The 48,233-nt window shown below is 61.1% G+C and carries 43 protein-coding genes; 14 read left to right on the top strand and 29 right to left on the bottom strand.

Annotated features, from left to right (window positions below; genetic code table 11):
* Nucleotides 1-312: 312 nt before the first annotated feature.
* The 8 genes from HU727_RS13015 to cpaB are packed head-to-tail and all read right to left on the bottom strand — an operon-like array spanning nucleotide 313 to nucleotide 7,761.
* Complete coding sequence (locus tag HU727_RS13015; protein WP_186531561.1) at nucleotides 313-585, bottom strand: DUF3613 domain-containing protein; 273 nt, start codon at nucleotides 583-585, stop codon at nucleotides 313-315.
* A 10-nt stretch (nucleotides 586-595) separates the two neighbouring features.
* A complete protein-coding gene (locus HU727_RS13020; RefSeq protein ID WP_186531559.1) occupies nucleotides 596-1,318 on the bottom strand; it encodes a tetratricopeptide repeat protein in 723 nt (240 codons plus the stop codon).
* Between the two features lie 23 nt (nucleotides 1,319-1,341).
* A complete protein-coding gene (locus HU727_RS13025) occupies nucleotides 1,342-2,226 on the bottom strand; it encodes a type II secretion system F family protein (RefSeq protein ID WP_186531557.1) in 885 nt (294 codons plus the stop codon).
* Nucleotide 2,227: 1 nt separating this feature from the next.
* Entirely contained in the window at nucleotides 2,228-3,112 is an 885-nt protein-coding gene (locus HU727_RS13030) for a type II secretion system F family protein (protein ID WP_186531555.1), read from the bottom strand.
* A gap of 17 nt (nucleotides 3,113-3,129) precedes the next feature.
* Entirely contained in the window at nucleotides 3,130-4,398 is a 1,269-nt protein-coding gene (locus HU727_RS13035) for a TadA family conjugal transfer-associated ATPase (protein WP_186531553.1), read from the bottom strand.
* Entirely contained in the window at nucleotides 4,395-5,585 is a 1,191-nt protein-coding gene (locus tag HU727_RS13040) for a CpaE/TadZ family protein (protein ID WP_186531552.1), read from the bottom strand. The genes HU727_RS13035 and HU727_RS13040 overlap by 4 nt, the downstream gene beginning before the upstream one ends.
* A complete protein-coding gene (locus HU727_RS13045; RefSeq protein ID WP_186531551.1) occupies nucleotides 5,582-6,799 on the bottom strand; it encodes a type II and III secretion system protein family protein in 1,218 nt (405 codons plus the stop codon). Before HU727_RS13045 ends, HU727_RS13040 begins: the two co-directional genes overlap by 4 nt.
* Before the next feature lie 20 nt (nucleotides 6,800-6,819).
* A complete protein-coding gene (cpaB, locus tag HU727_RS13050) occupies nucleotides 6,820-7,761 on the bottom strand; it encodes a Flp pilus assembly protein CpaB (RefSeq protein WP_186531550.1) in 942 nt (313 codons plus the stop codon).
* A 339-nt stretch (nucleotides 7,762-8,100) separates the two neighbouring features.
* Between cpaB and HU727_RS13055 the strand changes: the two genes are divergently transcribed.
* The 3 genes from HU727_RS13055 (at nucleotide 8,101) to HU727_RS13065 (ending at nucleotide 9,110) form a co-directional block, all read left to right on the top strand.
* Nucleotides 8,101-8,307, top strand: coding sequence for a Flp family type IVb pilin (locus HU727_RS13055; RefSeq protein ID WP_186531952.1), 207 nt, complete (start codon nucleotides 8,101-8,103; stop codon nucleotides 8,305-8,307).
* Nucleotides 8,308-8,418: 111 nt separating this feature from the next.
* A complete protein-coding gene (locus tag HU727_RS13060) occupies nucleotides 8,419-8,631 on the top strand; it encodes a Flp family type IVb pilin (protein ID WP_110603764.1) in 213 nt (70 codons plus the stop codon).
* A gap of 71 nt (nucleotides 8,632-8,702) precedes the next feature.
* Entirely contained in the window at nucleotides 8,703-9,110 is a 408-nt protein-coding gene (locus tag HU727_RS13065; protein ID WP_110603763.1) for a response regulator, read from the top strand.
* Nucleotides 9,111-9,608: 498 nt separating this feature from the next.
* Here HU727_RS13065 and HU727_RS13070 read toward each other — a convergent pair whose 3' ends face one another.
* The 4 genes from HU727_RS13070 to HU727_RS13085 all read right to left on the bottom strand — a co-directional run bounded on the left by HU727_RS13070 (nucleotide 9,609) and on the right by HU727_RS13085 (nucleotide 15,497).
* On the bottom strand, nucleotides 9,609-11,279 hold the full coding sequence (locus HU727_RS13070; RefSeq protein WP_186531549.1) for a ShlB/FhaC/HecB family hemolysin secretion/activation protein: 1,671 nt from the start codon (nucleotides 11,277-11,279) through the stop codon (nucleotides 9,609-9,611).
* Nucleotides 11,280-11,412: 133 nt separating this feature from the next.
* Nucleotides 11,413-12,984, bottom strand: a complete 1,572-nt coding sequence (locus HU727_RS13075) for a collagen-like triple helix repeat-containing protein (RefSeq protein WP_186531548.1) — start codon at nucleotides 12,982-12,984, stop codon at nucleotides 11,413-11,415.
* 303 nt (nucleotides 12,985-13,287) lie between these two features.
* Nucleotides 13,288-14,142: a MaoC family dehydratase gene (locus tag HU727_RS13080; protein ID WP_186531547.1), complete on the bottom strand. Its 855-nt coding sequence runs from the start codon at nucleotides 14,140-14,142 to the stop codon at nucleotides 13,288-13,290.
* 2 nt (nucleotides 14,143-14,144) lie between these two features.
* On the bottom strand, nucleotides 14,145-15,497 hold the full coding sequence (locus tag HU727_RS13085; protein ID WP_186531546.1) for a 3-oxoacyl-ACP reductase: 1,353 nt from the start codon (nucleotides 15,495-15,497) through the stop codon (nucleotides 14,145-14,147).
* Nucleotides 15,498-15,754: 257 nt separating this feature from the next.
* On the opposite strand from HU727_RS13085, the gene HU727_RS13090 reads away from it, so the two are divergent.
* The 3 genes from HU727_RS13090 (at nucleotide 15,755) to HU727_RS13100 (ending at nucleotide 19,669) form a co-directional block, all read left to right on the top strand.
* The gene (locus HU727_RS13090; protein ID WP_186531544.1) at nucleotides 15,755-17,032 is read left to right on the top strand and encodes an acetyl-CoA C-acetyltransferase; all 1,278 of its coding nucleotides are present in this window, start codon (nucleotides 15,755-15,757) and stop codon (nucleotides 17,030-17,032) included.
* A gap of 263 nt (nucleotides 17,033-17,295) precedes the next feature.
* On the top strand, nucleotides 17,296-18,192 hold the full coding sequence (locus HU727_RS13095) for a PA4780 family RIO1-like protein kinase (RefSeq protein WP_186531542.1): 897 nt from the start codon (nucleotides 17,296-17,298) through the stop codon (nucleotides 18,190-18,192).
* A 268-nt stretch (nucleotides 18,193-18,460) separates the two neighbouring features.
* The gene (locus HU727_RS13100; protein WP_186531540.1) at nucleotides 18,461-19,669 is read left to right on the top strand and encodes an MFS transporter; all 1,209 of its coding nucleotides are present in this window, start codon (nucleotides 18,461-18,463) and stop codon (nucleotides 19,667-19,669) included.
* On the opposite strand, the gene cueR is transcribed toward HU727_RS13100, so the two are convergent.
* From cueR to HU727_RS13115, 3 genes are all read right to left on the bottom strand, one after another.
* Entirely contained in the window at nucleotides 19,623-20,036 is a 414-nt protein-coding gene (gene cueR / locus HU727_RS13105; protein WP_186531538.1) for a Cu(I)-responsive transcriptional regulator, read from the bottom strand. The genes HU727_RS13100 and cueR overlap by 47 nt on opposite strands.
* The gene (cueA, locus tag HU727_RS13110; protein WP_186531537.1) at nucleotides 20,033-22,426 is read right to left on the bottom strand and encodes a copper resistance metal-translocating P1-type ATPase CueA; all 2,394 of its coding nucleotides are present in this window, start codon (nucleotides 22,424-22,426) and stop codon (nucleotides 20,033-20,035) included. The genes cueR and cueA overlap by 4 nt, the downstream gene beginning before the upstream one ends.
* 190 nt (nucleotides 22,427-22,616) lie before the next feature.
* A complete protein-coding gene (locus tag HU727_RS13115) occupies nucleotides 22,617-23,000 on the bottom strand; it encodes a hypothetical protein (RefSeq protein ID WP_186531535.1) in 384 nt (127 codons plus the stop codon).
* 148 nt (nucleotides 23,001-23,148) lie between these two features.
* On the opposite strand from HU727_RS13115, the gene HU727_RS13120 reads away from it, so the two are divergent.
* Together HU727_RS13120 and HU727_RS13125 are read left to right on the top strand one after the other, a co-directional pair.
* A complete protein-coding gene (locus HU727_RS13120) occupies nucleotides 23,149-23,346 on the top strand; it encodes a heavy-metal-associated domain-containing protein (protein WP_186531534.1) in 198 nt (65 codons plus the stop codon).
* 87 nt (nucleotides 23,347-23,433) lie between these two features.
* Nucleotides 23,434-24,630 carry a multidrug effflux MFS transporter gene (locus tag HU727_RS13125; protein WP_186531533.1) on the top strand — a complete coding sequence of 399 codons (1,197 nt, stop codon included), beginning with the start codon at nucleotides 23,434-23,436 and terminating at the stop codon, nucleotides 24,628-24,630.
* Nucleotides 24,631-24,636: 6 nt separating this feature from the next.
* On the opposite strand, the gene HU727_RS13130 is transcribed toward HU727_RS13125, so the two are convergent.
* Nucleotides 24,637-24,810: a hypothetical protein gene (locus HU727_RS13130; RefSeq protein WP_186531532.1), complete on the bottom strand. Its 174-nt coding sequence runs from the start codon at nucleotides 24,808-24,810 to the stop codon at nucleotides 24,637-24,639.
* Between the two features lie 149 nt (nucleotides 24,811-24,959).
* Nucleotides 24,960-25,973 (bottom strand): zinc-binding alcohol dehydrogenase family protein, encoded by a 1,014-nt coding sequence (locus tag HU727_RS13135; protein WP_186531531.1) that lies wholly within the window; start codon nucleotides 25,971-25,973, stop codon nucleotides 24,960-24,962.
* 238 nt (nucleotides 25,974-26,211) lie between these two features.
* Here HU727_RS13135 and vimR point away from each other — a divergent pair, with 238 nt between their 5' ends.
* From vimR to HU727_RS13150, 3 genes are all read left to right on the top strand, one after another.
* Nucleotides 26,212-27,141 carry a transcription regulator VimR gene (gene vimR, locus HU727_RS13140; RefSeq protein ID WP_186531530.1) on the top strand — a complete coding sequence of 310 codons (930 nt, stop codon included), beginning with the start codon at nucleotides 26,212-26,214 and terminating at the stop codon, nucleotides 27,139-27,141.
* Between the two features lie 315 nt (nucleotides 27,142-27,456).
* A complete protein-coding gene (locus tag HU727_RS13145; RefSeq protein WP_186531529.1) occupies nucleotides 27,457-28,191 on the top strand; it encodes an ArsR/SmtB family transcription factor in 735 nt (244 codons plus the stop codon).
* A 127-nt stretch (nucleotides 28,192-28,318) separates the two neighbouring features.
* Nucleotides 28,319-29,698 carry an MFS transporter gene (locus HU727_RS13150; protein WP_186531527.1) on the top strand — a complete coding sequence of 460 codons (1,380 nt, stop codon included), beginning with the start codon at nucleotides 28,319-28,321 and terminating at the stop codon, nucleotides 29,696-29,698.
* 108 nt (nucleotides 29,699-29,806) lie between these two features.
* On the opposite strand, the gene HU727_RS13155 is transcribed toward HU727_RS13150, so the two are convergent.
* The 3 genes from HU727_RS13155 to HU727_RS13165 form a co-directional block, all read right to left on the bottom strand.
* The gene (locus HU727_RS13155; protein WP_065615564.1) at nucleotides 29,807-30,760 is read right to left on the bottom strand and encodes an adenosine deaminase; all 954 of its coding nucleotides are present in this window, start codon (nucleotides 30,758-30,760) and stop codon (nucleotides 29,807-29,809) included.
* Between the two features lie 80 nt (nucleotides 30,761-30,840).
* A complete protein-coding gene (locus tag HU727_RS13160) occupies nucleotides 30,841-31,806 on the bottom strand; it encodes a 2-oxoglutarate and iron-dependent oxygenase domain-containing protein (protein WP_186531525.1) in 966 nt (321 codons plus the stop codon).
* Between the two features lie 143 nt (nucleotides 31,807-31,949).
* Nucleotides 31,950-33,023 (bottom strand): BMP family ABC transporter substrate-binding protein, encoded by a 1,074-nt coding sequence (locus HU727_RS13165; RefSeq protein ID WP_186531523.1) that lies wholly within the window; start codon nucleotides 33,021-33,023, stop codon nucleotides 31,950-31,952.
* 283 nt (nucleotides 33,024-33,306) lie between these two features.
* Here HU727_RS13165 and HU727_RS13170 point away from each other — a divergent pair, with 283 nt between their 5' ends.
* Nucleotides 33,307-34,398 (top strand): calcium:cation antiporter, encoded by a 1,092-nt coding sequence (locus HU727_RS13170; RefSeq protein ID WP_186531521.1) that lies wholly within the window; start codon nucleotides 33,307-33,309, stop codon nucleotides 34,396-34,398.
* Between the two features lie 120 nt (nucleotides 34,399-34,518).
* On the opposite strand, the gene HU727_RS13175 is transcribed toward HU727_RS13170, so the two are convergent.
* The 9 genes from HU727_RS13175 to HU727_RS13215 all read right to left on the bottom strand — a co-directional run bounded on the left by HU727_RS13175 (nucleotide 34,519) and on the right by HU727_RS13215 (nucleotide 45,005).
* A complete protein-coding gene (locus HU727_RS13175; protein ID WP_186531519.1) occupies nucleotides 34,519-35,877 on the bottom strand; it encodes an 8-oxoguanine deaminase in 1,359 nt (452 codons plus the stop codon).
* 254 nt (nucleotides 35,878-36,131) lie between these two features.
* A complete protein-coding gene (locus HU727_RS13180; RefSeq protein ID WP_186531517.1) occupies nucleotides 36,132-36,818 on the bottom strand; it encodes an SDR family oxidoreductase in 687 nt (228 codons plus the stop codon).
* A gap of 266 nt (nucleotides 36,819-37,084) precedes the next feature.
* Nucleotides 37,085-38,011, bottom strand: coding sequence for an ABC transporter permease (locus tag HU727_RS13185; protein ID WP_186531515.1), 927 nt, complete (start codon nucleotides 38,009-38,011; stop codon nucleotides 37,085-37,087).
* Entirely contained in the window at nucleotides 38,011-39,117 is a 1,107-nt protein-coding gene (locus tag HU727_RS13190; protein WP_186531513.1) for an ABC transporter permease, read from the bottom strand. Before HU727_RS13190 ends, HU727_RS13185 begins: the two co-directional genes overlap by 1 nt.
* Before the next feature lie 13 nt (nucleotides 39,118-39,130).
* Entirely contained in the window at nucleotides 39,131-40,678 is a 1,548-nt protein-coding gene (locus HU727_RS13195; protein WP_186531512.1) for an ABC transporter ATP-binding protein, read from the bottom strand.
* 560 nt (nucleotides 40,679-41,238) lie between these two features.
* The gene (locus HU727_RS13200; RefSeq protein WP_186531511.1) at nucleotides 41,239-41,820 is read right to left on the bottom strand and encodes an IMPACT family protein; all 582 of its coding nucleotides are present in this window, start codon (nucleotides 41,818-41,820) and stop codon (nucleotides 41,239-41,241) included.
* Nucleotides 41,821-41,828: 8 nt separating this feature from the next.
* Nucleotides 41,829-42,479 (bottom strand): TetR/AcrR family transcriptional regulator, encoded by a 651-nt coding sequence (locus tag HU727_RS13205; protein ID WP_186531510.1) that lies wholly within the window; start codon nucleotides 42,477-42,479, stop codon nucleotides 41,829-41,831.
* Nucleotides 42,480-42,567: 88 nt separating this feature from the next.
* On the bottom strand, nucleotides 42,568-43,956 hold the full coding sequence (locus HU727_RS13210; RefSeq protein WP_186531509.1) for a uracil-xanthine permease family protein: 1,389 nt from the start codon (nucleotides 43,954-43,956) through the stop codon (nucleotides 42,568-42,570).
* Between the two features lie 128 nt (nucleotides 43,957-44,084).
* Nucleotides 44,085-45,005: a LysR family transcriptional regulator gene (locus HU727_RS13215; protein WP_186531508.1), complete on the bottom strand. Its 921-nt coding sequence runs from the start codon at nucleotides 45,003-45,005 to the stop codon at nucleotides 44,085-44,087.
* A 136-nt stretch (nucleotides 45,006-45,141) separates the two neighbouring features.
* On the opposite strand from HU727_RS13215, the gene aptA reads away from it, so the two are divergent.
* Both aptA and HU727_RS13225 read left to right on the top strand, forming a co-directional pair.
* Nucleotides 45,142-46,491: an omega-aminotransferase AptA gene (gene aptA, locus HU727_RS13220; RefSeq protein ID WP_186531507.1), complete on the top strand. Its 1,350-nt coding sequence runs from the start codon at nucleotides 45,142-45,144 to the stop codon at nucleotides 46,489-46,491.
* A 144-nt stretch (nucleotides 46,492-46,635) separates the two neighbouring features.
* Nucleotides 46,636-48,129 carry a CoA-acylating methylmalonate-semialdehyde dehydrogenase gene (locus tag HU727_RS13225; RefSeq protein WP_186531505.1) on the top strand — a complete coding sequence of 498 codons (1,494 nt, stop codon included), beginning with the start codon at nucleotides 46,636-46,638 and terminating at the stop codon, nucleotides 48,127-48,129.
* Nucleotides 48,130-48,233 lie beyond the last annotated feature (104 nt).

Consider the following 48,233-nt stretch of genomic DNA (forward strand, 5'->3'; position numbering starts at 1 on the left):
ACTCGAGCTTGCGCTCATTGTTGAGTGGGGCGGCTTCGCCGCGGGCAGCTGCGCTGCTTTGCTTTTCTGTGGGAGCGAGCCTGCTCGCGAAGGCGGCCTGACAGCCGATCTGTTCTTGAGTGTTACGCAATCCAACTGTAGGAGCTGCCGAAGGCTGCGATCTTTTGATTTTGCTTTTGCTTTTGCTTTTGCTTTTCTGCGAGCCTGCCCGCAAAGGCGGCCTGATAGCCGACCTGTTCCTCGCCGAATGCACACGATCCAAACTGTAGGAGCGAGCCTGCTCGCGAAGGGGCCAAAAAGAACGCCGCTCAGCTAATTCTTGCTCTCAACCTTCCCCCCCGCATCCGGATCATAGAAATCCGGAATCTCGTACTGGTACTTCTTCAACCAGCGCTGCATCGCCAGTTCTCGTTCGGTGGCGGTGGCGCTCTGGGGTTTGGGTGAGGCGGCTTTGTTGCGGCTTTGCAGGACCAGCCAGCCTTCGGTTTCCTGTTGTTGCGCCGAGGCGGGGCCGGTGTCGATGGCGTGGGCGCAGACGGGCAGGGTGAGCAGGGTCAGGTAGCACAGGCCTTTGCGGATGTTCATGGCTGTCTCCTTATTTGAGCGACGGCGGTAGCGGGTCGGTGAAGACCGCAACTTGATCGCCGGGCGGTGCTTTGGTGTTGGCCGGGGCTTTGAGTTTTTCCGCGCGTTGCTGCGCTTCGGTGAATTGCTGCGGGGTCAGTTTCGAACGGCTGACGATTTCGGCGGCTTGTTGCCAGTCGTTCTGGTAGAGCAACAAGGTGACCATGTTCAGTGTCGCCAATTGGTTGTTCTGGCTCAGTTCGATGGCGGTGAGGAATTCGAATTTCGCCTCGTTGAGGCGCTGCTGGTTGAGGTAGACCACGCCCAAGTCGTTGCGGATTTTTTCGTCGGTGGGCGCCAGGCGGACGGCGCGTTGCAGGTGGGCCTGGGCCTGGCCGTTGTCGCCACGGGCGGCGTAGAGCTGGCCGAGGCCGTGTTCGGCCTGGGCGGTGAGGCAGCCGCCGAGGAGGCTGCGGTATAACGGCTCGGCTTCGCTGCGGCCGAGCAGGCGATAGACCTTGGCTTTGCGCAGGCGCACTTCGCTGAGGTTGTCCGGCAGGCTTTGCAGGTTGGCCAGGCTGGCGTGGAGTTTGCCGTCGTTGGCCAGGTCGTCGGCCAGGTTCAGCGACAGTTCCTGCTCCGAGGTCAGTTTGCTGCAACTGGACGGCGACAGCAGCGAGGTCCACGGCGCCTGGCCGTCCGTGGCGCAACCGCCGAGCAGCAGCAGACTTGCCATGACTATCAATACTTTCATCAAACGCTCTCCACGAGTCAGGGTCAGTTTGCAAACGCTCGGGCAATCGCGGTGAAGCCCGGGCCGGCCAGTACGATCAGCAGCGCAGGAAACAGAAACAGCATCATCACCACCGACATCTTCGCGGACATTTTCGAGATGTACTCCTGCAGGCGGGTCAGGCGACGGTCATCCAGTAATTGTTTGAGCGCCAGCAGCGACTTCATCGCGCCGCCGCCCTGGTGGATCAGTTGCTGCAGGATCACGCAGGTGTCGGTGAATTCGTCCACTGCCAGCATGACCGCAGTCTTGTTCAGTTCCTGACCCAGCTCCAGGCCCGAGTCGACGCGGCTGAGGGTCAAACGCAATTCGCTGGTCAGTTCCGGCAGCAGTTTTTGCGCTTCGATGCTCAGCACGCGCAGGGCTTGTTCCACCGCCATGCCGGATTCGAAGAGGATGCGCAGCAGCGGAATGAAGGTGGATATTTCCACGGCGATGGTTTTCTGCCGGCGCCCGGCGGCGTAAGCGAGTATGCGTTTGGGCAAGAGATAGCCGCCGCCTGCGGCGAACATCGGCGCCATCCAGCGGTGGGTGGTCTGTGGAAAAAACACTTCTTGCAGAAAGATCGCCAGCCCCAGCGCCAGCAGCGGCGTGCCGATCTGGCAGGCGGCGAACAGGGCGCGTTCGTTGGCGCGGCGCCAGCCGAGGCGGCCAAGCAACATTTGGGTTTCGCTGTCGATGCTCACCGAACGTCGGCCGAAGCGGCTGTTGCCCAGTGCGCGCAGCCAGGTGCCGAAACGGTTTTCGCGCACCAGACGGCCCTGCAAGCGCAGGTTCACCTGGCGTACGCGGCGGCGCTCGGTGAGCAGGTGATTGCCTACCAATAGCAATGAGCCGAGCAGCAACAACAGAGCGGCGAGCCAGACCATGTCAAACACTCCGCAACATGCGCCACAGCGCCAGACTGCCCAGCACCTGCAACGCGGCGGCGCTGAGCAGCATGGTCTGGCCGCTTTCGTCATTCCACATGCCCAGCATGTAGCCGGGGTTGGTCAGCATGAAGTAGCTCACCAGAATCAACGGCAATGTGCCGAGCACCCAGGCGGTCATGCGCGTTTCGCCGGTCAGCGCGCGTAACTGGCGAGCGCCCTGATCGCGTTCGCGAATCAGTTTGATCAGATTTTCCAGCAGTTCGCTGGCGTTGCCGCCGTAGCGATGGTTGACCTTCAGGCCCAGGGCGAACATGCGCAGTTCGTCCTGCTCGTAGAGTTCGGCAAAATCGCTGACTGCGTCCGGCAGGTTCACGCCCAGTTGCACATTGCGTTGCACCCGGCCCATGGCGGTTTTCAGCGGATCCTCACTGGCTTCGATGCCGCCCATGACCGCATCGCTGAGCGTGCGCCCGGACTTGAGACTGCGCACGGTGTGATCAAGCAATTGCGGCAATTGCTCGATCATGCGTCTGATCCGGCGCCGGTAGCGAATGGCGATGTACAGCCGCAACGCCACGGGTGGCGCGATCAGCATGACCACCAACCCGACCCAGCTTGCGGTCAAAAATCCCAGGCCCATGGCCGCTGCCCACAGGCTCAGCCATAGCCCGAAACGCTCGCTCGGCCGGCCCAGTCCGGCACGCAAAAACATGCGCTCCAGCCCCACCCATCTTGTCTGCTCGACAACTCGTTGCGGTTGTCCGGCGGCGAGTCGGTCGAGGACTTTTTCCGTCGCTGTTTTGCGCAGGCCTTGCAGAAAAAGATGAATCGACAGCCCGAGCAACATCAGGCACAGGGCGATTAAAATGAACGGTCCCAGCATCTGCCTGCTCCTCGCCGTCAGCCCAGGTGAATCTCGTGGCGTAACTTGTCGCCGGCCGGGTTGACCGCTTCGCGCACGAAGCCGAAACCCGTGCGGCGGTCGAGGCGAAACAGGGTATTGGTGACGTAAACGTCCTCGCGAATACCGACCACTTCCACCACCTCGCTGACACAGCGCCGGCCATCAGGCATGCGCGCCAACTGGATGATCACGTCGAGGGCGGCGCAGATCATCTGGCGCAGGGTGCGTTCGGCGATCGAACGCCCGGTCAGGCCCACCAGTGTTTCCAGACGCAGCAAGGCATCCTGCGCATTGTTGGCGTGCACGGTGCTCATCGAGCCGTCGTGGCCGGTGTTCATCGCGGTGAGCACGTCGACCACTTCGACGCCACGAATCTCGCCGAGAATGATCCGGTCCGGGCGCATGCGCAGCGCGTTGCGAATCAGGTCGCTGGCCTTGACCTCGCCGTGGCCCTCGGCATTTGGCGGCCGGGTTTCCAGACGCACAACGTGAGGGTGGCCGAGTTGCAGTTCCGCGACGTCTTCGATGGTGACGAGGCGTTCGTGGGGATCGATCAACTGGCTGAGGATGTTCAGCAACGTGGTTTTACCGGTGCCGGTGCCGCCGCTGATGAGGATGTTGCAGCGCTTGCCGACAGCGTTCTGCAGAAATTCAAAAATCGCCAGATCGATGGTTTGCATGGCCATCAGGTCGGTGCTTTTGAGCATGTCCTTGCGAAACTTTCGAATCGACAGGCACGGACCGTCGAGGGCAATCGGCGGAATGATTGCGTTGACCCGGCTGCCATCCGGAAGGCGCGCGTCAACCATCGGCGAGGACTCATCGAGACGCCGCCCGAGGGGCGCCAGAATACGCTGCATGACCCGCTCGACGTGATGCGCATCGATAAAGCGCAAATCGCTTTGATGCAACACGCCATCGCGCTCGATAAATACCCGGTGCGGGCCGTTGACCAGAATTTCCGTCACTGACGGATCGCGCAGCAGCACTTCCAGTGGCCCGAAACCGGTGAGTTCGTCGACGATTTCTTCGGCCAGTCGCTCCATCTCGTAGCGGGAAATCGCCAGGTGCAGACGGGCGATGTATTCGCAGACTTTGTCGGTGACAAATTGCGCCAATTGCTGGCGTGATCCTTCCAGCAGGTTTTTCCCCGACTCTTCGATGGCGTCGATGATGTAGCGGTGCAGGACCAGCTTCAGGCCCTCGTGGTCGGTGTTGCCGATGGCGCCGCGTGGCGTTGCGCCAAACAGTTTTTCTGCGCTCATGAGCTGCCTCGCAGGCGGTCAAACCAGGTGGTTTTCGGTTTGCTCAAGGCTTCGGAGCGTTTGGCCAGTCGCTCGCCGAGTGCCCGCAGGCTCTGCGTGAGTTTTTCTCGCGGTGCCAGTTCGAACAGGCTGACGCCCTGATTTTTCGCGTTCAGGCGCACGTCGGGACTGAAGGCCAGCACCGCAATTACCTCCAGATCGAAGGTCCTGCCCAATGTCTCCGAGTCGGGCGCGACGTTGCTCAGGTAGCGATCGACCAGCAGCCTGCCGTGATCAAGCTTCATGCCTTTTTCGCGCCATAAATTGAGCACGGCGAGGTTGCGTCGGCAGTTGAGCACGTTCTGGTCGGTGTACCACAGCAGCTTGTCGCAGTGACTGACGAAGGTGCGCAACGCTTCGCTGTCGGCCTGGCCAACGAGGTTCACCACAATGTGCTGAAAGTGTTGGCGCAGGGCGCTGAGCAACATGTACAGCTCGGCGGCGCTGGTGGTGTCCAGTGGCTCGTCCGTGTTGGCGTAGGCCAGAATCCGCAGGCCGTTCTGCGCGCTGGTGAAGGCGCTGTCGATCAGCGTGGTGTCGAGGCGACGCAGATGACGCAGGGCGTCGCCGAAGTGGAACGAACTCTCCAGGCCCAGCAACGCCAGACTGTCGCCACGGGGCAGACCGAGATCGAGCAGCAGGGTTTGCTGACCGCTTTTCTGTATGACCGTGGCCATGTGATTGGCGAGCAAGGCGCCATCGGAGCTGCTCTGCACGCCGTACATCACCGTGAGGCCGCCGAGTTGCGTGCTGGGGGTGACGGCCGGCAAGCGTTTACTCAGGCGCCGCACCAGCCCGGCGACTTCGCTGGAGCGCGAACCGTAGGCGACAAAATCCCGCGCCCCGGCGCGCATCGCATTCAGCACCAGCTGATTGTCCATGCCGTCGCCCAGGGCAACGATCGCCAGCATCGGCTTGGCTTCCAGCGCCCCTTCGATCAGCGCGCTCTGGGCGACCACATGCTCGCGGTCGAGCCCGACGAACACCAGATTGGCGAAAGTGACATCGACCAGGGCGAGCAGTTCGTCGAGGCTGCCGGCACCCGCGCTGACAACTTGACCCAGCGGCGCGAGGGCGCTTTGCAGCCATTCCAGATCGGTGCTGTTGCGGGTGATGGCGAGGAAGGTCTGGCTCAGGTTCTGGCTCATTGGGACAACCCGCTGCGCTTGTCGAAGTTGCCGTTCTCGAGGAAGAACATGCGATAGAAGTTCGGGTCATAGTTGCGCAGTTTTTCCCCCGGCAACGACGGCAGCCTGGCATCGGCCGCGAGTGGCTGCACCAGGTGCGGGGTGACGATCATCAGCAGCTCGCGCTCTTCGCGCTTGATCTGCGAGCCCTTGAAAAACGCGCCCAGCACCGGGATGTCACCCAGGCCCGGAAACTTGTTTACCTGCGAGCTGTTGCTGGTGCTGATCAGGCCGCTGATGACGAAACTCTCGCCATCGCCCAGCGACACACTGGTGTCGGTGCGGCGAATGGTCAGGGCCGGAACGGTGGTTCCGGCAATGTTCACCGCGTTGGCAAAATCCAGTTCGCTGACTTCCGGGGCGACCTTCAGGGCGATGCGGTCTCGGCCGATGATGGTCGGCGTCAGCGTCAGGCGGATGCCGAATTCCTTGTATTCGATCGACACGCTGTCGCTGCCGGAGCTGGGCACCGGAATCGGGATTTCGCCACCGGCAAGAAAACTCGCACTCTGGCCGCTCAGCGCCACCAGACTCGGCCGCGCCAGGGTGTAGGCGAAACCGCTGGTTTCCAGGGCGTTGATGATCGCCATGGTTTTGCCGCCGACCCAGGAAAAGTTGAACAGCGAGTTGTCCACCGGCAGGCGTGGCTGTGGAACGCCGTCGATCGGCGGCAACGTGCCGGGCGAGCCAAACAGGAAATTGCCTCGGGTGCCGATCAGAGACGCCGTGGCTTCCTTGAGTTTGGTACGGCTGACTTCGACGAAGCGGATGTCGGTCTGCACTTGCGACGGCAAGGTCGGATCGTCCGACGGCGAGCTGCTGGTCAGGGCTGTGGTGGCCGCTCCCTGGACAAAGACCATGGCTTGTTGCGGCTGCGCCGAACACGCGGTCCAGACCATCAGGCTGGTGGCGCCCGGGCCGACACCGGTCAGCAGAAACGACGAACCGCCGTTGGCGTGCACGTCGGCGATTTTCGGATCACCGATCGCCAGACGAGTGATCGCGACCGGTGACTGCATGTCCTGCTGGAACCCTTCGCCGATCTCGATCACCGAGGGCAGTCGCGGCAGAGCCGAGCAATTGCCGACAGCCGCCAGGGCCGCGTCCATCGACAGTCCCATCAGCAGCAAGGTCCGGAGCACAGGTTTGAATGTCGGTCTGAGTCGACTCTGCATGCACGTGAATCCTTGCGCAGTCATGGGGTTTGTTGGCTGATCTGATTGCCGCGAATGATCTCCACCGCTGGCCGTGGCGCAGCGCCGGCATTGGCGGTGGACGGTGCTCTTTGTGCGCTCCCCATAGCCAGTTGGGTGAACTGGAAAAGCTGGCTGTTGGCGCGGTCCAGGTGCGCGGGCGATTGCGCTTCGCCGGCCCAATATTTAGCCAGTCGTTGCTCTTCGCTGCTGCGCACGGCCAGGCGCAAGGTGCCGACCTGAGTGGCGAGCATCAGGCGACTGAGCAGTTGCTCCGGCACCGCCAGCACCACGGTGCGGGCGGCGATCCGGCGTTGATCCTGTTTGAGTTTTTCGTCTGCGTTGAGGTTGGGCGATGCCGGTTGACCGTCGTTGGTCAGGCCGTATTGATCGCCGACGCCGAGCACGCGCAAGGCCGGGACGGCGATTTGTGCCGATTGCTGCAGGTTGCTCGCATCCTCGCGCAGGTAAATCAGCACATCGACGTAATCGCCTGGCAGCAGTTGCCCGGCGGCACCGATCACTTCATCCACGGCCACGGTCAGCGCGCGTTCGTCGCTGCGAATCATGCGCGCCAGCGCGCCGCCGGCCTGGAAGCTCTCGTCGCTGAGCCAGGTGCCGGCGCTGAGGTGGCGCCAGGGCGTGCGGCCAACGGCTTGCTCGACCGTACTCAAACTGCCGGCCGGCGCGCTGCGCAGTTTTTCCACGGCCACATCGGCAGCGGTCAATGCTGTGAACGGCGGCACGTCGCGGACCAGCACCACCACAGGCTGGCGAGTCTGGTCTTCGGCAATCGCGACAGTTTTTTCAACAGACACTGCCGGAGCAGCGGGTGCCTCGGCGACTGGGGCCGGTTGACGGCTTAAGACCAGGCCCCAGTAACCGAGAAAAACGGCGCCGAGCAACAGCAATGCTGCAAGGCCCATGGTGATGCGACTGTTCATGACGGCTCTCCCTTTCCTGCTGCACAACCGATTGCATTGCATTGCTCGTGAGAGGCGTACTGATTCGGCAGCTGAACATGCAACTATTTCGCTATTTCCAAGCTAGCTGATCCAAGCAAAAACGCCATTAATGACAGGCAAATAACCCACCAAAGTATGGGTGTTGGCCAATTAACAGTCGGAAATGGCCGAGACATGGCGGGATTAATGCTTTGTGATTAATGCGTTCTTACAGTTGTTGGGCGGGGGTTTGTTGACAATGCTCAGGTGGCACGGTGGAACCATGCCGCGGTAGTGATGTCGGCGCCAGAGGCGCGAAGGAGTTGACCTATGTTTCGTATGACTTTCGATTATCTGATAGCCAAGGCTCGCGCGTTTGCCGGCAGCGAAGAAGGCGCTTCGGCGATTGAGTATGCAATTGTGGTGGCGATGGTTGCGGTTGTCGCCGTAGTTTTCGTGACACCGATCGGGGCAAAGGTGCTGGCGATTTTCAACTCGGTACTGACCTCGCTGGGCGGTACAGCGCAAGTGCGTCCGACCACTTGATGGCTATCTCTCTTCATGTTCGGTGTCTGTGCGTAAGTGACAGGTGCGCCCAGGCATTGACAGGACCTCCGTTTGCCAGCGTCCGACCATATCGGCGCGAGGAGAATATCCATGCTGCTTGATTATTTGCTGACGCGGGTTCGAGCATTTCTAGCCAGCAGTGACGGTGCCTCCGCCATTGAATATGCAATTGTCGTGGCGATGGTTGCTGTGGTGGTCGTGGTGTTTGTGACACCGGTTGGCGCGAAGGTACTGGCGATTTTCAACAGTATCCTGGTGTCGCTCGGTGGCACCGCGCAGACGGCTCCGGTGCAGACGCCCTGATTGAAGTGCCGGTCGCGTCTGGCCAACGGCGCGCTACACTGAGATTTACTTTCAGTATTTCGGGGCTGCCCATGAATTCTCCCTCGCTGCCGCGCCAACAGTTGCTCCTGGTTGACGATGAAGAGGACGCGTTGCTGGAGTTGGCGGAGTTGCTGGAGGGGGAGGGGTTTGTCTGTCATACCGCGACGTCGGTGAAACTGGCGTTGCATCTGCTGACCCGGCATCCGGATATTGCGTTGGTCATTACTGATCTGCGCATGCCGGAGGAGTCGGGCATGTCGTTGATCAGACGGCTGCGTGAGCATACGTCGCGCGAGCATTTGCCGGTGATTGTGATGTCGGGGCATGCCGATATGGAGGATGTCAGCGACATGTTGCGGTTGCAGGTGCTGGATCTGTTTCGCAAGCCGATTTATCACGTGAGGTTGTTGGAGACTCTGGATAATTTGTTTCCCAAGCCTCGGGTTCAGGCCGGGTGAACTCGGCGGCCTTTGGGCCGACCGTGTTGGTGGGGGTTTGGGTGAATATCCGTTTTTTTCGGTGCTGCGGCTGGCGGTTTCGCCCTTACGGCGAGTCACTTTGGCAAACGCCCCAAAGTAACCAAAGGTCTGTGCCCTGACGTTCGGCCCGCTCGCTGGGGCTCGGGGTTCCTTCGCTCCGGGATCGATCCGGGCGCAGCGGCTCCGGTTTGCTTCGCTGCACCTACACTCGCTGTGTACGACTGCGTCGTACGGTCGCTGCGCTTCCACGCCTGGATCAATCCCTCCACTCAGCCTGCCGACGGGCTCCGAGATCAAGATCAAAAGCTACTCGAGCTTGCGCTCATTGTGTTGAGTGGTGAAGAGCGGGCGCTTTGTGCTTTCGTTTTTTTGTGGGAGGGAGTCTGCTCGCGATGATGGACTGCCAACCAACCCTGTGGGAGCTGGCTTTTGCGGTGTTTTGCAAATTTGAGAACGCCGCCTCCACTGGCATGCCCCCTACAACTGATAACTGAAACTGATGCTGTACCGAGGCTTGCGGTTAAACGTGTCCAGGGCTTCATCGGACATGGCCTTCGCCACTTCCAGCGCGATGTTGTAGTACTTGGCGTCGCCGAAGCGCAGGCCGACGGCGGTTGATGACAGGTTGTTGGCCTGCACCGGCAGTTGGTTGAACCAGCTGCGCGAGCGGTCGAGTACCACGTAGGGTTGCAGGATGCGCACCCAGTTGCCGTCGCGGTTGAAACTGTAGTTGACCTCGTAAGCCACGCCCCAGCCCTTGTCGCCCGAGGCCTGGTCGTCCGGGTAGCCCCGTCCGAAATTCTGCCCGCCGAAGACCGCGCGCTCGCTGTCGGGCAAGGTGTCGTCGCTCCAGTACAGCGCCGCCGAGAGCACGCCTTGCCAGTTGTCGAAGAATTTGTCGCTCTGCACGCCCGACAGTCTTACGCGAAAGAAATCGAGGTCGATGTCGTCGTAGTTGGTGTCTGCGCCGAGGCTGTCAAAGCCCTGGTAAACCCCCGCGCTGAGGATGCGCAGTTGGCGGGCATCGGCCTTGCGCCAGTCACCTTCGAAAGCGAGGGCGCGGACGTCGGTGCGCAGTTCGGTGCTGAACGGGAAGTTGACGCCGTCGTAGCGCGTCCTGTCATCAACCGCGTATAGGCGCGAGCCAGCGGTCAGCAGTTCATTGGCAGAGGCGATCAAGGGCATGCTGAAGCCGATCGAGTAGCGGTCGTTTTCACGATGGGTGCTCAGGCGTCCGCCACCGCCGATCAACACTTCGGTGTCGGGATCGGCGCGGTAACGCGAGGCCGAGACGTTAAGTTGCGTGCCCTCTGCATCGAGGAACTGGCTGTAGTCGAGACGGTAGTAATGCTCTTTGTCATCCCCCGGTGGAAACAGTCCGCTGAGGCTCAATTGTTCGCCCATTGAGGTCTGCGAGTTGCTGCTGATACCGAGCAGGGCCTGTGGGCCGTTGCGGTTGTCTTCGGTGGTGCTCAGGGTGCTGGTGAACGGTTTGCGGCTGGCTTGGGCGATCAGGGTGGTCGCGCCATCGGTGGTGCCCGGCGGCGGCACCTGCGCCTCAATCGTTACGCCGGGAATGCGGCTCATCAGCGTGGTGTAGCGCTCGAACGTCTTGCGGGTCAGCGGGCGTTCGGCCTGGATTTTTGCCGCGAGTTTGTCGAGCAGGCCTTTGACCCGACCGATGTCGCCCTGCATCTGGATATCTCGCACATACCCTTCAACCAGCACTACCCGCGCCACGCCGTCATCGAAGTTCTGTTGCGGCAAAAATGCGTAGGACAACAGGTACCCGTCCTGCTGATAGCGCCGGGTGATAGTGCGTGTGGCTTCGATCAGCTCGGCAAGGCTGGCCTGACGGCCTATCAGGGGTTTGTAGACTTCGGCCAGTTCGTTGAGCGGATAGATCGTGCCGCCTTCGATTTGTACCGTCTTCAAATTGACCCTGGTTTCCATCAGCAAAGGCTGCGCGGCAGTCGCGCCGGGATCCGGTACTTGCAGCGGCGCCGCGCTCGGGCGATAGGCGTCGGCCGGCAGGTTCGGTACGGGCAGGTTGCGGAGGGTTTCGTTGCTGTTGAGAAAACTGGGCAAGGTGTCGGCGAGGGCTGCGGAACTGAGGCTGAGGCACAACAAGGACGCGATCGCGCGCATGGGACACTCCGTGGTCAGGTCGCAGCTATGGGGCTGTTGTTCCTAAGAAAAAAGCGGAAGACTCGTGGGAATCTTCCGCCCTCAACCAAGCGTAGGCGCTGTAGGTAAGGCCGTCGAATCGGCCAGGTGCAATTTAACGTTTGTTGCCGCCCAGAGTGCCGGTCAGGCCACCGAGGACACCGCCCAGGCCACCGGTTGCCGTGCCACCGCCGGCGGTGCCGCCGTTGACCAGGCCGCCGACCGCCGCCACGGTGCCGCCGACATTGGTGACCAGACCGCCGACGGCGGTGGTGACCGGATTGTTGGTTGCAGCAATCGCCCCGCCGAGGCTGCCCACTGCAGCGCCCACCTGACCGGTGAGGCCGGCAACCGGCGTGCCGAGACCGGTAGCAGCGCCGACTTGCTGGGTCACGGTGGTCACCGCGCTGGTGACTGGATTCAAGCCGGCTCCCACTGCGGCGCCAACGCTCGCCAATGGCGAGGTGGTTGCGGTGATCGGTGTACCCGAGCCACCGAGCACGGTATTGAGCGAAGCGATTGTGTTGCCCAGCCCGCCAGCGGTGACGCCACCTGCACTGACCACGCCGCTGGTGCTGCCGGCATTCAGGCCGGTGCCGACGTTGACCACCGCACCACCGACGGTTTGCAGCAGACCGGTGCCACCCAGGCCGCCGCCGATTCCGCCAATCCCGCCAGTGCCCGAGCCGGTGCCATTAGACACCAGGCCGCCCGCTTTGCCAGCCGCAGTGCCGGTGTTGCTCAGGGCGCCGCCGAGGGTGTTGGTCAAGGCATTGCCGTTGCCAGCGTCAGTCACCTTGCCGCCCAGGCTGTTGACGGTGCCGCCGACTTTCGAAATCACGCCTTTGAGCGGATCACCCAGACCGGTGGCATCGCCAATTTTGTCGGTGGTGCTTTCAACCATCGCAATCACCGGCACCAGGCTGCTGCCGACCTTGTTGGTCAACTGACTGGTCGGGCCGTTGCTGAGTGTGGTGTTGAGTGTGTCGCCGAGCATGGTGACTTTTTCGCCGACGCCATCGAGCAGCGGCGCGACTTTGGTGACCACGCCGCCCACTACGGGCACGCTGCCGGTCGCTGTACTCAGTTTGCCGCTGAGGTCAGACACGCCATCGCCAACATCCGAAACCACGCCGCCGACCGAGGCCACGGTGGTGGTCAGGCCTCTGGGGTCAGTGGCCAGTTTGCCGATACCGTTGGTGACGCCATCGCCCAGGGTGCTGACGACGTTGCCGGTGGTGTTGGCCACGCTCTGCACGATACCGCCAGCCAGGGGAACGGTGCTCAGCGAATCACCGATCTGACCCACGCCATCGCCGACACCGCTGACGGTCTTGCCAACATCCTGCACCAGGGTGGTGGTGACCAGCGAAGGTACGGCCGGATTGGTCGGATCTGTCGGATTGGTCGGGTCCGTTGGGTTCGTTGGATCGGTAGGGTTGGTGCCACCGCCGGTACCGCCACCGGTGCCGCCAGTCCCCCCGGTTCCGCCTGTGCCTGCGGTGTCACCGCCGCCAGTTCCTCCACCCGCGCCACCGCTGCCATCGGTACCCGCCGTGCCGTCCGCCGTCGAGCTGCCCGAGCTGCTGCGATGACCGCCGCCGCCACTGCTGCAGCCGGCGAGGCCAACAGAAAGAATCAGTGCCAGCGCAATTGCCGATTTGGACCACATCACTTGAGTTTTCATGATTGAGATTCCTGCACCTGTCACAACGTTACGTTGCCTTCGATGGCTCGCCGATCTGTCGTCGGCGATGCCTCGTCCGTGGCTGTAATCTCAGTCGATGGCGGGTTTTACACCATTCTCAAGTTGGTATTAACGCCTTTATATACAAGGCGAAGCGCAGTGCCTAAGGACTAATACCCAAGTGATAAACGCGCAAAAAAAAGCCTTGGAATTCAAGGCTGGAAATAGTGCGGAAGTCAGGGCAGGGCGAGGAAAAACTTAAGTGATATACACACAATTAAAGTGTTTTTCCCCCCGCAAGGGTCAGGCGATTGGCTGCCACTGGCCGACCATATGCTCCAGATCGCTGGCACCCGTCAGGCGCAACTCACCGCTGGAGCCCGCCGCACTGGCGAGCAATGTGACTTCGCTGGGCAGGCGCACCGGCTTGCGAAAGTGCACGGCGATTTCCAGATTGGCTTTGGGCAAGTGATCGGCGAGCGCTGCCAGCGTGCGTGCCTTGTTCCACAAACCATGAGCGATTGCGGTAGGGAAGCCGAACAGTTTTGCGCTTGCGGCACTCAGGTGAATCGGGTTGTAGTCGCCGGAGACTTTCGCGTATTGGCGACCGATGTCTGCCGGCGCTGTCCAGCGCGCCACTTCCAGCAAATCCAGTGACGGCTCCCAGTCCCGAGCAAGCGCCTCGCCCTCAAGTTTCACGCCGCGACAGAGCATCTGGCTTTCCGCTTCCCACAACGGCCCGAGTTGATCGTCCAGGGTGGTCAACAGATCGAACGTTGCGCCTTTGGGGTGCGGCTGCAGATTGCGTACGCGCACGCTGACCTGCGCGCGGCTGATCGCGCCCATCGGCCGCAGCACGCGGATTCGGTTGCTCAAGTGAATCAGCCCGAGCAGCGGAAACGGAAAATCCCTGGCGGTGAGCAACTGCATCTGCAAGGCGAAGGCGAGGATGTGCGGATAGGTCGGCGGCAGCAAACCGTCATCGACGAAACCGCAGACCTTGCGGTAAGCCGCCAGCCGTTTGCCGTCGATATCGACCCAGCAGCGCAGACCGCTGCCGGGCAACTGCGTGCCGGTGATCTTGCGTCGTAGCGCCGCCCGCGAGTAGAGCCCCGGCAGACTCGGTTCGCGATCCAGCGTGTGCCATTCGATGCTCATGCTCAAGCCCCCAACACGCTTTGGCCGCAGACGCGCAGCGCCTGGCCGGTAAACGCGCCGCTGCCCGGTTGCGCCAGCCAGGCGACCGCTTCGGCGACGTCCTGCGGCTGGCCGCCCTGGCCGAGCGAACTCATGCGTCGGCCGGCTTCGCGCAGCCCGAAAGGGATATGTGCGGTCATTTGGGTTTCGATAAAACCGGGCGCGACGGCATTGATGCTGATGCCGCGTTCCAGCAGTGTCGGTGCCCACGCCTGGGCCAGACCGATCAGCCCGGCCTTGCTCGCTGCGTAGTTGGTCTGCCCGCGATTGCCGGCGATGCCGCTGATCGAAGCGAGCAGGATGACCCGCGCGTTGTCGCGCAAGGTGCCGCTGTCGAGCAGGGCCTTGGTCAGCACCTGCGGGGCGTTGAGGTTGACGGCCAGCACCGCATCCCAGAATTCCGGGGTCATGTTGGCCAGGGTTTTGTCGCGGGTGATGCCGGCGTTGTGCACCAGAATGTCAAGGCCCTCGGGCAGGTGTTCGATCAATTGCGTGGCGGCGTTATCGGCGCAAATGTCCAGGGTGATGGCGCGACCGCCGAGGCGGGCGGCGAGGGCTTCAAGGTCGGTCTTGGCCGGCGGCACGTCGAGCAAGATAACGTCGGCGCCATCGCGCGCCAGGGTTTCGGCAATCGACGCGCCAATGCCGCGCGCGGCGCCGGTAACCAGTGCCTTGCGCCCGGCCAGTGGACGAGTCCAGTCGGTCACTGGCGTGTCGCATGCTGTCAGGCGAATCACCTGCCCGGACACGAACGCGCTTTTCGGTGAGAGGAAAAACCGCAGCGGGCCTTCCAGCTGGTCTTCGGCACCTTCACCGACATGGATCAGCTGCAACGTGCCACCGCTGCGCAGTTCCTTGGCCAGCGAACGCGAGAACCCTTCGAGCGCCCGTTGCGCACTGGCAGCAAACGGATCGCGCAGGGTTTCCGGCGCGCGGCCAAGAATCGCCAGGTGCGCGCTGTGATCAAGATTCTTCATCAAGGGCTGGAAGAACTCGCGCAGTTGTTTGAGCTGATCGGTGTGCTGCAGGTCGCTGGCATCGAACACCACGGCTTTTAGTTTCGGGCCGTGTCCGGGAATCCACGCGGTGGCCAGCGACGGCTCGGTGCCGTAGCTGTAAATCCCATCGGTGAGGCGATTGGCGAACGCGCCGATCCGTTCGGCCAGCGGCCCGCCGCCGATCAACAAGGCGCCTTCGATCGGGCGCAGGCGCCCTGCCTGCCAGCGTTCCAGCCGAACCGGCGACGGCAGGCCCAAGGCCCCGACCAGGCGATGGCCGAGGGATGAGTTGGCGAAGTCGATATAGCGGTCAGACATGGAACGCTCTCCAGAAGTTGGGGTTCAAAGGGTGGACTGTCCACGGCAATCAATCGTTCGATCGGCGCAATAAGGCCTACGCTTGAACACTCAGGTTTAGCAGGTCTTGCAGATAAATGCGGTTCATGTGGGAGCGAGCCTGCTCGCGAAGGCGCTGTATCAGGCGCTGAAGAGGCTGAATGTGCCGCCCTCTTCGCGAGCAGGCTCGCTCCCACAGGGATTGGGCAAATTTCGACCATTTGGAACAGGAGTTATTCATGACCCAGCTGCGCCGCGTCGCGATCATTGGCGGTAACCGCATCCCTTTCGCCCGGTCCAACGGGCCGTACGCCACGGCCAGCAATCAGGCGATGCTCACCGCCGCGCTTGAGGGCCTGATTGAGCGCTACAACCTGCATGGCCAGCGCATCGGCGAAGTGGTCACCGGCGCGGTGCTTAAATTGTCACGGGATATGAATCTGACCCGCGAATGCGTGCTTGGCTCACGCCTGTCTCCGGCAACCCCGGCCTATGACATCCAGCAAGCCTGCGGTACCGGTCTGGAAGCCGCGTTGCTGGTGGCCAACAAGATCGCCCTCGGCCAGATCGACTGCGGCATCGCCGGCGGTGTCGACACCACGTCGGACGCGCCGATCAGCGTCAGCGAAGGCTTGCGCAAGATCCTTCTGCAAGCCAACCGCGCCAAGAGCACGGGCGACAAGTTGAAAACACTTTTGCAGTTGCGCCCCAAGCACCTGGTTCCTGAATTTCCGCGCAATGGCGAGCCGCGCACGGGTCTTTCCATGGGGCAGCATTGTGAGTTGATGGCGCAGACCTGGAACATCCCCCGCGAAGAGCAGGATCAACTGGCCCTGGAAAGTCATCACAAACTCGCCGCCTCCTACAGCGAAGGCTGGCACAACGATTTGATGACGCCTTTTCTCGGCCTGACCCGTGACAACAATCTGCGCCCGGACCTTACCCTGGAAAAACTCGCCACGCTGAAACCGGCGTTCGAAAAAAGTGCCAGCGGCACGCTGACGGCGGGCAACTCCACGCCGCTCACCGATGGCGCTTCGGTGGTGTTGCTCGGCAGTGAGGAATGGGCCAGAGAGCGCGGCCTGCCGATCCTTGCGTACCTGCGCGACGGCGAAGCGGCGGCGGTGGATTTCGTCAACGGCGCCGAAGGTCTGTTGATGGCACCGGTCTACGCCGTGCCACGCTTGCTGGCGCGCACCGGCCTGAGCTTGCAGGATTTCGATTACTACGAGATTCATGAAGCGTTCGCCGCGCAGGTGTTGTGCACGCTCAAGGCCTGGGAAGACCCGCAATACTGCAAGACCCGCTTGGGGCTGGAGGCGCCGTTGGGCTCGATTGACCGTAGCCGACTTAACGTGAAAGGCAGTTCGCTGGCGGCGGGGCATCCGTTTGCCGCGACGGGCGGGCGAATTGTGGCGAATCTGGCGAAGCTGCTGGATGCGGCCGGCAAGGGCCGGGGCCTGATTTCGATTTGTGCGGCGGGCGGGCAGGGCGTTACCGCGATCATCGAACGCTGAACACGATCCCCTTAGGCCTTCGCCTGCAGGGGCGCCGTGGCATGTCAGATTCTGTCGCAAATGCCCTTGCCGGCCGATACCAATCAATGCCACGGTCTCGGCTATGATTCACCTCGGTCGCTGCGGGTTGATCGTGATTGATCCGGCACAGTGTGTGCATCCTCAAGGTTCACAGGTCGGCACCCCCTCCCCGTCGGGCGAGGATTGCCGTATAACGAGTGACATTCGCGTGTTTGGTAATAAAGGACCCACAATAAAAGCTGATGAAGACTCCAAAACGCATTGAACCCCTGATCGAGGACGGTCTGGTCGACGAAGTGCTGCGCCCACTGATGAGTGGCAAAGAGGCAGCTGTTTATGTAGTGCGCTGCGGCAATCAGTTACGTTGCGCCAAGGTCTACAAGGAGGCGAATAAACGCAGTTTCCGCCAGGCGGCCGAGTATCAGGAAGGCCGCAAGGTTCGTAACAGTCGTCAGGCCCGGGCCATGGCCAAGGGCTCCAAGTTCGGTCGCAAAGAGACCGAGGACGCCTGGCAGAACGCCGAGGTCGCCGCGCTGTTTCGGTTGGCCGGTGCCGGTGTCCGGGTTCCCAAACCGTATGACTTCCTCGACGGCGTGCTGTTGATGGAACTGGTGGCCGACGAATTCGGTGAAGCCGCGCCGCGTCTGAACGATGTGGTGCTGGAACCGGATCAGGCGCGTGAATATCACGCGTTCCTGATTTCCCAGATCGTGCTGATGTTGTGTACCGGTCTGGTGCACGGTGACCTCTCGGAGTTCAACGTGCTGCTGACACCAACCGGCCCGGTCATCATCGATCTGCCGCAAGCGGTCGATGCGGCGGGCAACAATCACGCGTTCAGCATGCTTGAGCGCGATGTTGGCAACATGGCCTCGTACTTCGGCCGTTTCGCGCCGGAGTTGAAGAAGACCAAGTACGCCAAGGAAATGTGGGCGCTGTACGAAGCCGGTATCTTGCACCCCAACAGTGTGCTGACCGGCGAGTTCGATGATCCGGAGGACCTGGCCGATGTCGGCGGGGTACTGCGCGAAATCGAAGCGGCGCGCCTGGACGAAGAGCGCAAGCAGGCGATCCGCGCGGCGGACGACGAGCCCAAGGGCAAGTCGCAAGAACCACCGCCGCCGCCATGGATGCAGTGATTGTCTGATCAGAAACCCGGCTTCGGCCGGGTTTTTTGTGTCGTTGCGTGCGCTGCCCCTCACCCCAGCCCTCTCCCGAGGGAGAGGGAGCCGATCTCCATCCTTTTCAGAATCTGCATTCAGCTCGGTCTTCCAGGTCGGCGTAATTCTGCCAAGCGACTCGGTCAGTCCCCTCTCCCTCTGGGAGAGGGTTAGGGTGAGGGGCTTCTACATTCTGGCGAATTCGCGTCTACTGTTGTCCGCCCCGACCCACACTCAAGGACTGAATGTGACCACTGCGCGCAATACTCACCTGATCGTAACCGCCCGCTTGATCTCCGATTTCGGCGCCTTCCTCAATATGGTCGCGCTGGCCACGTATGTTTATCTTTTAAGCAACAGCGCCATGAGCGTCGGCATCTTTCTCGCCAGTCGTGTCGGTGGCGGGATTTTCGCCAGCCTGATCGGCACACGGTTCTACCGGCGCTGGCAGGGGCGCACGCCGCTGATCGCTTTTGACCTGTTGCGCGCCACCCTGCTGGGGCTATTGCTCATCACGCCCGCCAGTCAGCAGGCATGGCTGTTGCCGGTGATTGCCTTCGGGCTCGGTCTGGGTAATTCGATGTTTGCCATCGGCCTCAACAGCCAGTTGCCGCGCTTGATCGAGCCGGCGCAGTTGCTCAAGGCTAACGCCTGGATCACTTCGGCCTCTTCAGCGGCAATGGTCGGCGGCAGTCTGGTGTCGGGATTACTGGTGGCCGCTTTTGGTTTCGAAACGGTCTTCGCCCTGAATGCCTTCACCTATCTGCTGGCGGCGCTGCTTATCGTGCCGTTGCGCTTTGAAAAGACTGACATCAACCAGCAACCGGAACGCGGCGAATGGGTCGCGCTCAGGCAGGGCTTGCGTTCGGCGCCAGTGGTGGCGGCGATGCTTGCGGTGACGATGGCCGACACCTTGGGCAGTGCCGCACACAACGTCGGGTTTCCGATCATCTCGAAACTGCTCACGCCGCAAGCGGCAAGCACAACGCTGGGCCTGGCCCTTGCGGTATGGGCCTGCGGCAAACTGCTCGGCGCGCGCATCGCCAGCGGCCTCAAGGGTTCGGAAAATAGCCATCTGGAGCGCCGGTTTTTCTTTGGCGTGGCGCTGATGTCGTGCGGTTTCATCCTGATGTTCCAGCAACACAGCCTCTACGGTCTGCTGCTGTTTGCACTGCCGGCCGGGCTCGGCGACGGGGTGTCCGAAGTCAGCCTGATGTCACGTCTGCAACGCGAACCCGAGGCGCTGCGTCTGCCGATCTTCAGCGTTTTGACGCTGCTGCAGATGACCGGTTTCGGCATCGGCATGCTCATCGCCGCGCCGTTCTATACCTGGTGGGCGCCGGGTGCCGTGGTCATGCTGTTTCACGGCATTCCCCTCGGCACCTTGTGCGTGGTGAGGCTGTTGGCGTTCAAGCGCGGGCGGGTTGCGCGCAACAGCCCGACGCCAGTTCCTTGAGGATCGGGCAGTCCGGGCGATGGTCGCCGCTGCAGTGCTCGACCAGGTCCTGAAGGGTGTCGCGTAACTCGCCCAGCTCGCGAATCTTCTGGTTCAGCTCGTCGATGTGCTGCCGTGCCAGTGCTTTCACATCGGCGCTCGCGCGTTGGCGATCCTGCCAGAGGGTCAGCAGCTTGCCGACTTCTTCCAGAGAAAAGCCCAGATCCCGCGAGCGCTTGATAAACGCCAGGGTGTGCAGGTCGTCGCTACCGTACACCCGGTAACCGCTGTCGGTGCGATGGGCTGCCTTGAGCAAACCGATCGACTCGTAATAACGGATCATTTTTGCGCTCAGGCCACTCTGCCGGGCCGCTTCGCCGATGTTCATCGGTGTTCCTCCAGGTCCTTGGGTTTCCAGGTTTTCAACAGTAGCGCATTGCTCACCACGCTGACGCTCGAGAGCGCCATTGCCGCACCGGCCAGCACCGGGTTGAGGAAGCCAAACACCGCCAGCGGAATGCCGATCAGGTTGTAGACGAACGCCCAGAACAGGTTCTGGCGGATCTTCGCGTAGGTCTTGCGGCTGATCTCCAGCGCCGCCGGCACCAGTCGTGGATCGCCGCGCATCAGCGTGATGCCGGCGGCGTGCATGGCCACGTCGGTGCCACCGCCCATGGCGATGCCAATGTCTGCGGCGGCGAGGGCCGGGGCGTCGTTGATGCCATCGCCGACCATGGCGACCACGCCGGTTTTCTTGAGCTCGGCCACGGTCGCGGCTTTGTCGGCCGGCAGCACTTCTGCGTGGACATTGTCGATGCCCAGCGCCTCGGCCACTACACGTGCGCTGCCACGGTTGTCCCCAGTCAGCAGGTGGCTGTGGATACCCCGGGCGGCCAGTTGTTGCACCGCTTGCAGTGCACCGGGTTTCAGCGTGTCTCCAAAGGCAAACAAACCCAGCACTTTTGGCTCGGGGCTTTGTTCGATTAACCATGACAGCGTGCGGCCTTCGCTTTCCCAGGCTGCGGCGGACTCAGCCAGGTCACCGGCATTCAAGCCGCTTTCATCGAGCATCCGTCGATTGCCCAGCGCCAGACGCCGGCCGTCAAGCGTGCCGGCAATGCCACGACCGGTCAGCGACTGGCTGTCGCTGACGTTGGGCACGTTCAAGCTTCGTTCGGCCGCTGCGTCCAGCACGGCTTTGGCCAGCGGGTGTTCACTGCCGCGTTGCAGCGCACCGGCGAGCGTCAGCAGGTTGTCCTGGTCACCATCGACCGCACTGAAGTGGGCAATACGCGGCGTGCCCGACGTCAGCGTTCCGGTCTTGTCGAACACCACGCTGCTGACTTCATGGGCACGTTCCAGTGCTTCGGCGTCCTTGATCAGAATGCCGTGGCGCGCCGCGACGCCGGTCCCGGCCATGATCGCGGTCGGGGTGGCGAGGCCGAGGGCGCATGGGCAGGCGATCACCAGAACGGCGACGGCGTTGATCAATGCGATTTCCAGCGAAGCGCCATACAGCCACCAGCCAATCAGCGTCGCCAGGGCAATCAGCAACACGGTCGGGACAAAGATCTGGCTGACCTTATCCACCAGTTTCTGAATCGGCGCTTTCGCCGCCTGCGCGTCCTCCACCAGACGGATGATCCGCGCGAGCACGGTTTCGGCGCCCAGCGCCTGCGTACGCACCAGCAAGCGTCCTTCGCCATTGATGGCGCCGCCGGTGACTTTGTCGCCCGGTTGTTTGGGCACTGGCAGGCTCTCGCCGCTGATCAGCGCTTCGTCGGCATGGCTCTGGCCTTCGACGACTTCGCCATCGACCGGGAAGCGTTCGCCGGGTTTGACCAACACCAGATCATTGAGGCGCAGCGCGCTGATCGCAACGTCTTGCTCATGGCCGTCGATAACCTGAATCGCGCGCTCCGGCCGCAACGCTTCCAGCGCGCGAATGGCGCTGGCGGTCTGGCGTTTGGCGCGGCTCTCCAGATATTTGCCGAGCAACACCAACGCGATGACCACTGCGGAGGCTTCGAAGTACAGATGGGGCATGCGTCCGGCGGCGGTGGCCCATTCGTACAGACTCAAGCCGTATCCGGCACTGGTGCCGAGAGCGACGAGCAGGTCCATGTTGCCGGCCCCGGCGCGCACGGCTTTCCATGCCGCCACATAAAAGCGTGCGCCGAAGATGAATTGCACGGGCGTGGCGAGGGCGAATTGCGCCCAGGCGGGGAGCATCCAGTGAATGCCGAACGGCTGCAGCAGCATCGGCAATACCAGCGGCAGGGCAAGTGCAATTGCGCAGATCAGCGCCCAGCGTTCGCGTTGCAGGCGTTTTTGCTGATCGTTTGATTGTGGCCGTTCGGCTTGCCAGACGCTGGCGGAATAACCGGCCTTGCTCACCGCATCAAGCAGGTTTTGCGCATCGACCTGACCGAGCAACTCGATATGCGCACGTTCATTGGCGAGATTGACGCTGACGCTGTTCACACCGGGGACTTTGTTCAGGGCGCGCTCGACGCGGCCGACGCAGGAAGCGCAGGTCATGCCGTCGATGCTCAATTCGAGGGTTTGCCGGGGCACGCTGTAACCGGCGCGCTCAACAGCCTCCATCAACGCTGGCAAACTGTCGCCGGGTGCCTCTACCCGAGCCTGCTCGGTGGCGAGGTTGACGCTGACGGCGCGGGCGCCGCTGACTTTGCTCAAGGCTCGCTCGACACGCCCCGCACAACTGGCGCAGGTCATGCCGGCAATCGGCAGATCGAACGTGATGGATTCGGACATGGGGCGCGCTCCCTGTAGTAGATGTCTACAAGGATCAACCTTGCCATGCGGGCAAGGTCAAGCACCAGTTTGCGGTCAGATCGTTCCCACGCTCCGCGTGGGAATGCAGCCATGGACGCTCCGCGTCCCGAGCGTGACGCTTCGCGTCACAGGAGGCATTCCCTCGCAGAGCGTGAGAACGATTTGGGGCTCAATAACCCAGGCCGGCCGGCTTGAGGTACGCACCTTCAGCATTCATCGCCAACCGGAACTTCAGCACATCGCCGGCATGCAGCACGACTTCCTGCGAGCCCGGCGCCAGCATGCCGGGACTGCAGCCCGGCGCCTGGCCCGGCAGCAGTTTCAAGCGCAGCGAAACCTTGCCCGGTGGCAGGTTGAATGAAGTGCTCTGCTCCTGAAACAGGCGCGCCGAGAGCTGATCCTGAATGTAGACACCGATCTCGCACGAGGTCGCCACTTCCAGGCGCTCGCGGGAAATGATCAGTACTGCGTAATCCTCGCCGGCAGCTTGCACCTGAGGGATGGCGGCAAACAGGCTGAGGAAGCCAAACAGGCTGAAAGCTGACCAGCGCATGGCTGAATCTCCTGAATTCGAGTCATTGATGTACGCAGCTTGGCCGAGCGCGGCGCTGATTGCCAGCCCGGCAGTGTTGCGCAGAACTTGACCTTGCCATCGTGGCAACCTTGACACTGCTGGCAATCTCACTCAAAGGAGTCTTCCCATGCAAGTGTTCAACGTTCAAGGCATGTCCTGCGGTCACTGCGTCAAAGCCATTACCCAGGCGGTGCAGGCCATGGATCCGGCGGCCAGTGTGCGCGTCGATCTGGCCAGCAAGGAGGTTGGTGTCGAAAGCGGGCTGAGTGCCGATCAGGTCATCGAAGCCATTCGCGAAGAAGGTTATGAAGTGAAGCTCGTCTGAAACTGATCGTTAGCGAGCTATCGGAATGTTCAAGGCGTCCGGGCGCGGCTAGACTGTCGGGCTGCAACTTGCCCACCTGGATGCCTGATGAATTTTCGTACCATTCTGATACTCGGCGCCTTGAGCGCCTTCGGTCCGCTGGCGATCGACTTCTATTTACCCGCGTTTCCATCCATGGCGCTGGCGTTCGGTACCGATGAGCAGCATGTACAGCTGACGCTGGCGGCTTACTTCCTCGGCCTGTCGCTGGGTCAACTGGCCTACGGCCCCATTGCCGACCGTTTCGGGCGACGGATTCCGCTGCTCAGCGGCGTCGGCCTGTTCACCCTGGCGTCCTTGGCCTGCGCCTACGCGCCCAATCTGGAATGGCTGATTGGCGCACGTTTCGTCCAGGCGCTGGGTGGCTGCGCAGGCATGGTCATTTCCCGTGCCGTGGTCAGCGACAAGTGCGACGCGGTGGGGTCGGCGAAAGTCTTTTCCCAGCTGATGCTGGTGATGGGCCTGGCACCGATTCTGGCGCCGATGCTTGGTGGTCTGCTGGTCAACACCACCGGTTGGCAATCGATCTTTCTGGTGCTGACCGGATTCAGCGCGCTGGCGGGTCTGGCGGTGGCGCTCGGTCTGCCGGAAAGCATGCCGGCAACTATGCCGCGCCAGCCTTTGTCCGGTGCACTGCGTCAGTACACGCGGCTGGTCAAGGATTCTGTCTACCTCGGTCATGCCTTGACCGGCGGCATCGCCATCGCCGGGATGTTCGCCTACATCGCCGGTTCACCGTTTGTGTTCATCAAGCTTTACGGCGTACCGGCCGAACATTTTGGCTGGCTGTTCGGCACCAACGCGGCGGGCTTTATTCTGGTCGCGCAGGTCAATGCGCGCCTGCTCGCCAAGCGTGGCCCTGCGTTTTTGCTGGTGCGTGCGGTGTGGGTGTATTTCCTGGCGGGGCTGACGCTGCTGGCGGTCGGCGCGATGCGTCCTGAAGCGTTGTGGCCGTTGCTGATTCCTTTGTTCATTTGCATCGCCAGCCTTGGTTGCATCATTCCCAATGCGTCGGCCTGTGCGATGAACGGCCAGGGCGCGCGGGCCGGCAGCGCATCGGCAATGCTCGGGTGCCTGCAATTCAGCATCGCCGCTGGTGCAGCGGCGTTGGTGGGGGTTTTGCACGACGGCAGCGCCGTGCCGATGGCGTTGGTCATCAGCCTGTGCGGGTTGCTGGTGGTAAGCGTCGCGCTGCTCACCCGGCGCTTGCAGAACGCCCGGGCGCTGGCGCAAGCCCCAGGTTGAAGAACGTCAGCCAGCAGCGCGCTGCTGGCTGAGTTCGGGGATTCGATGGGGTGCGCAAAGTCGCGCTTCGAGGGTGCGAGTGAAGGCCAGAGCCTCGGCTTCGCTGCGAAAAGTTACGACGTGCTGATCCAGGCGAACCTGCCATTGGGACCTTGCCACTTCTTTTATCAGGATCTTCATTGCTGACCTCCCTTGTGTAAAAGATGTATCGCAGAGGCTTCGATTGTAGACCTCAATACGCGTGCAATTGTGACAACGGGCAGGCAACTGACTGACGGCAAAAACCTCGCCGCCGCTCTGGCATAAGCAGCGGCTGCGAGGTTTTATTTTTAGAAACCTTCTAAAACAATTTTTCCCTTGGCCTTGCCGCTCTCCAGCAACTCATGGGCGCGACGCAGGTTGGCCGCATTGATCGTGCCGAAGTGCTCGCCCACGGTGGTCTTCAAGGTGCCGGCATCGATCAGTTGCGCGACGCGGTTTAGCAGCTTGTGCTGCTCGATCATGTCGGGTGTTTCGAACAGCGAGCGGGTGTACATGAACTCCCAGTGCAGCGACAGGCTCTTGCGCTTGAGCAGGCCGATGTCGAGCGACTTCGGATCGTCGATCAGCGCCAGTCTGCCTTGCGGCACCAGAGCTTCGACCAATTGCGGCAGATGCTGATCGGTCTGGGTCAGGCTGGCGACGTGGGTCACGTGTTCAATGCCGGCGCGTTTCAATTCTTCGCTCAACGGCTGGCTGTGGTCGATGACCAGGTCGGCGCCGAGTTCGCTGACCCAGTCACGGGTCTGCTCGCGGGAGGCGGTACCGATCACCTTCAACCCCGTCAGTTGCTTGGCCAATTGCGTGAGAATCGAACCCACGCCGCCCGCTGCGCCGACGATCAGCAGGCTTTGACCTTCGTCGGTACTGCCTTCACGAACTTGCAGGCGTTCAAAGAGCAGTTCCCACGCGGTGATGGCGGTCAGCGGCAGGGCGGCGGCGTCGGAAAAACTCAGGGTCCTGGGCATATGGCCGACGATTCGCTCGTCGACAACATGCAACTCGCTGTTGCCGCCCGCCCGGGCAATCGAGCCGGCATAGAAGACCTTGTCGCCAGCCTTGAACAGCGTGACGTCGCTGCCAACCGCCTTGACCACACCCGCGACGTCCCAGCCCAGCACCTTCGCCGCGCCGTTTTCCGGCGCCACGTTCTGCCGGACTTTGGTATCGACCGGATTGACCGAGATGGCTTTGACTTCCACCAACAGGTCACGGGGGCCGGCGACCGGTTCAGGCAGCTCGATGTCTTGCAGGGACTTGGGGTCGCTGATTGGCAGGGAAGCGTAATAGGCGATGGCTTTCATGGGTGTCTCCGTACAGTTATTGGAAGAAAGGATCAGGCATTCGCGCCAAGGCGTTTGGAATCAAAGTGCTCGATGGCCTGGAAACGCAGGAAGTGCGCGCTGGCGGTGTGTGGACATGCACGAACTCCATAAAAACAGGGCTGATTCGATGGAACCCATCATTGGCTATTTCTCTGCGCGATAAAACCAGCTAAAAGAGCAGTCTCTTTCAATATTTTTTTGATAATCGGTGCCTGAAATGCTGCGTTTCGATGACTTGCAGTTGTTTGTCCGGGCGGCGGACCTGGGCAGTCTGTCGGCGGCGGCGCGGGTGATGGACATGTCTGCCGCCGTGGCCAGTGCGGCGTTGAAGCGCATTGAGCAGCAACTCGGCGCGCGTCTGCTGGCGCGTTCGACCCGCAGCCTGCGCCTGACCGCCGAGGGCGAAGGCTTTCTGGAATACGCTCGCGCCGCTTTGAGCCAGCTCGATGAAGGCCGACGTCTGCTCGCCAGCGGTCAGGATCAGGTCAGCGGGATTTTGCAGCTGTCGGCGCCCTCGGACTTCGGTCGCAACCTGCTGTTGCCGTGGCTCGACGCGTTTCAGCGCGAGCATCCGAAACTGACGGTGCGCCTGCTGCTGGGCGATCGCATTGCCGACCTGTTCCGGCAACCGGTGGACATCGCCTTGCGCTATGGCGAACCGGAAGATTCCAGCCTGATCGCCTTGCCCATCGCGCCGCAGAACCGCCGCGTGTTGTGCGCCTCGCCCGACTATCTGGCGCGGCAAGGCGAGCCTCGTCAGCTCGAGCAACTGGCCCAGCACAACTGCCTTTTGTACATGCTCGGCAGCCGGGTTCATGACCACTGGAGTTTTCATGACGGCAAACGTGAAGTCAGCCTGACCGTCAGCGGCGACCGTTTCAGCGACGACGCCGATGTCGTTCGGTTATGGGCACTGGCCGGCGCCGGAATCGCCTATAAATCCTGGCTCGACGTCGGCACCGATGTGCTGGCCGGGCGCCTGAAGGTGCTGATGCCAGAACTACTGTGCGAGCGCGCTCCGCTGAATCTGTTGTGCGCCCATCGCGCTCAATTGAGTAAGCCGGTAAACCTGCTGAGGGATATGCTCGCCAGCCGATGCGCTGAATTGGGTAGTCAATTTCCCGGTTTCCTGAAAGGTGATCATTAGTCGCGGGTAAATAGAGAAATTTCTGTCAGGAACAATCACCACCTTCGCAGGGCTAGGCGCAGGACGTCCGGCTTATCCCGCTTATACTAGCGCCCGCCTCATGCCTTCACGGATACCCGGCGCTCAGACGCCGTAATGCGTTGCCGGCTTTCGGTGACGGTTGCAACGTCTGCTGCCAGGTTCTATGCCGGAGCAGCTTGTATCGGTGGCTTGCCTTGCCCCGATTCAGGGCGATTTTCGCGTGTTGGCCGATGGCCGATTTACGGCCAAGATGTCTCCGAGCGGTAGACGATACGATTCAACAGGAGTGAACATATGGAACATGCACCTTGCATCAGCCAGATCGCTACATTGCTGGCCGACCCCAAGCGCAGCGCGATGATGTGGGCGTTGATGGATGGTTCGGCCCGGCAAGCCGAAGAGTTGGCGCTATTGGCCGGGCTTTCGCCGTCGTCGGCCAGTGCTCATCTGGGGCGGCTGTCCGCGGGTGGTTTGTTGAATGTCGAAATTCGTGGCCGTAAACGTTTCTTTCGTCTGGCGGCACCGGAAGTCGGCGCCGCGATCGAGGCTCTGGCCAGTGCCACCATTGCCAGTGCGCCACTGCAAGTTCCGGCGGCGCTAAAACGCACCACGCCCTTGGTCAGGCCGCAGGCCGCGCCGTCTTCGCTGCTGCGCGCACGGTTCTGCAACGATCACCTGGGCGGAACACTGGCGGCCGACCTGTATCAACGCCTGCTTGATGCCGGCTGGATCGAACAGCTTGAGCAGCGCGTCGTGGTCACGCACAAGGGCTCCACGCAACTGGCCCGGCGCGGCGTGTTCATTCAGGCTTTGGCGCACCGTAACGTGGAGGTCGCCTGCGCCTGCCCGGACTGGAGCGAGCGACGTCCGCACATGGGCGGCTCACTGGGTGCGGCACTGCTGCAACTGTTCATGCAGTCCGGCTGGCTGACGTTGCCCAACGATTCGCGGGCCTTGCAGTTGACGGCCACCGGCCAGCGCGAAATCCATCGCTTTGCCAAGGAAACCGAGCTGGAAACAGCGTTCTAGAGCGCTGCTCTGCGATGGACTGAAGGGCAACGTCGTCTACGACTGTGAGCAGGTCGCATCCAGTACGACCTCTGAATGACCATCACGCACACTCGATCCGGGGATTTTTCGGATGGGGAAGCACAACATGAACACTCAACGCTTTAGTGCGGCAGAACGCCTGGAAAGGCTGCCGATCAGTGGCTATCACCGCGTCATTTTCATCATCATCGCCCTGGCGTTTTTCTTCGATTCCATGGATCTGGCGATGATGACTTTCCTGCTCGGTTCGATCAAAGCCGAGTTCGGCCTGAGCAGTGCGCAGGCCGGGCTGCTCGCCAGCTCAAGCTTCTTCGGCATGGTGCTGGGGGCGTCGTTGTCGGGCATGCTCGCCGACCGGTTCGGGCGCAAACCGGTGTTTCAATGGAGCATTGTGCTATGGGGCGTGGCCAGTTACCTGTGTTCGACGGCGCAAACGGTGGAAACACTGACACTGTTCCGCATCCTGCTGGGAATCGGCATGGGCATGGAGTTTCCCATCGCGCAATCGATGCTGTCCGAGCTGATTCCGGCGCAACGGCGCGGGCGTTACATCGCCCTGATGGACGGCTTCTGGCCGCTGGGTTTTGTCGCGGCAGGCGTGCTGTCGTATTTCCTGCTGCCGCTGATTGGCTGGCGCGACATCTTTCTGGTGTTGGCGGTGCCGGCGGTATTCGTGCTGGCGATCCGCTTTTTCATTCCTGAATCACCGCGTTGGCTGGAACAGGCCGGGCGCGACGACGCGGCGGACACAGTATTGAACGGCATCGAAGCGCGTGTACGTGCTTCGCTGGGCGGTGCAGCGCTGCCGGAACCTATTCGTTTGCCACGCACCGTAACGCCGCCAGGCCATTTCTTTTCAGCGCTCAAGCAGATCTGGTCGCCGCAGTTTCGCCAGCGCACGACGATGATCTGGAGCCTGTGGTTCTTCGCACTTCTGGGTTTTTACGGGCTGACCTCATGGCTGAGCGCGCTGTTGCAGCAGTCGGGCTTCGCCGTGACGCAGTCGGTGTATTACACGGTGCTGATCTCGCTCGGCGGGATTCCGGGATTCCTCATGGCCGCGTGGCTGGTCGAGCGTTGGGGGCGAAAACCCGTGTGCATCGTGACGTTGCTTGGCGGCGGGGTTATGGCATTTCTGTATGGGCAAAGCGCGGTGTTCGGTGGCAACGTGGCGCTGTTGATCGGCACCGGCTTGTTGATGCAGTTCTTTCTGTTCGGCATGTGGGCGGTGCTCTACACCTACACGCCGGAGCTGTATCCGACTTCGGCGCGGGCAACCGGCTCGGGCTTTGCCTCGGCCATCGGCCGCGTCGGCTCGTTGCTCGGGCCATTGGTGACCGGATTGGTGTTCCCGATAACCGGGCAGGGCGGAGTGTTCGCGCTGGGCGCGGCGTGCTTTGCGATTGCGGCGGGGGTGGTGTGGCTGTTCGGGATGGAGACGCGGGGGAAAACGCTGGAGGAGCTTACTGAGTCGACACCGATGTAAGGTGAGAGCGAGCCTGCTCGCGAAAGCGGTTTCTCATTCAACGAAGTGTTGCCTGATACACCCTCTTCGCGAGCAGGCTCGCTCCCACATTTGATCATGCGGTGAGGCTTATGGTTTTACCAAGCGCGCATCCAGGCTGTTCTGCGCCAAGCGTCGGGCCTGATCCTGGGTCATGCCCAAATGTTCGTGCAGTGCATGGAAGTTCTCGGTCACGTAACCGCCGAAATACGCCGGGTCGTCGGAATTCACCGTGACCTTCACGCCGCGCTCGAGCATGTCCAGGATGTTGTGCTGCGACATGTGATCGAACACGCAAAGCTTGGTGTTCGACAGCGGGCAAACGGTCAGCGGGATCTGCTCGTCGATGATCCGCTGCATCAGGCGCTCGTCTTCAATGGCGCGCACGCCATGGTCGATGCGCTGGATTTTCAACAGATCGATGGCTTCCCAGATGTACTCCGGCGGGCCTTCTTCGCCGGCGTGAGCGACGGTCAGGAAACCCTCGTCACGGGCACGGTCGAAGACGCGCTTGAACTTGCTCGGTGGATGGCCCATTTCGGAACTGTCCAGACCGACCGCCACAAACGCGTCGCGGAACGGCAATGCCTGATCAAGGGTTTTCTGTGCTTCATCTTCGCTCAGATGACGCAGGAAGCTGAGGATCAAACCGCTGCTGATGCCCAGTTGCGTCTCGCCATCCTTGAGTGCCGCTGCGATGCCGTTGAGCACCACTTCGAACGGGATGCCGCGATCGGTGTGGGTCTGCGGGTCGAAGAACGGTTCGGTGTGGATCACGTTCTGTGCCTTGCAGCGCAGCAGGTAAGCCCAGGTCAGGTCGTAGAAATCCTGCGAGGTGCGCAAGACGTCGGCGCCCTGGTAATACAAGTCGAGAAACTCCTGCAGGTTGTTGAAGGCGTAAGCCTTGCGCAGGGTCTCGACGTCACTCCACGGCAGGGCGATCTTGTTGCGTTCGGCCAGGGCGAACAGCAGTTCAGGCTCCAGCGAACCTTCCAGATGCAGGTGCAGTTCGGCTTTGGGCAGGGCGTTGAGCCAGTCGTACATAGTCTTTTCTCATCAGGTGCAATGCCGGCATTCTACAGAGGCTGATCGCAACAATTGGCAAAACCTGATCAAGCGATCCATCAAACCGGTTCTTGCTCGCGTCGATAGGCGTAAGTGTCGGCGAAGCGTGACAGCAGGAATTCAGCACAAGTGGTCGTCGGATATTTCGCCGGATGCATCGGGTCCCGACAACCGGGCAGGCATTCGATAAGCGTGTCCGGGTGCGGTTCGGCGAAGAACGGCATCGAATAGCGGTCGATACCGAGCGGGCTGATCACCCGATGCGGTGTGGAGCGATAACGATCATTGCTCCAGCGCGCCATCATGTCGCCAAGGTTGACCACGAAGGTGCCGTCAATGGGTGGCGCGTCGATCCATTCACCGCTGACGTTCCTTACCTGCAGACCGCCAGCGCTGTCCTGATAGAGCAGGGTGATACAGCCGTAATCGGTGTGCGCACCGGCGCCTTGCTGTTCGACGGAACTGGCGGCGTGACGCGGCGGGTAATGAATCAGGCGCAACACGCTGACGGGCTCGACAAAGCGTGTGTCGAAAAAATCGCGTTCGATGCCCAGTGCAATCGTCATCGCCCGCAGCAGCGTTTGTGCCAGCGCCTGCATGTCGAGGTAATGCTGCTCCATCAGGGCTTCCCACCCGGGCTGTATCGGGTGGCGATTCGGCCCGCGCAATGGTTTGCCCGCCAGCACCTCGGGGTGTTCGGCCGGCAGATGCAGGCCCATATCGAAGGTCTCTTTCAGGTCGCTGGGTTTGTCCGGGTCGAGTTGCTCGGTGGCAATCGCACCGTAGCCGCGGTGGTGGCGCGTCTGTGTGATGTCGATCCTGAGTTTTTCCGCAGCCGGTAGGGCGAAAAATCGTCTGGCCTGATCAAGCAGCGCATCGATACGTTGCGCAGAAACAGGATGGCCCTTGATATAGAAAAAGCCCCACTCGCGACAGGCCTGGTCGATCTGTTCGGCGACGGCGGGCCAGGCGGTTTCGTCGTTGTTGTAGAGCGGGCTGATGTCGATGACGGGAAGCTGATTCATACACAATCCTTGAATTCCCTAAAGATCCAACTGTGGGAGCGAGCCTGCTCGCGAAAGCGGTGTATCAGACAACTTAGCGGTGACTGACCCAACGCCTTCGCGAGCAGGCTCGCTCCCACAGGGTTTTGTGTGATGCGACGGGATTACTTAGGCATCTCAGCCTTCATGCCCTCGACGTAATAATTCATCGAGGCCAGTTCCGCGTTGGTTGCGCTCGCGCCTGCCGGTATTTTTTCCACACCGGCCTGATCCTTGATCGGCCCGGTAAACGTCTGCAGTGCACCGCTCTTGATGTCCGCAATCAGTTGCTCGGCTTCTGCTTTTATCGGTGCCGGCACCAGTTCGCTGATCGGCAGTTGCACCGTGCCTTCCTTCAGCCCGCCCCAGTAATCCTGCGACTTCCAGGTGTGGTCGATCACGCCCTGTGTCGCCTGAATGTAGTGCGGCGCCCAGTCATTGACGATCGATGTCAGTACGGCTTTCGGCCCGAAATGCGCCATGTCGGACGCGTAACCCACGGCATACACACCGCGACGTTCGGCAGCCTGGATCGGCGCCGGGCTGTCGGTGTGCTGGAACACCACGTCAACGCCCTGATCGATCAACGCGTTGGCGGCATCGGCTTCCTTGCCCGGGTCGAACCAGGAATTGACCCATACCACTTTGATCTCGGTGCCGGGGTTGTACTTGTTCAGGGCAAGTTGGATGGCGTTGATGTCGCGGATGACTTCAGGGATCGGAAACGAGGCGACGTAGCCGATCTTCTTGCTCTTGGTCATCTTCGCCGCGAGGAAGCCGCCCACGTAGCGACCCTCGTAGGTCCGCGCCAGATAGGTGCCCAGGTTCTTGTCCTGCTTGTAGCCGGTGGCGTGTTCGAAGGTCACCTTGGGAAATTGTTTGGCGACTTTCAGCGTAGGGTTCATGTAGCCGAAGGACGTGGTGAAGATCAGGTCGTACTTGTCCTTGGCCATGTTGCGGATCACCCGTTCGGCGTCTGCGCCTTCGGCGACGTTTTCGACATGGCGGGTGGTGATCTGCTCACCGAATTTTTCCGCCAGCGCCTTGCGCCCCTGTTCATGCTGATACGTCCAGCCATGGTCGCCGATCGGGCCGATGTAGACGAAACCGACTTTCAGCGGGTCGGCAGCGCTGGCGCTCAGGCTGACTCCCAGACCGATGGTGGCATACAGCAGTTTGTGCAGCGGGCGTATTGGCATGAACGCGAACTCCTTTTGTTGTGTGTGCTCAGGGCCAATGCAAATTGCTGACCAACAGGACAACAAACAATCCGGAACCGCAGCGCGGCCTTCGCGAGCAGGCTCGCTCCCACATGAAATACGGTTACCTGTGGGAGCGAGCCTGCTCGCGAAGAGGCCGGCAAGGCCAATAAAGTGCATGGCTGAAATCAACTGCCATCGCTTGGTGCGCCAAGATGTAACGAAACGTTAGCGCCGCCTGGCAGTCAGTAGCTTCATCAGCTCTTTTCGGCAAAGGCCCGCCATGTTCTCGATTCTCAAACAAGAAAGCTTTCTGCTGCTGGCAGTTCTGGCCGCGTGCTTCGCTTACCCACTGGAGCACTGGCTGCTGCACAGCGGACAGATCGTTGCGTTAATCGGCGGTCTGGTGCTGATCGCGTTCATCGTCGCCGCCTCGATGCGCGTTGCCCATCACGCCGAACTGCTCGCCGAAAAGGTCGGCGATCCTTACGGCACGATGATCCTCACGCTGTCCGCGGTGCTGGTCGAGGTGGTGATCCTGGCGATCATGATGAGCAACGAAGCCTCGGCCACGCTGGTGCGCGACACGATTTACTCTGCGGTCATGCTCGATATCAATGGCATCCTCGGCCTCGCCGCGCTGATGGGCGGGATCAAACACGGCGAACAGTCTTACAACGACAATTCGGCGCGCAGCTACAGCGTGATGATTCTTACCGCAATGGGCGTGTCGATGGTGGTCCCCGAATTCATTCCCGAGGCTAACTGGAAGTTGTATTCGGCGTTCACCATCGGCGCGATGGTGGTGCTGTATGCGCTGTTCCTGCGCATGCAGGTCGGTCCGCACAGTTACTTCTTCAGCTACAGCTACCCGGACAAACGGCGCAAGAAAGAACCGGTGGAACAGGAGCCGAAACCGGTCAGCCTGGCGCTGTCGATCGGCATTCTGGTGTCGGGGGTGGTGATCATCGGCGCGCTGGCCGAGGTCATGTCCAAGACCCTCGATCTGGGTCTGGAAGGCACGGGCGCGCCGCCGGTGATCACAGCGATTCTGGTCGCGGCGATTTCGGCAGCGCCGGAGATTTTGACGGCGTTGCGGGCGGCATTGGCCAACCGCATGCAATCGGTGGTCAATATTGCGATGGGGGCGTCACTGTCGACGGTGATCCTGACTGTGCCGGTGATGGAAGCGATGGCGCTGTACACCGGCCAGCCCTTCCAGATGGCGATGACGCCGGTGCAGACAGTGATGATCTTCATCACCTTGATCGTCAGCGCCATCAACCTCAATGACGGCGAGACCAATGCGATCGAGGGCATGACTCACTTTGTGCTGTTTGCAACCTTCATCATGCTGTCCTTGCTGGGCCTATAGGGACGCTGAAAAACCTGTGGGAGCGGGCTTGCCCGCGATTGCGGTATGTCAGAAACCATATATGTACCTGACACACCCCCATCGCGGGCAAGCCCGCTCCCACAGGGATTAATGATCGGATCAGGTACCGGCGACCAACTGCCGAGCCGCCTGGCTGTGATCGGCGATCAGACCTTTCAGGTCCAACCCTTCAACCTGGCCATCAACCACACGCCACTTGCCGCCAATCATCACTCGGTCAGCGCGATCGGCACCGCACAACAGCAACGCGGAAATCGGGTCATGGCTGCCGGAAAAACGCAGCTCATCGAGTTTGAACAACGCCAGATCCGCCTGCTTGCCTACAGCGATTTCGCCGATGTCGGTACGTCCCAGCAGGCTCGCCGAGCCCTTGGTGGCCCAACCCAGTACGCGCTCCGGGGTGATCTTTTCGGCGCCATAACGCAGGCGCTGGATGTACAGCGCCTGACGTGCTTCGAGGATCATGTTCGAGGCATCGTTGGAGGCCGAACCGTCAACACCGAGACCGAACAACGCACCGGCGTCGGTGAGGTCGATGCTCGGGCAGATGCCCGACGCCAGACGCATGTTCGAGCTCGGGCAATGGCAGATGCCCGTCCCGGCCTGGCCGAGGCGGGTGATTTCGTCGGGGTTGAAATGAATGCCGTGCGCCAGCCAAGTGCGCGGGCCGAGCCAGCCGACGCTGTCCAGGTAATCGACGGTGCGCAGGCCGAAACGCTGCAGGCAGAAATCTTCTTCATCGAGGGTTTCGGCCAGATGCGTGTGCAAACGCACGTCGAGCTTGTTGGCCAGTTCGGCGCTGGCCGACATGATTTCAGGCGTCACCGAAAACGGCGAGCACGGCGCCAGGGCAATCTGGATTTGCGCGCCGTCGCCACGCTCGTGGTATTCGTGAATCAGCCGCTGACTGTCGTCCAGAATCACCTGACCTTCTTGCACCGTTTGTTGCGGTGGCAACCCGCCGTCCTTCTCGCCGAGGCTCATTGAACCGCGAGTGAGCATGGCGCGCATGCCCAGTTCGCGGACGCTTTCGACCTGCACGTCGATGGCGTTTTCCAGACCGTCCGGGAACAGATAGTGATGGTCGGCGGCAGTGGTGCAGCCCGAGAGCAGCAATTCGGCCAACGCTACTTTGCTTGCGAGGGCAAGTTTTTCAGGTGTCAGACGTGCCCATACCGGGTAGAGGGTTTTCAGCCACGGAAACAGCGGCTGATTGACCACCGGCGCCCAGGCGCGTGTCAGGGTTTGATAGAAATGATGGTGGGTGTTGATCAGGCCCGGCAGGATCACATGTTCGCGGGCGTCGAACACTTCCCTGCACGGCGCCGAAGGCTGTTGGCCGGCAGCGAGCACTTCGACGATCACACCGTCTTGCAGCACCAGACCGCCACGGGCGTCGAGCGCGTTGGCCGTGAAAATGGCGAGGGGGTTTTTTAACCAGGTACGGGTCGCAGGCATTGTGGCCGGCTCCTCTGAAAGTTGGGTTCAGGGTTGCCAGCTCAGTGTTGCCCTGTCTGCTGATCCAGGGTCGCCGCGAAGGACGAGGCGCGCAGTTTCAAGCAAATCGCAGCGCCGGGCAAGCGCCACCCGACCGGACACCGTTCATCCCTGTGGGAGCTGGCTTGCCAGCGATTGCGTCGAATCAGCCACCTTATGTGGTGACTGGAACTCCGTCATCGCGGGCAAGCCCGGCTCCCACAGGATTTGTGTGCTTACCAGGGAATCGTTTCACCCTTGTAATTGACGAAGTGATGCCCGCCCTTGCCGGAAAACGCGTTCACCTGGTCGATCAGCCCGCGGGTGCTGGTTTCCACATCGATATCGGCGCCTTCACCGCCCATGTCCGTTTTTACCCAGCCCGGATGCAGCGACAACACGGTCAGTTTCTGCTCACCCAATTGCGTGACAAAGCTGTTGGTCATCGAATTGAGTGCCGCCTTGCTCGCCTTGTACAGCGCCAGTTCCGGCGCGTCCGGCATGGTCACGCTGCCAAGCACCGAACTCATGAACGCCAGCACGCCGCTGCCGTCGCGGATCTGCCCGACGAAACGTTGCGCCAGATTGATCGGCGCGACCGCGTTGGTGAAAAACAGCTTGCCGACTTCAGCCAGCGTAGCGCCACCCGGCGTCTGTACGTCCGGGCCTTTGACGCCTGCATTGACGAACAGCAGATCGAAGGTTTCGCCCTTTAGCTGCTGACTCAGCGCGATGACCGCTTGCTGGTCATCCATATCGAGCTTTTCGACGCGCACGTTGCCGAGCGCTTGCAGGGCCTCGGCGTTTTGCGGATTGCGCACGGTCGCGGTCACTTGCCAGCCGTCGGCCAGCAGGGTTTTCACCAGACCGAGGCCCAAACCACGGGAGGCGCCGATGATCAGCGCGTTTTTTGCCTGAGACATGATGGGTTTCCTTGAAAGTCAGCGTTCAGGATTCAATGGACACGCCTGACCGAGACGGAGTTGCAACGTCCGGCGCAAAAGAGGCAGCGACCGGAGCATACCCCAGCCCTTGCCGTGCTTGCTTCCTGAAACTCTCAAGATTGTTTGATGTGGTTCAGTGTTGCCTGTGCGGACGCTTTCGCGAGCAAGCTCCCACAGGGGAACTGAGTGAACTTGGTCAACTGTGGGAGCGAGCTTGCTGACGAAGAGGCCAGTGAATTCACCTCTTAATGTCCAGATTGCCAAGGCTGCCCCAACGACACTGGGGCATACAATCGTGTACGCACGGCATCGCGCGACAACAACACCAGCACCACAATCGTCGCGACATACGGCAGCATCGCCAGCAGGCTCGAAGGAATCGCCAGGCCCAGACCTTGCGCCACCAGGTGCAGGATGCTGGCGAGGCCAAACAGATACGCCCCCAGCAGCAATCGCCACACACGCCAACTGGCAAACACCACCAGCGCCAAGGCGATCCAGCCCCGTCCGGCGGTCATGTTCTCTGCCCACATCGGCGTGTACGCCAGCGACAGGTACGCCCCGGCCAATCCGGCCATTGCCCCGCCAAACAATACCGCCAGTGTTCGTACGGTCAGTACCGGCAAGCCCATCGCACTGGCCGCGTCCGGGTTCTCGCCGACCGCTTGAATGATCAAACCGACGCGACTTTTGACGATCACCCACGCCACCAGCGCGAACAGCACGAACGACAGGTACACGAGTAAATCCTGAGCAAACAGCATTCGGCCGATCAATGGAATGTCACTCAAAAAGGGAATCACCAGCGGCTCGAAACCCGCCAGCGGTTTGCCCACCCAGGCGGCACCGACGAAGGTCGACAGGCCCACGCCAAAAATGGTCAGGGCCAGTCCGGTGGCCACTTGATTGGCGTTGAACACCAACGCGACCAAGGCAAACAAAGCCGACAGCAGCATCCCCGCGAGCATCGCCAGCAACACGCCCAGCCACAGGTTGCCGCTGTTGAGGGCGACGATAAAACCGATCACCGCGCCAAACAACATCATGCCTTCCTGGCCGAGATTGAGGACGCCACTCTTTTCGCAAACCAGTTCACCCAGCGCCACCAGCAACAGCGGCGTGCCGCAGCGGACCATGGCGTAGAAAATATTGCTCAACAGATCGATATCCATCACAGCGCTCCGGCAGTTACGGCAGGGGTTGAGGCGCGCCGTGTCCAGCGCTGTTTCAGGCGTGGCCGATAGAGAATCAGCACGTCACAGGCGAGCAGGAAAAACAGCATCATCCCCTGGAATAACTGGGTAATCGCCTGCGGCAGATTGAGCGACAACTGCGCGCTCTCGCCACCGATGTACAGCAGCGCCATCAACAGGCTGGAAAACAGAATGCCTATCGGATTCAAGCGTCCGAGAAACGCCACCGTGATCGCCGCGTAGCCATAGCCCGGTGACACCTGCGGAACCAGTTGGCCGATCGGCCCGGTCACTTCGCAGACCCCGGCCAGCCCCGCCAACCCGCCGCTGACCAACAGCGCGAGCCAGATCAGGCGCTTCTCGCGAAAGCCGACAAACCCCGCCGCACGCTTGTCCAGGCCCAGCACTTTGATCTGGAAACCGATAAAGCTTTTCTGCAACAACACCCACACCGCGACCAGCGCGAGCAGGGCGAAATACACCCCGGCGTGCACACGGCCATCCTCCAGCAGCAGTGGCAGCCGACTGGCGTCGCCGAACATCGCCGACTCGGGAAAGTTGAAACCGGCCGGATCCTTCAACGGCCCGTGCACGCAGAACAGCAGCAGGTTCAGCGCCACGTAATTGAGCATGATGCTGGTGAGGATTTCGTTGGCGTTGAAACGCGTGCGCAACCACGCCGTCAGTCCGGCCCACGCGGCGCCCGCCAGCGTGCCGGTCAACAGAATCAACACCAGCGCCCAGCGGCTTTGCATACCGATAATGTTCACCGCCAAGGCGCTGCCGGCCAGCGCGCCCAACAGCAGTTGGCCTTCAGCGCCGATGTTCCATATCCGCGCCTGATAGGCCACGGCCAGACCGAGCGCGCAGAGCAGAATTGGCAGCGCTTTGACGAGTAATTCAGAGACCCCATACAGATCGCTGACGGGCGCGATCAACAGCGTGTGCAAGGTGTTCAGCGGATCGTGGCCCAGGGCAATGAACAGCAGCGAGCCGCACCCGAGGGTCAACGCCGCCGCCAATAAAGGTGAACACCAGAGCATCAGGCGCGATGGCTGGCCACGGGATTCGAGAGAAAGCAGCATGAGGGAAACTCCGTTAAACCGTGGCGGCGCAAGGTGAGTGATCGAACTGGCCGGCCATCCACGCGCCGACATCGCTCAGTTGCGTATCGCCGGTGTCGTGCAGTGCCGCCAGCCGTCCGTTGCACAGCGCGCCGAGGCGGTCGCTGATCTGGAACAACTCATCCAGGTCTTCAGACATCACCAGAATCGCCGCGCCCGCATCGCGCAGAGCGATCAAGGCCCGGTGGATGGTCGCGGCGGCGCCGACATCGACACCCCATGTCGGGTGCGCGGCGATCAGCAGTTTGGGTTGCTGGAGGATTTCCCGGCCGAGAATGAATTTCTGCAAATTGCCGCCGGACAGGCTGCGGGCGGCTGTTTGTGTGTCCGGGGTTTTCACGCCGAAGCGCTGGATGATCTGTCGGGCGAGGGCTTCGACTTTGCCACGTTCAATCAAACCGTGACTGACCAGCCCCTGTTGGAAAGCGGTGAGCAGAGCGTTGTCGGCGAGACTCAACTCCGGCACCGCGCCGTGGCCGAGACGCTCGGCCGGGACGAACGCCAGGCCCAGTTTGCGTCTTGCATCCGGGCGTAAATTCGCAACGTGTTGCTCAGCGAATCGTATCGTCGCCGCTTGTTCGCGCGGCAGCGTCCGCTCGCCGCTGAGCAGGGCGAGCAACTCATCCTGCCCGTTGCCCGCGACCCCGGCGATGCCGACGATTTCACCGCTGCGCACCTGCACATTGATGTCGTGCAGCGAGCAGCCAAACGGGTCCGGGTTGTGCCAGCACAAGCCCTTCACCCGCAAAAAAGCCGCGCCACCGCTGACCTTCGGATACTCGCCAATCAATGCCGCCGCTTCGCCGACCATCAACTGCGCCAGTTGTTGATCCGAGCATTCGGCGGGCACGCAATGCCCGGCAACCCGGCCGCCGCGCAGCACCGTGGCGCTGTGGCACAAGGCGCGCACTTCACCAAGCTTGTGGCTGATAAACAGGATGCTGCAACCCTCGTCGGCGAGACGCCGCAGCGTGATGAACAACTCGTTGGCCTCTTGCGGCGTCAGCACCGAGGTCGGCTCGTCGAGTATCAGCAGGCGAATGTCCTGCATCAGGCAACGAATGATTTCCACCCGTTGCCGCTCGCCGATCGACAGGCTGTGGACAAGTCGTTCGGGTTCCAGCGCCATGCCATAGCGCTGCGACACTTCACGAATCTTCGGCTCCAGTTGCTTCGGCGTGCCGGCCGCCGCGCCCATCGCCAGCGCGATGTTCTGCGCCACGCTGAGGGTTTCAAACAACGAGAAATGCTGGAACACCATGCCGATGCCCAATTGCCTCGCCTGCGCCGGATTGCGGATATTCACCCGCTGGCCCTGCCAGAGCAGTTCGCCAGCCTCGGCCTGAATGACACCGTAGATGATTTTCATCAGCGTGCTTTTACCCGCACCGTTCTCACCGAGCAGCGCGTGGATTTCTCCCGGCGCGATGCTCAAGTCGATGGCGTCGTTGGCGAGGCAACCGGGGTAGCGCTTGCTGATCTGGTGCAGCTGCAGGCGCGGCGGGGAAGGAGCGATGGACATGACAGGCTCGACTGACTTGGAGTTGTGCCTGTGGATAAAGCAATTTCCTGGCCATCGAGTCAGGAACGCGCGCCAGCCATGCCCGCTAACGTGGATTGCAGAGCGACAGCGCCTGGCTCATTCCACAATCGAGCACCAGTTCAGCGCAAAGCTGCTGATCAGGCTCCAGTTTCGTTCACCCCCAATTGGTTAAAAAACGAGCAATCGCGCGCGGCCTAGATGGATCCAGCCACTGAGCCGGTCATAAACGGGTTATCCACAGGTTATTCCACAGTAACTGTGCGCAAGCGGTGGCGCCGGGCATAAGCACTGCTGTGCTTTCTTCTAAAGGTGATAACCGCGGCTAAGTGTCTGTTTTTCCGTCGGATTCGTATTTCGTCGGATCAATTGAACGAAAAATGATCAAATCTCGCTAAGCCGCATGACAGAAGGGTTACAGCGGTATGTACTCAGGTTATCCACAGTCGGGTGCACAGCGGATGTGGGCAACTCCCGGTAATAAGAAACGCGCGTGATGCCCTAAAAGATCGCAGCCTTCGGACGATCTTTTGATCCTGAGTTTAACGCTGCAATAAAATCCGCCCACGGCTCAAATCCGCCAACTGACTCTGCAGTACTTCAATCTGCGCTTCCCCCACCGCCAATTTCAACTCAACCCCATTGGCAGTGAAGTTTTCCTCCGTCACCAATCCACCGAGATCCGCCACGCGCAACTTCACCAACGCCAATTCGGCGAATCCACAAGCGCAGCTCAGCGGCACGCGGCTGATCAGCTCGATTTTTTCCGCCGCTTGCAGGCACTTGTTCGCACCGCCGCCATACGCCCGGGCCAGACCGCCGGTGCCCAGTTGAATGCCGCCGTACCAGCGGATCACCAGCACCGCGACCTGATCGCAGTCCTGCGCTTCGATCGCCGCCAGAATGGGGCGCCCGGCTGTACCGCCCGGCTCGCCGTCGTCACTGCTGCGATATTGCGCGCCGAACTTCCACGCCCAGCAATTGTGCGTGGCATTCAAATCGCTGTGCTGCTCGAAAAATGCCTGGGCGTCGGCGGGGCTGCCGATCGGCGTCGCCAGGGTGATAAAGCGGCTTTTGCGAATCTCTTCGCGGTACTCGCAAAAACCGCTGAGGGTGAAAGGCATAAAACGTCTTATAGAGAAGGAGTGAGGCCGCAGCCTTTGAGGATGATGCGGATCAGGTTGTTGCCAGCGTCTTCGATGTCCTGTTTGGTCAGCTTGCTGCGCCCGGTCACGCGGCAGATCTGCGTGGCGAAGTCGGCATAGTGCTGGGTGCTGCCCCACAGCAGGAAGATCAGGTGCACCGGATCGATCGGGTCCATTTTGCCTGCATCAATCCACGCCTGAAACACCGCCGCCCGGCCGGTGAACCAGGCGCGATAATCCTGGTTGAAGTATTCGCTCAGGCATTCGCCGCCGCTGATCACTTCCATTGCGAAGATCCGCGAGGCCTGTGGCTGGCGCCGGGAGAATTCCATCTTCGCGCGGATGTAGCGGGTCAGCGCCTCGGCCGGATCATCCTCGGCGGTAAGAGTGTTGAAGGTGCTGTCCCACAACTCAATGATGTTGCTCAGCACCGCCACGTACAAACCGAGTTTGTTGGTGAAATAGTAATGCAGGTTCGCCTTGGGCAACCCAGCCTTCTGGGCGATGGTGTTCATGCTGGTGCCTTTGTACCCGTGACGGGCAAACTCGTCTTCGGCGGCTTTGAGGATGGTCTCTTCGTTCTTCTGACGAATTCGGCTGGCGGGTTTGCCGCCATGGGCTGGGACTTCAAAGGTCATAGGCACTTCCGGGATTGTCTGTGGGTGCAACCAGTTGCGTTGATAGCGCACCCACAGTCATCCGACAAGACCTTGCGCGATAAAACCGTTACGCCTGTTCGATCTTGTTCAGTGGCGCAGGGCTCTGAGTCGTTGCGGTTTTGCCTTCCGGCAACAGCAGGCAAAGCATGACCGCCGTCAGGCCGCCGCTGGTGATCGCCGAGTCGAACAGGTTCTGCACCAGTGTCGGCATCAGATGCAGCAGGTTCGGTTGCGCAGCAATACCCAGGCCGACGCCGAAGGAGGTGGCGATGATCAGCATGCTGCGTCGGTCCAGCGGCGACTGCGCGAGAATGCGTATGCCGGCCGCAGCCACGGCCCCGAACATCACCAATGTCGCGCCTCCGAGCACCGGTTTGGGGATCTGCTGCAGCACGGCGCCGATCATGGGAAACAGGCCCAGACAAAACAGGATCGCGCCGATGTACAGCCCGACGTAGCGGCTGGCCACGCCGGTCAACTGGATCACTCCGTTGTTCTGCGCAAACGTGGTGTTGGGGAACGCACTGAATGTGGCGGCAATCATGCAACTGACGCCGTCGCCCAGCACACCGCCGCGCAAACGGCTTATATAAGAAGGGCCGCTGATGGGCTGGCGGGCGAGCATGCAATTGGCGGTGAGGTCGCCGACGGTTTCGATGGTGCTGATCAGATAAATCAGCGCGACTGGCAGGAAAGCCGTCCAGTCGAAGCTGAAACCGAACTTGAAAGGTGTGGGAAGACTCACCAGCGGTAAATCAGGCAATGGCTGCGGCACCCATTTTCCGCTGAACCAGGCAGCCAGGCTTCCCAGCAGCAGACCGACGATTATCGCCGACAGTCGCACCCACGGCGTGTTCGAGCGGTTGAGCAAAATGATGGTCAGCAGCACAAACACACCCAGCGCCAGATTGCCCGGCGCACCGAAGTCCGGGGCATTGAAGCCACCGCCAAGATCCGTAATGCCGACCTTGATCAGGCTAACGCCAATCAGGGTAATGACGATCCCGGTCACCAGCGGCGTGACCACTCTGCGCAACTGACCGATGAAACGGCTGAGGACGATCTGCACGAGCGCGCCGAAAAAGCACACGCCGAAAATCATCGCCAGAATGTCCTCCGGGCTGCCGCCGCGCTGCTTGACCAGAAACCCGGCCGACAGCACGGCGCCCAGAAAGGCGAAACTGGTGCCTTGCAGGCAGATCATCCCCGCGCCGATGCCGAACGGCCGTCTGGCCTGAATAAAAGTGCCGACGCCCGAGACCATCAGCGCCATGCTGATCAGGTAGGGCAGATGCGCGGTCAGTCCGAGCGCCGAACCGATGACGAGCGGCGGGGTGATGATGCCGACGAAGCTGGCGAGCACGTGTTGTAGCGCGGCAAGAATGGCGGCGACCGGTTTCGGGCGGTCGTTAAGGCCGTAGATCAGTTCACTGGGCGACTCGGAATCTGGCTGCATGGATTTGGCTTCTTGTTCAAGGATCAAGTTGATCCTGCTCTGCAAAAACCTGTCCAGTTGCTCAGCTTTCTGATGAAAACCGCTCTCTTGTAGGCGCTGCGGCACGCTGCGATTTTTTGATTTTGTCGTCAACGCGTCGCCGCGAGACTCTCCAGGAAGCTTTCCAGCACCAAATGGGGGCGCCGGCCCTTGCGCGTGACCGATGCCAGACTCAAGTCATAAAAACGCCTCCCGGCTTTGAGAGCCCGCAAGCGCCCCTGCTGCACCCAGAGACTGGCGTAGTGATCCGGCAGGTAACCGATGTAACGTCCGGTCAGAATCAGGAACGCCATGCCTTCACGGTCGGACGCGCTGGCCGTGCAGTTGAGTGCCTGGTAATGCGCCTGAATGTCTGCAGGCAAACGAAAGGTTGGCGCAATGGCGTCCTGACTGTCCAGGCGTTGGTCATCGAGCTGTTCGTCGTCAACATAAAAAAGCGGATGGCCCACGGCGCAATACAACAATGACCGTTCGCTGTACAACGGCTGGTATTCCAACCCGGACAGCGCGGTGGCCTGGGGCACCACGCCGACGTGCAGCCGGCCATCGAGCACGCCTTGTTCGACTTCGTTCGGCGCAATCATGCGAATCTGGATCTGCACATCCGGCCCGCGTTCCTTCAATTGGGCGAGGGCATGGGTGATGCGCATGTGGGGCAGGGTGACGAGGTTATCGGTCAGGCCGATGATCAGTTCGCCCCTCAGGTGTTGGTGCAAACCGTTGACCTCGGTTCGGAAACTTTCCAGCGCACTTAATAACTGCAGCGCCGATTGGTAGACCTCGCGACCTTCTTCAGTCAGCGAAAAGCCGGCCCGGCCGCGCTGACACAAGCGCAAGCCAAGGCGTTGTTCCAGATCGCTCATCTGCTGGCTGATCGCCGAGCGCCCGATACCGAGCACGGTTTCCGCTGCGGAGAAGCCGCCACACTCGACGACGCTGCGAAAAATCCGCAGCAGGCGGATATCAAAGTCACTGACCTGGGCCAGCGGATCGGCGCGGCGGCTGCTCATTTTTTATTCTCTTTGTTTAGCGCGAATCTAACTGAAGGTTAGAAGAGTTGAATTTCACCGACTTTATCGCCGTGGCAATTTAGCTGCAACAACGCTTTCTATCTCCCTGACGCTTATGCCCTGCGAGGTTTTGCCAATGAACATGCCTGAAAACGCGCCGTCGCCTCTTGCCAGTAAACTGAAGCTGGATGCGCACTGGATGCCGTACACCGCCAACCGCAACTTTCAGCGCGATCCGCGTCTGATCGTCGGGGCCGAAGGCAGCTGGTTGTTCGATGACAAGGGCCGCAAGATCTATGACTCGTTGTCCGGCCTGTGGACCTGCGGCGCCGGGCACACTCGCAAGGAAATTCAGGAAGCGGTTTCGAAACAGCTGGGCACGCTGGATTACTCGCCGGGCTTTCAGTACGGCCATCCGCTGTCGTTCCAGCTCGCTGAAAAAATCACCGAGCTGACGCCGGGCAATCTGAACCACGTGTTCTTTACCGACTCCGGTTCCGAGTGCGCCGATACCGCGGTGAAAATGGTGCGTGCCTACTGGCGTCTGAAAGGTCAGGCGACCAAGACCAAGATGATCGGCCGCGCCCGTGGTTATCACGGCGTGAACATCGCCGGCACCAGCCTTGGCGGGGTCAACGGCAACCGCAAGCTGTTCGGTCAGGCGATGATGGACGTCGATCATTTGCCGCACACATTGTTGGCGAGCAACGCCTTTTCCCGTGGCATGCCGGAGCAGGGCGGTGTCGCCTTGGCCGAAGAGCTGCTGAAGTTGATCGAGCTGCACGACGCTTCCAACATTGCGGCAGTGTTCGTTGAACCGATGGCCGGGTCTGCCGGTGTACTGGTTCCGCCTCAGGGTTACCTCAAGCGTCTGCGCGAGATCTGTGATCAGCACAACATCCTGCTGGTATTTGACGAAGTGATCACCGGGTTCGGCCGCACCGGATCGATGTTCGGCGCCGACAGCTTCGGCGTGACCCCGGATCTGATGTGCATCGCCAAGCAAGTCACCAACGGCGCCATCCCTATGGGCGCGGTGATTGCCAGTTCCGAGATCTACCAGACCTTCATGAATCAGCCGACGCCGGAATATGCGGTGGAATTCCCCCACGGCTACACCTATTCGGCGCACCCGGTGGCCTGTGCTGCAGGCCTGGCAGCACTCGACCTGCTGCAAAAGGAAAATCTGGTGCAGAGCGTCGCTGAAGTCGCGCCACACTTTGAAAACGCGCTGCACGGCCTGAAAGGTTCGAAGAACGTTATCGACATTCGCAACTATGGCCTGGCCGGTGCGATTCAGATTGCCGGTCGTGACGGCGACGCCATCGTGCGTCCGTTCGAAGCGGGCATGACGCTGTGGAAAGCCGGTTTCTACGTGCGCTTCGGCGGCGACACCCTGCAGTTCGGCCCAACCTTCAACAGCAAGCCGCAGGACCTTGATCGTCTGTTCGACGCGGTCGGCGAAGTGCTGAACAAGCTCGACTGATTTCACGCAGAACCTGTGGGAGCCGAGCTTGCTCGCGAAGGCATTCTAAAGAGCGCCAAAGATAACCGGCTCCCAAACAAAGCTACCTATATATAGAAGGCGCCTTTCAACCGGGGCCGCTGAACATAAATTCAGGAGTGTTCGATGAGCGTTATTCCGCATTTGATCAATGGCGAACTGGTGACCGAGAACGGTCGCGCAGTGGATGTGTTCAACCCGTCTACCGGCCAGGCGATCCACAAACTGCCATTGGCCAGCCAGGCGACCATCCAGAAAGCCATCGATGCCGCCAAGGCTGCGTTCCCGGCCTGGCGCAATACGCCACCGGCCAAACGCGCCCAGGTGATGTTCCGCTTCAAGCAATTGCTGGAACAGAACGAAGCGCGCATCTCGCAACTGATCAGCGAAGAGCACGGCAAGACCCTGGAAGATGCCGCCGGCGAGCTGAAGCGTGGTATCGAGAACGTCGAGTTCGCTTGCGCCGCCCCGGAAATCCTTAAAGGCGAGTACAGCCGCAACGTCGGCCCGAATATTGATGCCTGGTCTGACTTCCAGCCGTTGGGGATCGTTGCCGGTATCACTCCGTTCAACTTCCCGGCGATGGTGCCGCTGTGGATGTACCCGCTGGCGATCGTCTGTGGCAACTGCTTCATCCTCAAGCCGTCCGAGCGCGATCCAAGCTCCACGCTGCTGATTGCTCAATTGCTGTTGGAAGCCGGTTTGCCAAAAGGCGTAATGAGCGTTGTCCACGGGGACAAGACAGCGGTGGACGCGCTGATCGAAGCACCTGAAATCAAAGCGCTGAGCTTCGTGGGTTCAACGCCGATTGCCGAATACATTTACGCCGAAGGCACCAAGCGCGGCAAACGCGTCCAGGCACTGGGCGGCGCGAAGAACCACGCGGTGCTGATGCCGGATGCCGATCTGGACAACGCAGTGAGCGCACTGATGGGCGCGGCGTATGGTTCCTGCGGCGAGCGCTGCATGGCGATTTCGGTCGCGGTCTGTGTCGGCGATCAGGTCGCGGATGCACTGGTGGCGAAACTGGTCCCACAGATCAAGGCGCTGAAGATCGGTGCCGGTACTTCGTGCGGTCTGGACATGGGGCCTCTGGTCACCGGTCAGGCGCGCGACAAGGTCAGCGGTTATGTGGATGACGGAGTCGCCGCGGGCGCGAAGTTGGTTGTCGACGGTCGCGGTCTGAGCGTGGCCGGACATGAAGAGGGTTTCTTCCTCGGTGGCTGCCTGTTCGATCACGTCACCCCAGAGATGCGCATCTATAAAGAAGAGATCTTCGGTCCGGTGCTGTGCGTAGTACGGGTGAACAGCCTGGAAGAGGCGATGCAACTGATCAACGATCACGAGTATGGCAACGGCACCTGCATTTTCACCCGTGATGGTGAAGCCGCGCGTCTGTTCTGCGATGAGATCGAAGTCGGCATGGTCGGCATCAACGTGCCGCTGCCAGTGCCGGTGGCATATCACAGCTTCGGCGGCTGGAAACGTTCGCTGTTCGGCGACCTGCATGCATACGGCCCGGATGGCGTGCGCTTCTACACTCGTCGCAAAGCGATCACGCAGCGCTGGCCGCAACGCGCGAGCCATGAAGCTTCGCAGTTCGCGTTCCCAAGCTTGTAAGCTCGCCGTATGAACAGGCCGACCTCTATAGGTCGGCCTTCGTGTTTTCGGGGTTTTTTGACCTATATGACAGAAATGTGAAAATAGGGGTTGACGGCGAATTC

The sequence above is a fragment of the Pseudomonas khorasanensis genome (assembly GCF_014268505.2).
GTDB classification, from domain to species: Bacteria; Pseudomonadota; Gammaproteobacteria; order Pseudomonadales; family Pseudomonadaceae; genus Aquipseudomonas; species Aquipseudomonas khorasanensis.

Excerpts from the sequence above, each read along its gene's own strand:
- HU727_RS13015 (WP_186531561.1), bottom strand. The coding sequence starts at position 585 with ATGAACATCCGCAAAGGCCTGTGCTACCTGACCCTGCTCACCCTGCCC.
- HU727_RS13020 (WP_186531559.1), bottom strand. The coding sequence starts at position 1,318 with ATGAAAGTATTGATAGTCATGGCAAGTCTGCTGCTGCTCGGCGGTTGC.
- HU727_RS13025 (WP_186531557.1), bottom strand. The coding sequence starts at position 2,226 with ATGGTCTGGCTCGCCGCTCTGTTGTTGCTGCTCGGCTCATTGCTATTG.
- HU727_RS13030 (WP_186531555.1), bottom strand. The coding sequence starts at position 3,112 with ATGCTGGGACCGTTCATTTTAATCGCCCTGTGCCTGATGTTGCTCGGG.
- HU727_RS13035 (WP_186531553.1), bottom strand. The coding sequence starts at position 4,398 with ATGAGCGCAGAAAAACTGTTTGGCGCAACGCCACGCGGCGCCATCGGC.
- HU727_RS13040 (WP_186531552.1), bottom strand. The coding sequence starts at position 5,585 with ATGAGCCAGAACCTGAGCCAGACCTTCCTCGCCATCACCCGCAACAGC.
- HU727_RS13045 (WP_186531551.1), bottom strand. The coding sequence starts at position 6,799 with ATGCAGAGTCGACTCAGACCGACATTCAAACCTGTGCTCCGGACCTTG.
- cpaB (WP_186531550.1), bottom strand. The coding sequence starts at position 7,761 with ATGAACAGTCGCATCACCATGGGCCTTGCAGCATTGCTGTTGCTCGGC.
- HU727_RS13055 (WP_186531952.1), top strand. The coding sequence starts at position 8,101 with ATGACTTTCGATTATCTGATAGCCAAGGCTCGCGCGTTTGCCGGCAGC.
- HU727_RS13060 (WP_110603764.1), top strand. The coding sequence starts at position 8,419 with ATGCTGCTTGATTATTTGCTGACGCGGGTTCGAGCATTTCTAGCCAGC.
- HU727_RS13065 (WP_110603763.1), top strand. The coding sequence starts at position 8,703 with ATGAATTCTCCCTCGCTGCCGCGCCAACAGTTGCTCCTGGTTGACGAT.
- HU727_RS13070 (WP_186531549.1), bottom strand. The coding sequence starts at position 11,279 with ATGCGCGCGATCGCGTCCTTGTTGTGCCTCAGCCTCAGTTCCGCAGCC.
- HU727_RS13075 (WP_186531548.1), bottom strand. The coding sequence starts at position 12,984 with ATGAAAACTCAAGTGATGTGGTCCAAATCGGCAATTGCGCTGGCACTG.
- HU727_RS13080 (WP_186531547.1), bottom strand. The coding sequence starts at position 14,142 with ATGAGCATCGAATGGCACACGCTGGATCGCGAACCGAGTCTGCCGGGG.
- HU727_RS13085 (WP_186531546.1), bottom strand. The coding sequence starts at position 15,497 with ATGTCTGACCGCTATATCGACTTCGCCAACTCATCCCTCGGCCATCGC.
- HU727_RS13090 (WP_186531544.1), top strand. The coding sequence starts at position 15,755 with ATGACCCAGCTGCGCCGCGTCGCGATCATTGGCGGTAACCGCATCCCT.
- HU727_RS13095 (WP_186531542.1), top strand. The coding sequence starts at position 17,296 with ATGAAGACTCCAAAACGCATTGAACCCCTGATCGAGGACGGTCTGGTC.
- cueR (WP_186531538.1), bottom strand. The coding sequence starts at position 20,036 with ATGAACATCGGCGAAGCGGCCCGGCAGAGTGGCCTGAGCGCAAAAATG.
- cueA (WP_186531537.1), bottom strand. The coding sequence starts at position 22,426 with ATGTCCGAATCCATCACGTTCGATCTGCCGATTGCCGGCATGACCTGC.
- HU727_RS13115 (WP_186531535.1), bottom strand. The coding sequence starts at position 23,000 with ATGCGCTGGTCAGCTTTCAGCCTGTTTGGCTTCCTCAGCCTGTTTGCC.
- HU727_RS13120 (WP_186531534.1), top strand. The coding sequence starts at position 23,149 with ATGCAAGTGTTCAACGTTCAAGGCATGTCCTGCGGTCACTGCGTCAAA.
- HU727_RS13125 (WP_186531533.1), top strand. The coding sequence starts at position 23,434 with ATGAATTTTCGTACCATTCTGATACTCGGCGCCTTGAGCGCCTTCGGT.
- HU727_RS13130 (WP_186531532.1), bottom strand. The coding sequence starts at position 24,810 with ATGAAGATCCTGATAAAAGAAGTGGCAAGGTCCCAATGGCAGGTTCGC.
- HU727_RS13135 (WP_186531531.1), bottom strand. The coding sequence starts at position 25,973 with ATGAAAGCCATCGCCTATTACGCTTCCCTGCCAATCAGCGACCCCAAG.
- vimR (WP_186531530.1), top strand. The coding sequence starts at position 26,212 with ATGCTGCGTTTCGATGACTTGCAGTTGTTTGTCCGGGCGGCGGACCTG.
- HU727_RS13145 (WP_186531529.1), top strand. The coding sequence starts at position 27,457 with ATGGAACATGCACCTTGCATCAGCCAGATCGCTACATTGCTGGCCGAC.
- HU727_RS13150 (WP_186531527.1), top strand. The coding sequence starts at position 28,319 with ATGAACACTCAACGCTTTAGTGCGGCAGAACGCCTGGAAAGGCTGCCG.
- HU727_RS13155 (WP_065615564.1), bottom strand. The coding sequence starts at position 30,760 with ATGTACGACTGGCTCAACGCCCTGCCCAAAGCCGAACTGCACCTGCAT.
- HU727_RS13160 (WP_186531525.1), bottom strand. The coding sequence starts at position 31,806 with ATGAATCAGCTTCCCGTCATCGACATCAGCCCGCTCTACAACAACGAC.
- HU727_RS13165 (WP_186531523.1), bottom strand. The coding sequence starts at position 33,023 with ATGCCAATACGCCCGCTGCACAAACTGCTGTATGCCACCATCGGTCTG.
- HU727_RS13170 (WP_186531521.1), top strand. The coding sequence starts at position 33,307 with ATGTTCTCGATTCTCAAACAAGAAAGCTTTCTGCTGCTGGCAGTTCTG.
- HU727_RS13175 (WP_186531519.1), bottom strand. The coding sequence starts at position 35,877 with ATGCCTGCGACCCGTACCTGGTTAAAAAACCCCCTCGCCATTTTCACG.
- HU727_RS13180 (WP_186531517.1), bottom strand. The coding sequence starts at position 36,818 with ATGTCTCAGGCAAAAAACGCGCTGATCATCGGCGCCTCCCGTGGTTTG.
- HU727_RS13185 (WP_186531515.1), bottom strand. The coding sequence starts at position 38,011 with ATGGATATCGATCTGTTGAGCAATATTTTCTACGCCATGGTCCGCTGC.
- HU727_RS13190 (WP_186531513.1), bottom strand. The coding sequence starts at position 39,117 with ATGCTGCTTTCTCTCGAATCCCGTGGCCAGCCATCGCGCCTGATGCTC.
- HU727_RS13195 (WP_186531512.1), bottom strand. The coding sequence starts at position 40,678 with ATGTCCATCGCTCCTTCCCCGCCGCGCCTGCAGCTGCACCAGATCAGC.
- HU727_RS13200 (WP_186531511.1), bottom strand. The coding sequence starts at position 41,820 with ATGCCTTTCACCCTCAGCGGTTTTTGCGAGTACCGCGAAGAGATTCGC.
- HU727_RS13205 (WP_186531510.1), bottom strand. The coding sequence starts at position 42,479 with ATGACCTTTGAAGTCCCAGCCCATGGCGGCAAACCCGCCAGCCGAATT.
- HU727_RS13210 (WP_186531509.1), bottom strand. The coding sequence starts at position 43,956 with ATGCAGCCAGATTCCGAGTCGCCCAGTGAACTGATCTACGGCCTTAAC.
- HU727_RS13215 (WP_186531508.1), bottom strand. The coding sequence starts at position 45,005 with ATGAGCAGCCGCCGCGCCGATCCGCTGGCCCAGGTCAGTGACTTTGAT.
- aptA (WP_186531507.1), top strand. The coding sequence starts at position 45,142 with ATGAACATGCCTGAAAACGCGCCGTCGCCTCTTGCCAGTAAACTGAAG.
- HU727_RS13225 (WP_186531505.1), top strand. The coding sequence starts at position 46,636 with ATGAGCGTTATTCCGCATTTGATCAATGGCGAACTGGTGACCGAGAAC.